Raw genomic sequence first — 57,671 nt, 5'->3', positions numbered from 1 at the left:
TTCAGTGCCTACGGCTGGCAGGTCCTGATGGTTGATGATGGCAACGACGTTGAGAAGATTGCAGCCGCTATCCAGGCGGCCAAAGGTGACAGTGAACGGCCGTCCCTGATTGCGGTACGTTCCCATATCGGCTATGGCAGCCCCCATAAGCAGGACACCGCCAGTGCCCACGGTGAGCCGCTGGGGGCCGATGAGGTCCTTTTGACCAAAGAGAAACTTGACTGGCCCGTGGATCAGGAGTTCCTGGTTCCCGAAGAGGTTAGGAGCCATTTTCTTGAGGGACGCCGGCGGGGTGAGGAACAGGAAAACCAGTGGCGGCAACTGGCAAAAGAGTATGCCAAGCAGCATGCCGATCTGGACCGCCAGTGGGTAGCAGCGATGAGTGGTGAACTGCCGGTCGGCTGGGAGGAAATTCTGCCCCATTTTCCGGCTGATCCCAAGGGGATGGCCACTAGAGCTGCCTCAGGCAAAGTGATCAATGCCTTGGCACCTCTGCTGCCCACATTAATTGGCGGTTCCGCCGATCTGGCGCCTTCCAATAAAACCCAGATCAGCAATACGCTCGATTTTGGCGCTGATCAGTACGGAGGTCGGAATCTCCATTTTGGTGTCCGGGAACACGGGATGGGGTCGATTATGAACGGTATGGCCCTGCATGGTGGTACGATTCCCTACGGCGGCACGTTTCTGGTTTTCTCCGATTATATGAAACCAGCCATCCGTCTGGCGGCAATGATGGGGCGTCAGGTGGTCTATGTTTTTACCCATGACAGCATTGGCTTGGGGGAGGATGGCCCGACCCATCAGCCTGTTGAGCATCTTGCCGCCCTGCGCTCCATCCCCGGGCTGACCGTCATTCGTCCGGCGGATGCCAATGAAACGGCAGCTGCCTGGCATGTGGCGCTGCAACATCGGAATGGTCCCACGGCCTTGATTCTCACCCGACAGAACGTGCCGACCATTTCCGGCAACCAGACGGAAACCTGGGAAGGGGTGGCATGCGGTGCGTATATTGTTAGTGATGCCACCGACCAGTTTCCGGAGATTATCCTCATGGCAACCGGTTCTGAAGTTGCCATTGCCACGGAGGCCGGCAAGATGCTGGCCGGCCATGGTATTGCAGCCCGGATTGTCAGCATGCCTTCCTGGGAACTCTTCGACCGACAGTCAAACGAATACCGGGAACGTATTCTGCCTGCAGCAGTGAAGGCTAGAATCAGTATTGAAGCCGGTGCTACCCAGGGGTGGCACCGCTATGTGGGCGATCTCGGGCTGGCGGTGGGGATTGATCATTTTGGTGCCTCGGCACCTTATGAGGTCCTATATGAAAAATTTGGTCTAACTGCAAGCCGGCTTGTGGAGCAGGCTCTGGCAATGTTACAAGCATAGTTAATGGTGCTGGAGCTAATGTCCTGTCCATGCTTCAAGTGCCGACAAGTCATGCCAAGCCATACAAGGGTGCCAACCGTCTGAACTTTTCCGGAAAACGGGGACTGGAGGAGGTGAGAAGATGAGGCAGCACGACAGGCCTTTCATGCTTCAAAGCAACAGAAAGATTGCCCTTCGCATTATCCTCTATGGTGTTGTCGTGATGCTGTTATCTCAGCTCAACGCGCTGGTTGATGCCGTCCTGCATCCGGATATTCCCTATTTTGACGAGGAACATCTGATTGTCGGCGGGGTAACTGCCCTGGTTATGTCGATTCTTTTTGGCCTGCTTATGGTGTATGAAGCCCGCCTCCGCAGAGCCCTGGGAAAAACCCTTGAAGCCTTTCTGCCCATCTGTTCAAACTGCAAAAAAATTCGGGAGCCTGGTTTGCCGGCAGAACAGATGGAGTCCTGGCAGACGATAGAGTTTTATCTCAATAAAAAGACCAATGCCAGATTTACCCATGGTATTTGTCCGGAATGTGTCACAAAGCTCTATCCTGACCTGCACCGAAAAAGCCCCTGATTCATCATGTGTTACCCCGCCAGCTGATGTTTTCCCGGCAGCATGGTTGCTGGTTGGCTTATTTCCGGCATGGGTTCCTTATCTTTGATGCACAACATTATCTGCAGGAAGGAGGAGGTGGTGAACTGTCAGGCACTTAATACTCAAGCTCTCCATCTGGGTTTTTACGCCGATGTCTTGGATTCCCGCTTGGCCTTGTGGGAGAAGGTCTCCCTGCCCAGGCGTTTGTGGCAGAGGGATGGTACTCTCTGGGTTGCCGATCCACGTCAGGCAGCTGCGACGCCGGAGCTTGCTGACCGGCTTGGTTGGTTGACCCTGCCCAGCAGCATGATTGCCGAAACAGAGAACCTGGCTGCTTTTGCCGCAGAGATCAAAGCGGCGGGGTTTACCCATGTCGTTCTCCTGGGCATGGGTGGCAGCAGCCTGGCGCCAGAAGTCCTGATGACTATTTTCGGCAATGCTGCCGGATATCCCGTCTTGCAGGTGCTGGATAGCACCCATCCTGATGCCGTTGGCGCACTGGCTGCAGGCTTGGACATTCCCCGGACCCTGTTCCTGGTCTCCAGCAAATCCGGCGGAACGATCGAAACCCTCTCATTGTTCAATTATTTTTTTTCGCTGGCAGAGTCGGTGCTGGAAAATCCGGGCAACCATTTTGTGGCGATTACCGATCCGGGGTCAAAACTGGAAACCCTGGCATTGGCAAAGCAGTTCCGCCGGATTTTTTCCTCGCCTCAGGAGGTGGGGGGGCGCTATTCAGCGCTGACCTTTTTTGGTCTGCTGCCGGCGGCGTTAATTGGCATCAACGTTGGTGCACTGCTCAACCAGACCGGAATAATGGCGGCAGCTTGCGGTCCTGGGGTGCCGGCAGCAGACAATCCGGCGCTGGTTCTGGGCGCGGCATTGGGTGAGCTGGCGCTGGCCGGCCGGGACAAGGTTGTTTTTCTGACAACGCCAAAACTTGCCTCTTTCGGTGTCTGGGTTGAACAGCTGGTGGCTGAAAGTACCGGCAAACGGGGCCGGGGCATCCTGCCGGTGGTTGGCGAGCCGCTGGCAGATGCTGAATCCTATGGCCCTGATTGTTGTTTTGTTGCCCTGCAGCTGGTTGGCGATCATCAGGAATCGTTGGCGGCAGACCTTGATGCTCTCCGGCAGGCAGGACTTCCGCTGATCAGTATTGAAGTCCAGGAGAGCATCAGCTTGGCGCAGGAATTTTATCGATGGGAGATGGCAACGGCGGCGGCCGGGGCTGTCCTGGAGGTCAACCCCTTTGATCAGCCCAATGTTGAAGCCGCTAAAAGTAAGGCCCGGGAAGTGATGGCGGCCTGCAAAACAACCGGCAGCCTGCCGATCCGCCCGCCGTTAGTCCAGGATGAATATCTGACTGTCTACGGCCTGGATGCAGCAGTTCAGCCCGGATCAGTAGGAGCTGTTCTTGCTACCTTTTTAAGTCGGGTGCAGCCGGGAGATTACCTGGCTCTGATGGCCTACCTGCCCATGTTTCCTAAGAACGACGCTCTCTTACAGCAATTGCGCCTGCTGCTCCGGCGACGGTGCCAGGTGGAGACTACCCTGGGATATGGTCCCCGGTTTCTTCACTCCACCGGCCAGCTGCATAAAGGGGATGGCAACCGAGGGGTCTTTCTCCAGCTTACCGCTGATGGTGATTGTGACATAATGATCCCTGGACAACTGTATACGTTTGGTGTCCTGATTGCTGCCCAGGCTCAGGGAGATTATCAGGCTTTGGAGGAAAATGGCCGCCGGCTGCTGCGCATTCACCTTTCAGGCTCACCGATTGCCGGTTTAAAGCAGCTGCTTGCGCTGCTGGCTGCCGGTTGATGGTGGACTATGTCCTGGCCGGGGATATCGGCGGGACCAAAACCAGTCTCGGACTTTTTGTTCGGGGAAAAACGAAGCGCCCACTGCTGCGTTATGGGGTGACGTACCACAGTGGTGCTGCGGCGACCTTGGAAGAGCTTCTCGAGCGTTTCATTACTGGCTATCACGTTCCCATTGCCGCTGTTTGCCTGGGGGTTGCCGGGGCGGTTGACCGGAGGCAGGTGAAAGCTGCCAACCTGCCATGGAAAGTGTCGGAAGCTGCCCTTGCCCGGCGTTTTGGCTGGCCGCGGGTGCAGCTTATCAATGATCTGGTGGCCACCGCCTATGCAGTGCCGCTCCTGCGGAAAAACGAAGTATTTCAGCTGCAGCGGGGTAGAGGGGCTGCTGGTGCGAATGTTGGGCTCATGGCACCGGGAACCGGTTTGGGAACGGCGCTGCTGGTTGCTTGCAACGGTCAGTATATGCCGGTGCCCTCCGAGGGGGGGCATGTGGGCTTTGCTCCTTTAGCCGAAGATGATCTGGCACTTTGGCACTATTTGGCGGGACGTTTTGGGCACGTCAGCCTTGAGCGAGTCCTTTCAGGTCCCGGACTTTACACGATCTATTGTTGGCTGCGGGATAGCGGGTGTTATCAGGAGCCGGCCTGGTTGGTGGAACAGCTGACCAGGGACAATGCCCCCCGGCTGATTGCCGAGCGTGCCATGGCCGAGGGTGATCCTCTATGTCTTGCAGCACTGGAAAAGTTTGTTGCCCTGCTGGGGTCGGCTGCCGGCGACCTGGCACTGATCGGCATGACCATCGGCGGTCTGTTCCTTGGCGGTGGCATTCCGCCTAAAATTCTGACCAAACTCCAGCAGCCTTGTTTCCTGGCGGCTTTCAACCATAAGGGAAGGCTCAGCGAGATCATGCCCCGTTTCCCGGTATCGGTTATTCTCAATGAACAGGCTGCTCTCCTGGGGGCTGCTTATTGTGCCCTGAATGTTCCTGCGGCAACCTGACGGTGTTATTGTTCACCTGCCTCTTCCTAACGTAAGTGTTTGCCGCTACCCTGCCTAGACAGTAATTTTCTGCACCCTGACCATTGGAATGTGTTCATGAGAAGCAACTATCTTCTGATGTGCCTTGCCTTGGCAATACCCCCTGGGCGCAGACAACCAGATTTCTTCCCCTTTTTTTTGCTTCCAACAGTGCCTGGTCGGCTGCTTCTACCAGAATATTAGCCTTGGCCGTGGGTGGCTGTGTCCCCCTTGAAGGAACTAGGGTGGCAATGCCGATGGAGATGGTCACTTTGGTGCCCAGCGCATGCTGCTGCAGGGTAAAGTGATGATTTTCAATGGTTTGGCGTATCCGTTCAGCGATATCAAAAGCGTTTGCGCCAGTGGTGTGGGGCAGGAGGATGACAAACTCCTCGCCGCCGTAGCGGGCGATGATATCACTTCGGCGTAGGTGGATATTGATCAGCCGGGTCAGACCACGGAGCACCTGGTCGCCGCTCTGGTGTCCCAGCCGGTCATTAATGGTTTTGAAGTGGTCCAGGTCGAGAAACAGGCATGAGAGGGGTTGCCCGTAGCGATAGGCACGGGAAACCTCATCCCCCAGCCGGCGGTCGAAAAAACCGCGATTGAAAACACCGGTCAATGAATCGGTGAGTGCCACCCGTTGCAACCGTTCAATGTTGATCGTATTTTCCAGGCAGATGGCCACTACGGCGGCCAGATGTTCGAGAAAATCCGTGCTGCCGTTGGTCATATAACGTTCTTTTTGCCGGCTTCCAAGGTTCAGGCTGCCTAGCAGCCTTCCCTGGCGGGTGAGGGGTAACAGGGCAACAGAAGCCGGAGGGAGAGGGTCTTGGGGAAACAGGAAGGTGTGGCAACGAGAGTCATAGGTCTGCAAAAGTGGTTTGGCCGGTGCTGCGTAGAGGTTTTGCAAGGTTGCTGGCTCACTTATGAAAAGAATCTCCGCCAGCTGATCCCAGGGAGGCTCTGTTTCCTCGGCAATCCGCCGTAGTTCATACTCCTGGTCGACCAAAGCGAGGGTGACGAAATCAATCTTGAACCGGGTACGATACCAGCCGGTGATCAGCTGGACCAGCTCAGTGATGGAGCCGGCGCTGATGAGTTCAAGCTCCAGTTCATCAAAGCGCAGTTTTTTTATCTCGTTTTGCTGGGCATTCTGCAGCAAATGCTGGAGCTGATATCGCAGCTGCCGGTTTTCCTGCAGGATATCATCAGTCATAGACAGGGAACCTTTGCGCTGTGCCCGCCAGAGATAAACGCACTTCATCAGACGGAATGGTGTTCAGCAGGAGTTTCCTGACCGATGTTTTGCATGAACCGTGCCGACAGTTGTTCATGATTCAGGCCGGTTTATGGTGGTTGCCAGGAATAAATGGTTGCAAAACTGTTATTAGGGGGAAAGTCACGAACTGGCAGTCTTGGCAAACAGGCCTAGGTCGCCAGCTGTTCCAGTTTTCGGATAATCTGTTTCTGGTCAGGGAAAACCCCGGTTGCCTTTTTTGAATAAACAAGCTGCTGCCCGGCGGTAATTTCAAAAACTCCACCTCGTGATTTGATCAGTTCCACCTCGGCCGGCAATGCCTTTTTGATGTTTTCCGCCAGACTGACGGCTTTTGGCCGATAGTTTCACTCGCCGCAGTATTCAATGGTAATTTTCATCCCGCTCTCCATGGTCGGTGAGGGATTGTGCTCAGCGTCATGCTGAATATTAATGGACCGGATCTTCCAGGCCGTTGGTAATGATCTCGTTAACATAGCCAAGCAGCGTTTTGTGGCCCTTGTAGGGAATTTTCAGATTCTCCTGGTGAAGATCAGAGCCGACCGGTTCTTCACCGTTACGCAGCAGCACCCAGCCTCGTTCATTATAGGTGAGCACCAACCCCTCTTCCAGAGTATATCGTTTAGCCTGTTGTGTTGTCATATGATGTCTCCTTGTTAGATAGTGTAGTGGGCCGCAATCGGTATCCGGCGTCCCATACCGAAAGCCTTGCTGGTGACTTTCAGTCCCGGTGCCGCCTGCCGCCGCTTATATTCATTTTTATATACCGCCCGGGCAACCCAGGTGACGGTTTCTGGCGCAAAGCCCTGGCCGATGATTTCAGCTGCTGATTTCCCCTGATCAACAAAAAGAGCCAATATCTGATCCAGGATGTCATACGGCGGAAGGGTGTCCTGGTCTTTCTGGTCCGGGCGCAGTTCGGCGGAGGGGGGCTTGCTGATTGTTTCCCGGGGGATAATCTCCTTCGCACGGTTGAGCCGTTCAGCCAGCCGGTAAACAGTTGTTTTCGGCAGGTCGGAGATGACGCTCAGGCCGCCGCACATGTCACCGTAGAGCGTGCAGTAACCCACTGCCAGCTCACTTTTATTGCCGGTAGCCAGCACCAAGTGGCCAAATTTGTTGGACAGGGCCATAAGCAGGGAGCCCCTGATGCGGGCCTGAATATTCTCCTCGGTAACATCAGGCGGCCGCCCGGCAAACAGTGGCTTCATGGTGGTAAGATAGGCTTCATAAAGGGTGTTGATGGGAATGATAGCAAACTGGATACCGAGATTTTCGGCCAGCTTCCTGGCGTCGTCAATACTTCCCCGGGAGGAGAAGGGTGAAGGCATGCTGACTCCCCAGACATTATCCTTTCCCAGAGCTTCCACTGCCAGGCAGCATACCAAGGCTGAATCGATGCCTCCTGAAAGACCGATGAGGCCCTGATGAAAACCGCATTTGCGAAAGTAGTCGCGAATGCCGAGGATCAGCGCCTGGCGGATCTGGTCCAGATCATCACCGGCAAGCAGATCTGTCTGGGGAGGGAGTGTTTCGATTTCGGCCAGTGTCAGGCAGCGAATTTCCGATGTAAAAGGTGCTGCTGCCAGTGCCACTGACCCCTGGCGATTAACCACCAAACTCTGGCCGTCAAAGATCAGTTCATCATTGCCGCCCACTTGGTTGACGAGGATGAAAGGCAGCTGATGGCGTTTGGCGTGACTGCTGATTATCCGTTGGCGAAGCTGCTCCTTGCCAAGCTGAAAGGGGGAGGCGGAGAGGTTGATCAGGACGGTTGCCCGCTGTTTGGCCAACAGGGCTATGGGATCAACGGCATAGGCAGGCATGTGATCCAACTCAGGGTTGTTCCAGGCATCCTCACAAATGGAAATTCCCAGTGTTTCCCCTTTGAAGGGGCAGACGGCAACCGTGGCCGCCGGCTCAAAGTAGCGTTGTTCATCAAAAACATCATAGACGGGCAACAGGCTTTTATGCTGGGTAAAGATAACTTCTCCGGCAGCAATCAGCACCGCTGAATTATGCAGTTTTCGATTGGCGTTGAGGGGGGCGCGGGTAATGGTGCCAAGCAACAGCCCCAAGCCAGGAAAAGCTTCCGTCATGAGGCAAAGCTGGCGGATTCCCTGCTCCACTTCATCAATGAAAGAGGTTCGTTCCAAAAGATCACGGGGGGGGTAGCCGGTAAGGTAGAGCTCAGGGCAGACTACCAGGTCCGGCTGTTCAGGACGTAGATCCTCAAGAACCTGTTGCAGGCGCCCAAGGTTGCCGTCTATATCTCCCACCGTTGGATTGAGCTGGGCAAGGGCAATTTTCATAACGCAAAATAGATGGCCTGATAAAACGGATTGCTGGATATTCAGAAAAGAGCCGGTTGCTCCGGCTCTTCGATTGCCGGGAAACTAACCGGGTAATGGCCGGAGAAACAGGCATCGCAGAAGCACTCCTGACAGCGCACAACCTGTCGTAATCCCTCTGTGCTGATATAACCCAAGCTGTCAGCAGTGATGTATTTTCTTATATCTTCAACCGTGTGGCTGGAAGCAATGAGTTCTCCTCTGCTGGGGGTGTCAATGCCGTAAAAGCAGGGATAGTCGGTGGGGGGCGAGCTGATCCGTACATGGACCTCACGGGCGCCGGCCGCCTTGATCATCTTGATGATCTTTCTTGAGGTGGTTCCCCGGACAATGGAGTCATCAATGACGATCACCCGCTTATCCTTAATAATGCTTTTAATGGCGTTCAGCTTTATTTTTACGCCGAAATGGCGAATGGAGCTTTGCGGCTCAATGAAGGTGCGTCCCACATAGTGGTTTCTGATCAGCCCCAGCTCAAAGGGGATGCCGGTTTCCTTGGCATAGCCGAGGGCCGCCGGAGTACCGGAATCAGGGATGGGAATAATCATGTCCGCTTCAACCGGGTGTTCCCGGGCCAGTTGGCGACCCAGGCGGATGCGGACATCATAGACGGTTTCCCCGAACATGATACTGTCGGGTCGGGCAAAATAGATGTATTCAAAAATGCAGTGGGCCGTTTTGGCAAGGGGGAAGGGAAAATAGGACTTGATCCCCCGATCGGAAATGGTCAGGATTTCACCGGGAGCTATCTCCCGGACAAATTCAGCTTCCAGCAGATCAAAGGCGCAGGTTTCCGAGGCAACGATATAGGCACCCTTGAGCTTTCCCAGCACCAGGGGCCGGATTGCCCGCGGGTCCCGGGCGGCAATCATCTGGTGTTCATTGAGAAAAAGCAGGGAATAAGCCCCTTTTACCTGCTTCAAGGAATCGGCCAGCCGGCCGATCAGTTTTGGTTCCCGGGAACAGGCGATAAGATGCATAACCACTTCGGAATCCATTGAGGACTGGAAAATGGAACCGGTGTTGACCAGCGATCTTTTAAGCTCTTCGGCATTTACCAGGTTGCCATTGTGGGCGATCGCCAGGGTGCCCAGGGAAAAATTGATCATAAATGGCTGGGCATTTTCCAGGCTGCTGGCCCCGGCGGTGGAATAGCGCACATGGCCGATGGCCCGGTTGCCGGGGAGATTGGCAATGGTTTCCTCGGAGAAAATATCAGCAACCAGACCCATGCCTTTGTGAATGGCAAACTGACTGCCGTCGGTTGAGATAATGCCGGCACTCTCCTGGCCCCGGTGCTGCATGGCATACAGCCCCAGATAGGCCAGATTGCTGGCCTCGGGGTGGTTGAAAATTCCGATAATTCCACACATGTATTTTTGCCCGTTACCATCCAGGTGACAATATTCGTCTGGCAGGAGTTATAACAGCAAAGTTCAGCTAATTCAACCTTTAAACCGGTTCCCTGATGGCGCTGTCTGCAGTGTTCAGCACTCCTGTGATGTTCCGCTCATGGGCTGAGGAGACGGGAAGTATTGGCCATCCTTCGTAGGGTCAGAGCCTCTGGAAAACGGTTCCCGTACAGTCCTGATCACGGCGGTCCCCATGTTTTCTAAAAAATTGTTGTTCAAGAACAAGACAGAGGAAGGTTTTAACCGCAGGAATATCTGGGGTGTTATGAGGATGCTAAAGCAGTAATTGGCAAAAAAGAATGTCGCAAGACATCCTTCAGTCGTTGTTCAAGAGATATGAACCGTGTTCCGGAAGATCTTGAAAAGGCAGCCAGCCAAGATGAAGCGTGCCGGTATGGCCAACATCTGAGGACCGTGGGCCGCTTGCCCTACATTGCCTGGAGGATGTTTTTGCAGACGGCTTCAGCGCACCGTTCACCGTCTATCGCCGATGAAACAATCCCTCCTGCATAGCCGGCGCCTTCGCCGCACGGGTAGAGGTTGGCAATGTGGATATGCTGCAAGGTTTCATGATTGCGCGGGATGCGAACGGGTGATGAAGTGCGTGATTCAACCCCCAGGATAACCGCCTCGCTGGTCAAAAAACCTTTCATGCGCCTGTCGAACGCCTTGAAGCTTTCTGCAAGTCGTCTTGCAATGTGTTCCGGCAGCCATTCGTGCAATGGGGAGCTTGACGTGCCGGGATGATAGGAGGTGTCAGGCAGTGATTGCGAAAGCCTGCCGGACACAAAGTCGGTTATTCGCTGTGCCGGGGCAATCTGCCCTCCCCCGCCATGCAGTTTGGCATGCTGCTCCAGTTCCTGCTGGAATTGCAGGCCGGCCAACGCACTATCTTGATCCAACTGCGGAATATCGCATAATTGAATTTCGACTACCATGCCGGCATTGGCGTATTTTGAATGACGCGCAGCAGAGGACATGCCGTTGACGACGATTTCCATGTCCGACGTTGCGGCGGGGACAATATAACCACCGGGGCACATGCAAAAGGAATAGACGCCCCGTCCGGCAACTTGGGTTGCCAGCGCATAGGCGGCCGCTGGCAGATAATCGCCGCGACCGCTGCCATGGTATTGAAGCCGGTCGATAAGTTCTTGTGGATGCTCTACGCGGACTCCCATGGCGAAAGGTTTTGCCTCGAGAGTGATTCCCCTTGCACTCATCATGGTGAATAGAGTCCGGGCAGAATGGCCTGCCGCCAGGATGACCTGCTGAACCGGAATTGTATCGTTTTGGGTTTTGATGCCGCTGAGCCGATTGTTGGTAAGCAGGAACTCTTCGACGCGGCTGTTATAATGGATCTCACCGCCGGCCGCCAGAATGCTCCCCCGGAGCGCCTGAACAATGGCCGGCAGTTTGTTGGTGCCTATATGGGGGTGCGCTTCAATCAAGATATCTTCAGATGCACCATGAAAATGCAAGACCTCAAGAATCTTTTGCACGCTGCCCCGTTTTTTTGAACGGGTATAGAGCTTGCCGTCGGAAAAGGTTCCGGCCCCCCCTTCGCCAAAGCAGAAGTTTGAATCCGGGTTTATCTGCTGTTGTTGATAAATGGCCGCAATATCATGTCTGCGGGCTTTGACATCCTTTCCTCTTTCCAGAATAACCGGCTTGTATCCCAGCTCTATCAAACGCAGGCCGGCAAATAAGCCGCCCGGACCTGCACCGATGATATGCACTTCGGTTTTGCCGTGGACATCCGGGTAGGTAAAAACGTTCCCCGGTTCATCTGGTGGTAATTCATCATGCCACACCAGAACCCTGATATTCACTTTCACCGACTGGCGCCGCGCATCCACCGATCTACGAATAATTTTATTGTAAGTAATCTGCCGAGGATGTATCTTCAGCGCTCGAGCAATATGCTGAAGATAGCGTTCCTTGGTGGCGGCATCTTCGGGGGATAAAACTAAATCCAGGCAGTGCTTCATCAGCGGTTCCTGTGGCAATATAATGATCATTGGGTGCCCGGTTGGTTGGGCGGCGAGGCTCATGCTGTCCGTTGCGCCGGGAACTTGCTGCTTTTGTGTCCTTTTGCAGCCGGAGGAGTTCCCGTTTCGGGTGCTGGAGCGGGAATCCCATGACGTTCCCCGGCGCAGCAACCCCTCAGCAGCCATGTTTTTCTAATACTATACTGTGCATCCGTTGTTTTGTCATCTGCTGATTGATGGTGGTGCTTTGCTGGCTGGACCGGGACACGAACAATATCTGGCAGAGAAGTTCAGGGTACTGCAAAGAAAGAAGCGAAAGATGATTGACACGATCCACCGGGGGCGGTGTTGCTGAAGGGGGGGGCCGTCCTGCCTTACACCGGGAATGGCAGGTTTTTGCCTAACCAGCGCTTTAGGAGAGTAAGACCATGCTGCGCATTCGTCGCATCTACGATGATGCACTGCCGATCAACAGAGAAGAGCTTCGCCAGGTAAAGGAGATTTTGCGCACCAGGTTCAGTGCCGCAGATGAAAAGGAGATTGAATCCATTGGCGAAAGATTGCGCAATCCTTTTAAGCAGCGGTTTCGCACGATTCTTTTTGTGGCGGATAACGCCAAGGGTCGTGTCAATGGTTTTGCCATTCTCCTCCATGACCCGACCCTGGGTTTTACCTACCTTGACTGGATTGCCATAACTGCCAAACGTGCTGGTTCCGGCATCGGCAGCGCCTTGTACGAAAGGGTGCGCCAGGAGTCTGTTGCCCTGAAGGTGAAAGGGCTTTTCTTCGAGTGTTTGCCGGATGTTGAGCAGTTGTGTCCTGATCAGACGTTGTTGCAGGAAAACCGTGCCAGGCTGCGTTTTTATGAACAGTACGGCGCCCGGCCCATTATCAATACGGCCTATGAGGCGCCCATAAATGCCGGCGATACCTGCATGCCCCATCTGGTATACGACGGTCTTGATGGGGGTAAACAGCCTGGCCGTACTTTCGCCCGCAAGGTGGTCCGGGCCGTGCTCGAACGTAAATACGCCGATCTTTGCCCGCCGGAGTATGTGGAAAAGGTTGTTGCCTCGTTCCGGGACGATCCGGTAGAGCTGCGCCCGTTTACTTATGTGAAGCCGGAACTGGCAGCCCGCGGGGTCGGAAACCGGATCACCGAGCAGATTGCCGTGGTGGTGAACGACCGCCATGATATCCACCATGTCCGTGATCGAGGTTATGTTGAGTCGCCGGTGCGCGTCCAGTCTATCCTCAGAAAGTTGGATAAGAGTGGCCTATTCGTCCAGATACAGCCGCGGTCGTTTGCCGATCGCTATCTTTACCCGGTACATGCCCCCGATCTGGTTCATTATCTGAAGCGTGCCTGTGCCGGGATGCCGGAGGGGAAGTCCCTCTATCCCTATATCTTCCCGATCCGCAACAAGACCCGGCCCCCAAAGGAGCCGTCGGTGCTTGCCGGCTACTATTGCATCGATACCTTTACCCCTATCAACCGCAATGCCTACCCTGCGGCGCGCCGGGCGGTGGATTGCGCCTTGACTGCCGCTGGCGAGGTGCTCAACGGCCGGCGGATAGCCTATGCCCTCGTCCGGCCTCCGGGTCATCATGCCGAAAGCCGGGTATTCGGCGGCTTCTGCTATTTCAACAACAGTGCGGTTGCGGCTCATTACCTGAGCGGCTACGGCAAGACCGTGGTGCTCGATCTTGATTACCATCATGGCAATGGCACCCAGGAGATTTTTTACCGGCGCGACGATGTCCTCACCATTTCCATTCATGGCCATCCGAGTTTTGCTTATCCCTATTTCAGTGGTTTTGCTGAGGAATGCGGTGAAGGTGAAGGCGATGGGTTTAACCTTAACCTGCCTTTGCCGGAGAGTGTTGATGGCTCTGCATTCCGCAAGGTATTGACCGGTGCCCTTGACAGAATTGAAACGTTTAAGCCTGCTTTTGTCGTGGTCGCCCTAGGTCTTGACCCGGCTAAAGGTGATCCCACCGGGACCTGGAGCCTGGCGGCCAAAGATTTTGAGGAAAACGGTAAACTGCTTGGTGCCCTTGGTCTGCCCATGGTTGTGGTTCAGGAGGGCGGTTACCGCACCCGCACCCTCGGTCTTAATGCGTTGCATTTTTTCAAAGGTCTTGCCTCGGCTGCCCAGCAATGGTCATCTGCCAGCCACCAGCCGGTAAAAAGCAGTATTCAGGGGATAACTTACCGGCTGGAGATGGAAGAGGCCGACCTGGAAAGGGTGGCCAAGCTGGTGGCCGTGACCGGCTTTTTTTCTGCTGAGGAGGTGGCGGTAGCGGTGGAACTGGTCAAAGAGAGGCTGGAAAAAGGTGAAGCCAGCGGCTACCGCTTCATCATGGCTGAACATTATGGCCGGCTTGTTGCCTATGTCTGCTACGGTCCCATACCCTGCACCCTGAGCGGCTACGACCTGTATTGGATAGCCGTACATCCCGACTACCAAGGCAGGGGTCTAGGCAAGATTCTCCTGCAGCAGGCCGAAAAAAATATCAGGAGTGCCGGCGGTGAGCGCATCTATGTTGATACTTCCCAGCGTCTGCAGTATGCCAGCACCCGTTCCTTCTATGAACAGGGTGGTTATGAACCGCATAATGTCTTCCCCGATTTTTATGCCCCCGGTGACGGCAAGGTGGTTTACTGTAAGTACCTTGTGAAAACCTAAAGGTTTTCCTTAGGGTTTGGACAATTTTCTTGAGTGTATTTCAACTGTCCGGATGTTCGATTTATGCAGCTGCATTTCTTGGTTGACAAGCCTGATAAAGGTGTGTAAAGGGCGAGAAAATCGGAGTAGTATACGACCCGGACATGCGTAAGACGAAGCGTAAAAAGTAACCCCTTTTTATAGCCGCACGCCCCAGGCATCCGGGTCTGGAGAATGCCTTCCGATTCCCCCTTGGGGGACTGGATTTGCTCAAGGCTTTTAAAAGGGGTTATGAGATGAATATTGCGCTTTCCCACAATTTGCGGGAGGAGCCCGTCTGTGAGGCAGAAGCAGAGCCTCCCAGTCGTCCTCCTACCGATCTCTATGCCGAATGGGATGACCTCCGCACCATCAAGGCCGTGGAGTCAGCTCTGGCATCCCGTCATCAGGTCACCCTGGTTAATGCCGATCTGAATGCCTTTGAAATCTATCGTGAGCTGAGACCTGATCTGGTCTTCAATATTGCGGAAGGTTTAAACGGCGCCAGCCGTGAAGCCCAGATTCCCGCCCTGCTGGATATGCTAGGGATTCCCTATACCGGTAGCGATCCGGTTACCTTAGGCAACTGTCTTGACAAACGGCGTACCAAGGAGATCCTCAGTTACCATCGCATTCCAACCCCGCGCTTTGCGGTGGTTTCATCGATGGCCGAACTCTCCTTTCGGCTCCGCTACCCGCTCATGGTCAAGCCAACCCTTGAAGGCTCCAGCAAGGGCGTAACAGACCGAGCTTTAGTGCATGACCGCAAGGCTCTGGCGCGGCAGATCGAATGGGTGCTGGAAACCTACCACCAGCCGGTCCTGGTGGAAGAGTTTCTTCCTGGCCGGGAGTTTACGGTGGCCCTGCTGGGTAACGGTGCCGGACTGCGGGTACTGCCCGTCGTTGAAATCAATTTTCATACCCTCCCTGCAGGGGTTAACCAAATCTATTCCTATGAAGCCAAGTGGCTCTGGGATCGGGAAGAGGACCCTCTGCAGATCTTTGCCTGTCCGGCGTCTCTCGAACCCCTGCTGCAGCAGAGGATTGAAGATATCTGCCGGCGGGCTTTTACCGCCATGGGCTGTCGCGACTGGTGCCGCATCGATGTACGGCTCGACGGCCATGGTCGGCCGAACATCATTGAACTGAATCCACTTCCCGGCATCCTGCCGCTCCCCGAGCAGAACAGCTGCTTTCCCAAGGCGGCCCGGGCTGCGGGGCTGTCCTACGAGCAGATGATTCTGGCGGTGGTCGACGCAGCAAGCCGGCGTCGCAATCTGTTCCAGGGGGGTCACGATGCATATCGCCATATGCTTTAACCAGGCTCCCCCCCTCCTGCTCAAAGGCGAGCTTCTTGACCGGATTTCCGAGGAAGGTGCTGAAAAGGAGGCCTGCGCGGTCAGGGACGCTTTGCACCAGCTTGGGCATGACGCCAGTCTGGTTCCGTTGGGTGCGGACCTGCTTGCTTTTGTCAAGGAACTGCGCACGTCCAGCACCGAAGTCGTCTTCAACCTCTGTGAAGGTTTTTGGGGTGACAGCCGCAAGGAAATGCACGTGGCTGCCCTGCTTGATCTGCTTGGTGTTGCCCATACTGGTGCTGCACCTTTCTGTCTCGGCCTCACCCAGGATAAAGTTCTCACCAAAGATATCCTGCGGACCCACGGTCTGCCGACGCCCGGCTACGTGCTGGTGCGCCAAGGGGGGCTTTTTTCCCCGGGGACCAGGGATCTCGCCTATCCACTTATCGTCAAGCCCCGCTTCGAGGATGCCTCCCTGGGAATTACCGGTGACAGCATTGTTGACGATGAGCAGTCTCTGCCCAGGCGGATAGCCTATGTCCACGATACTTACCATCAGGATGCTTTGGTAGAGGAGTTCATCGGTGGCCGCGAGCTTAATGCCGCCGTCGTCGGCAATGCGCCGATGGTGGCGCTGCCCCTTTCCGAGATCGTCTTCAAAGCTGGTCTCACGAATGCCATCGTCAGCTATGAGGGCAAATGGCTGGAGAATTCACCGGAGTATAGCCAGACCCAACCGGTCTGCCCGGCGCTGCTTGCCGCCGGTGAAACGCTGCTGGTGCAGGATGCCGCCCTGCATGCCTGCAAGTTGCTGGATTGCCGTGATTATGCCAGGGTCGATATCCGCTTGCGCGCCGGCGTGCCTTACATCCTCGAGATCAACGCAAATCCTGACCTTTCACCTGATGCCGGTCTGGCCCGCAGCGCCGCTGCCGCCGGCATCAGTTATCCCAAGCTAATCGAGCGGCTTCTTTCTTTGGCGCTGAAACGCCGGGTGTTCGCCCGTGCTGCACCATAACCCGAGCGATCAACCCACCAGCCATATTCCTGGGGTGGCAACCGGGGAGAGTAGTTGATGATGGAAACCTGTGCCGGTTTATGGTGCAGCTGTACAAACCTTTGATCTGCCAGAACTCTGGCGATGAACGAAGTATGAATGACCAGCATTTTTTGGTATGCAGGGAGAACGGAGCATGATGGAAACCTGGCAGAAACTGTTGCAGGCGAGCATTACCAGTCCCGGTGAGTTGATCCTGCCTTTCGGTGTCGACCCACGTCCCCTTGAGGAGGTGGCCGAACGTTATCCGATGCGGGTCAATCCCTATTATCTCAGTCTGATCAAGTCGGTTGGTGACCCGATCTGGAAACAGGCGGTTCCCGCCGAGGAGGAACTGCATGATTCAGTCTGCATGGTCGATCCCCTTGAAGAAGAGAACCAGAGCCCGGTTCCCAACCTGGTGCACCGCTATCCGGATCGGGTGCTGTTTCTGGTTTCCTCTGAGTGTGCCATGTACTGCCGTTTCTGTACCCGCAAGCGCAAGGTTGGCGGTGCGCACATGGTAATTGACCGCCAGACCCTCGAGGTGGGGATTGCCTATATCCGCAGCCATCCAGAGATCCGTGACGTCATCCTTTCCGGTGGCGACCCTCTGCTGTTGGGTGACGAGCGTCTGGAATGGATTCTCACGGAGTTGAGGGCGATCCCCAGTGTGGAAATTATCCGCATCGGCACCCGGGTCCCTGTGGTGCTGCCCCAGCGGATTACCCCGGCGCTGGCGCGCATCCTGCGTCGCTACCACCCGCTCTATATTAATACCCACTTCAACCATCCGGATGAAATTACTGAAATCTCGACGAAGGCTTGTGCAAGGCTGGCCGATGCGGGTATCCCGCTGGGGAATCAGACGGTGCTTATGCGGGGGGTCAATGATGATCCGGAGGTCATGAAGCGGCTGATGCAGAAGCTGCTGGCCATCCGGGTGAAACCCTACTATCTTTACCAGGCCGACATGGTGCAGGGGACCGACCACTTCCGTACCAGCGTCGAGGAGGGAATTGAAATCATCCGCGCCCTGCGGGGTCACACTTCGGGAATGGGGGTGCCGGCCTATGTCATCGACGCCCCCGGTGGCGGTGGCAAAATTCCGCTTCTGCCCGATTATCTCCAGAGCCTCGGGGAACAGGTGGTTCTCAAAAATTACCAGGGCCGGCTTTATGCCTATGCCAACCCGGCACCGATCTTTGAAGAGGAAAAGCGCCGGGTGGCCAATGGTTGTTGTTTGTAGCCGACGGTGGTTGGATTTTGACAGCTATTGGCAGTCAGATAAGACAATGAACCAAGGAACCTCAACACCAGAAGATCAGGTGAGACGATCCTTGATGGGAACATACTTTAGTTTTTTGGGGCCGACATAGTCGGCCCGCGGACGGATCAGACGGTTATTGCCCCACTGTTCAAAAATGTGCGACGTCCAACCGACAACCCGGCTCATGGCAAATATGGGCGTGAAAAGATCGACCGGGATGCCCATGGCGTGATACAATGATGCGGTATAGAGGTCGACGTTGGGGAAGAGCGTGGTGTTGGCCAGCATCACTCGCTCAACTTCCAGGGTTATGTCAAACAAACGCCGGTCTCCCGCCAGTTTGGCCACCTTTTTGGCATGCTGGCGTAAAATGCCGGCTCGCGGATCCTCACAGCGGTAGACCCGGTGCCCGAAACCGGGAATTTTATTTTTTGCCGCCAGCTGCGCCAGAACCCACGCTTCCGCCTTTTCCGGCGTGCCGATCTCCTCGATCATCTTCATCACTTCGGCATTGGCGCCGCCATGCAAAGGCCCCTTGAGGGTGCCAATCGCACTGGTTACCGAAGAGTAGAGGTCGGCCATGGTGGCCGCGGTGATCCGGGCGGCAAAGGTTGATGCGTTCAGTTCATGGTCGGCATGCAGAATCAAGGCGGCATCGAGTGCCCGGACCATCTCAGGTTTAGGCTCCTCAGCGCGGAGGGCGTAGAGAAAATTATACGCGATACTTTTGCCGGCGAGCGGCCTGACCGGTTCAAGGCCTTCGCGCAGTCGCTGATGGGCGGCGATCAGTAAGGGTATTCTCTCCGTCAGGCGCTGGGCTTTACGGAGGCAGGCGTCCAGCCCCGTGTTGCCGCTATCCGGGTCCCAATGACCCAGGGAGGAAACCGCGGTCCGCAAGACTTCCATCGGCGTTGCCGCCTTGGGAAACATCCGCAGAATCATGATGGTTTCCACCGGTAAGGTCATGGAGCCGGTAAAGCCGTCAAGAAATGCCCGGTACTCAGTCCGGCGCGGCAGACACCCGTACCAGAGCAGATAGGCAACTTCTTCAAAGGTGCTGTGCTCAGCGAGGTCACCTACATCATAACCGCGATAGATGAGGCGGCCTTCATTGCCGTCGATAAAGCAGATTTCGGAAGTGCAGACGGCAATATCTGCCAGACCACCACGACCTCTGCTCCCTGCAGGGCTGCCAGTATCTTTCTCCTGCATCATCGCTGTTTCTCCTTCAAAAGCTGTATGGATGAATAGTTCATGAAAATCTATCCCCGTCGATCATCAGTTGTTGCCGGTTGGTGCCATCTGTCTGCCCATGATGTTCATCCTTTGCCAACGGTCTGCGGGCATGAACACCGCGGCGAAGCCTACGAAACGTTGTTTCGAGAAACTCGACCCCAAGCAGGACCGCAACGGTCACGATGGTTACACTCAGAGCAGCCTGCAGGCGGCCGACGCCAATAGTGGCTCCGACCCCGGCCAGCATCCAGATGATTGCCGCCGTTGTTACACCGGTAACCGCCCCTTCCTTGGCAATGATAACACCGGCACCCAGAAAACCAACACCGGTGACAATCTGCCCAACTACTCTTGTCGGGTCAATATCCTGATCAGGATAGCAGGCGCTCAGGCCTACGAACACACAGGTGCCGAGACAGATCAGGATGCAGGTCCTGATGCCCGCCGGTTTTCCCCTCAGCTGTCTTTCAAAACCGACAATCGCCCCGCAAACCAATGCCATGCCGATGCGCGTCCAGAAGGCCACCGAACCGGGATCAAGAAAATCTACAGGAACTATGGTACATGTGTTCATCAGGCATTCGTGAAATATTCTATGTTTGTTTTATGCAGAACAGCTTCACTTCAGATGGCTAGAACCGGCGGCAGCGGCTTGATGAAATGTTGCCGCAGACTGTAGGTGTAGGCACCTTGTGTGGGAATCATCAGAATATCGCCGCTCTCAATCCCCTCTCCCCAGTAGGCGTATCCCCAGACATCATGGGGGGTGCACAGAGAACCGAGGATATGGCAGGGTTTTTCCACCAGGGCTGGCCGAGAGAGGTTGAGAACCGGGAAATAATCACTTTCAAAGCGTTCCCAGCCGATGGCATTGGTGCCGGCGTCGGTAATCACCAGATCTTCGGCCTTCTTGTCCACCACCTGCAGCAGCAGGTGCATGGCATCATGGCAGAGCCACCGGCCAGGTTCAAAGCAGATGCGGCAATGTTTGACCAAGGGCAGCAGTTCGGCAGTAATCAGTTGCCCCAGATCTTCAGCGAAAACATCCAGCCCGGCGGCCGGCAACCGGTAATAGCGGTGGGCCGCATTGACTTCCTCGCCCCATGCCTTGCGGATGCTGCCATTTTTGGTGCCGCCCTCCTGCAGCCACTCACCCGTCTCCGGCCAGTAGCCGCCGCCGACATCGATGAACTGCAAATGCTCAAGAAACCTGGGCGACATGCGACAGAGTATCATCTTCAGAGCTTTTATGAAAGTGCATTGGTTTGTCGGTGAAAGGTTCCAGCTGGTATGAAACTGCAGCCCCTGTAACTGAATATGCCGGCAAGCGGAAGCCTTTTCCCAAAAAGCGGGCAGTGTCTCAGGGAGGATGCCGAATTTGTGCCACAGACCGTTGTTCATGGTTGTCAGGCGGACACCGGCACGAATCTTTTGCCCCATCTCGGCAGCGATCTTTTCAAGCCGTTCAAGCTCACCAAAACTGTCAATGAGGATGGTCGTCCGGCTGGTATTGGTAACTGCCAGCGCCAACTCAGCTTCGGTTTTGCCGGGTCCGCTGAAGACAATGTCGCTGGCATTGAGTTCCAGGGCCATCTGCAGCTCGCTGCCGCTGGAGACATCCAAGCCGAATCCCATGTACAGCATCGTTCTGGCGATTTCCGGATAGTTATTGCTTTTCACCGCATAATAACTGGCGACATGCGGCAAGACCGATGAGAAGGTGGTCTGGAATTGCTGGGCCCTTTCTTTGAGGGCAGGGCGGTCAAGCAGGTAACAAGCGCCATTGGCCTGTTTGGCTTTCTCAAGATACAGCTCGCGGTGTCTGAAATAACGGGCGCAATAGCTCTTGACCTCCGCCTGCGGCAGGTGGGGAATAGTTTCTGCTAACTCCCCCGAGGGGCAGATGTACTCGTTCATGGCTGCTATCATCCAGTCTTTAGGAAACCATCTCAACCGTCAGTTGGTCGGCCATGGACTGACCTTGTTCCACCCATCCCGGTTTCTCGGCCGGCATGAAAACAAGGTGTCCGAGAAGCCAGGAATCATAATCTTCCGGCGGCAGGCAGATGCGATGTCCGGCTGAACGGATGATGGCGAGGTCGCGCACCCGGGGGTCGCGCTCCAGGCGCTCAGCGTTAATCTGTTTGACAATCCCGCTCCGGTGGGCGAGCAAACGAATCCCGACCATGGGTGGCATATCGTGAGGCGGAAGATGTTGCATTGTCTGGTGCCTGGCAAAGGCCAGGCTGAAACCCAAAATGTCAAATCCGCTGGCTGCACGAAGCAGCGCCGGCAGGCAGTCTCCCCCCGGCCTCGGGGTTAATTCCAGCAGGACGATCTCGCCGTTGCTGATGATGAAATCGACCATGCAGATGGCCCGCGAAATCTCCAAGGCCCTGGCTGCCTGGGCAAAAATACCGCAAAGCTTGTCGATGCTGACCGGCGCTGGCGGCGAGGACAGCAGCCGGTATCCCCGGATGGTGCCGAACGGCGCTTGGGAGGCCTTGCTTTTTTCCGTCAGCCGGATGATCTCAACCCCTTCTTCGTCAATCAGGAAGTCAGCGCTGAACTCAGGACCCGCAATATATTCTTCAATGACAATGGTATCAGGACCGTTGTGGCCTGCGCGATATAAACGATGCGTTGCCTTATTCCTCAAGGCCCCATGCATGATCTGCAGGCACCGTTTCCCCTGATCCATATCACTGCAGTGAAAAACCAGCTCGCTGCCGCTGCCGGAAAGCGGCTTCAAGACGTATGCTCCGGCCTTGTTTGCCATAAATGTGGCGATGTCGGCGGCAGATGAAACCTGGTTGACCAGCGGGCAGCGGATGCCCTGTTGCTGCCAGATTTTTTTGGTTGCCCATTTATCCCGACAAACTTCAATGCTGTGGGGCGAAACGTAAGGGAAACCATGCTCTTTTGCCAGCAGAGCGGCAAGCTCCAGTGACTCGCAGTCGAAACAGGCGATGCCCTCAAGGTGCAAGCCGTAGGTGGTGATCTGCTGCCGTAGACTCCGCCGCACGTCCTCGTAGTCGGCAAGATTGCAAAGCAACTCTTCGGCCGCATCAGGTGCTGCTTCCCTGGCCTGCAGGCGATGAAGCCGGTCTGTAAGAAAAAAGGCTTCACCGGGGTGGTGCAGCCTGATCCAGTCAATGTAGTCGGAGGTCGTGCCGACAACGCAGACCTGGCGGTCAGCAGGCATGGGCAATTTCCTCCTCTCGCCCGTCCAGCGGCTCATCTATCGCCTGCATGTTCGAGAAGGCATACAATGGCCGGGCTGTCAGGCGGAAACGTTCTTTCCAGTTGAAGTCTCCACACAGAAAATCCACCAGCTTGATCCGTTGTGCACACGACCATTCGAGATGGTGGAGATTAATCACCTTGGCAACCCCGGGGAAAGCGCCATTGGTGCCACCGGCCAGCAGTGTGTAGGTGCCCTGCCAGACGGCTCCCAGGTCAACCGCCGCCAGTTTACCGCCAATGCGCACAGAGGTCAGGCGCAGAAGACCCTGATCCCAGAGCCATGCAACAAGGTTTTCAAAAGCCCGGGCAAACCGTTCATCGGCAAAGTAGGACCACTCTTTGTAAGCCTCCAGGTTGAGAGTGAATAACTTCTCCACATCGGCAAGCTGGTTATGGCTGATGACAACCCCCTGACTGTTGATTGCCCTGGTTTCTCGCTCTATTTTCCGCCGTGTCTTGCCGGGAAAATGGGCCAGATAGGTGGCGAAAGAGAAGTTGAAATCAGCGGGGGAAAAAAGATAGCCGGTTTCATCATGTTGTACCGGTTGATCTGGCAGGTTGCAGTAGCCAGGCTGCAGATAGCGCACATGCACCGGTCCCGGAACAGCATCCACCAGGGCTGAGCTGACCGTTGGTGAGGCGGCAATGATTTTGTTCTGTTCAAGCCAGGTTTTGCCGTTCCAGAGTTCCCCGGGGAAATGACCATAGTAACCCTTTTCCGCAATCCAGCTGAGCGCCAACAAGCCGAGCGGTTTTCCGCCGCCTTCGGCAACCAGGAAAAATGGCTGTCTCCCGAAAGGCGCCAAAAAAGCTGTGCGGAGTTGCCAGAGATCAAAAAGGCACTCCCGGGGCCAGTGGTTTTTCCACAGCCGGTGACATTCCTCCAGGTCGCTTGTCGCTCGTATGCTGATCATCTCTCAGCGCCTGAAGGTAACGTTGAGCGTGCTGAATTTTCCCCCGAACCACTGCTGTGAAAAGTGGCGAACCGCTTCCGGATCGTATGCTTTGCAGCTGAAAACATCAAGGTAGGTGGCATTGGTCAGGTTGGCAAAATGTGCTGAGATCAGTGACGTTTCGATCAGCTGAACCATGGAGTAGCCGGCTACCTTTTCATCCTCGCCGAAATGTACCACCTGCGTCTCGCCAAAACGCCTCATCTCAATAAAATCACAAAGCTCGGCGACAAACGTGCGTATATAATCAGCGTCACGGATCTTTTCCGGATCGCAGTCATAAATATCAATTGCCGAGGCGATGCCCCATACGTCCAAGCCAACGTCTGGCAGTTGTTGGTCAATAGCCAATGCTGATAGGGGTTCCATCATTACCTTTTCCTCCTTTTTTGTTGCAGCAGATATGCAGCTGCAATGGCGGTTTTCTTATTCTTTCCAAAAATTTTCTTTAAGATTATCCCGGCGCCGCAACCGTTTACCTCTTTTTTTGCGAAAAAGCAGGCGATCTTCATCAGTCATATCATGCAAGCGGTCATCTCTTTGCAAATCGGCCAAATCTGCCGGACTGCTTTTCTTTTTTTTGGGCTTCCTGCCTTCGTTCAAGCGTTCATCGTCCATCTTCAACTCTTCATGGCCATAGTGTTCAAATTCATTCCCAGAGGTCCAGAGTGCAGGGTGACAGCCTCTCCAGTTGAATGGCGGGAAAGGGGAGAAATGGCCATTTAGCATATTGCGTGCCAAGCAGTTGCAGCCCCAGTATGCGCTGCCTGCCCTGTTGAAAATCATTTTTTCCATAAAAAGAGGTGTTCCAACAGGGAAATAAACAGAATTATCTTTCCATTTTTTTTAAAAAGAGTATTCTAATTCTTAATTATGTATGGACATGGCGCATAACCAGCGATAGCTATGACAACCATTTTTGTAAGTACTTGAAATTAAATTACAAAAATATTTAAGCTTGGCAAGCGTAAGAAAAAAAAGGAATAACTTTTCTGATTTGGAGGAATGTACTGATGCTCCCGCGTGTCATATTGGGAATAAAAAACCGGAAGGCCGAAAGGTATCTTGAAGCACATCTTGATAAAGCCGGTGTGCAGACCAAAGCCTATGGCCAGTTGCAAAAACCCTGGCGCAAACTGGTTGATGGCTGCGGCGATATTCTGGTTATCAATGAATCTCTGATACCGCCGCCTTTGGAATCAAGTCTTGCATTGCTCAACAATCTGCCGGAAAGGCCGATTACCGTCATTCTCAGTGATAGTGATTCATCCGAAGAGAGTGCCAGTCTCATTGCTGCCGGTGCTGACGTCGTACTCTATGCCGGGATTTCGGTTAACAGCCTGAGAGAGGCCATTGAAAGCATCCTGGAATCCAGGCGGCAGTTCAACCTTGACGACCGTTATGACCGGCAAGGTCGCATTAAGCCAAAAATCAGTGATTTTTTTTCCAAATCCCAGGAAATGCAGTTTTTTATGGCCGAGGTTCAGCAGATTATCCCCAGCGATTCCGCCCTGCTGATCCTGGGTGAAACCGGGGTTGGCAAGGAACACCTGGCCAAGGTCATTCATGCTGAAAGTCAACGCTCCGCTGGCCCGTTTATTACCGTCAATACGGCAGCCGTTCCCGATCAGCTGCTGGAAAGTGAGCTTTTTGGCCATGAGCGGGGCGCCTTTACCGGTGCTGTAAGATCGCGGCGGGGCGCCTTTGAACTGGCTCATCAGGGAACTATTTTTCTTGATGAAATCGGCGATATGCCGCTCCATATGCAGGCCAAACTGTTGCGGGTTTTGCAGGATTTTGAAGTGACCCCGGTAGGTGGTGAAAAACCTCTCTGGGTGGATGTCAGAATCATTGCTGCCACCAACCGTGACCTCGAGAAGGAGGTGGCCCAGGGAAATTTTCGCAGCGATCTCTATTACCGATTGAATGTCGTAACCTTGACAATCCCACCCCTGAGGCAGCGGAAGAATGATATTCCTTTCATGGCCGAAGCATTTGTTCGCTCACTGCTTAAAAAGGTCGGTCGTGGTCCGCAGGAGATCTCCGAAGAAGCTATGAAGGCGCTGTGCAGTTATGACTGGCCGGGAAATGTCCGTGAACTGATGAACGTCCTGGAAAGGGCGATGCTGCTTGGCAAGGGCAGGGAAATAACCACCAGGGACCTGCCCAGCATTTTTCATGGGACTCCGCAGATTAGTGGCAAAATTCTGCTTTCAGACAACGGTGATCCCAGCGCCTGGGATGGACTTACCTTGCCGCAGGTTCAGGCAGACATACTGTCCCAGGTTGAACGGCTCTACCTGGAGATGGTGCTGAAAAAAAGTTCAGGGCGTATTGGCGAGGCGGCCAGGATGGCCGGCATCCATCCCCGCAGCCTCTACAATAAGATGAAAATGCTGGGTCTTAAGAAAGAGTATTTTAAAAAGTAGCAAGCGGCTATCTTTTGCGTTTGGCCAGGGTTGTCTCATGCCCAGGGCCGTTGACTGAGGATGAATCCGCGCTTGAACCGGCTGGTATTTCGGGTTTTTTAGCCAGAAAAGCGGCACGCAGCAGGCGTTATATAAAAACAGCCCGGAAGGTTTCTTCCGGGCTGTTTTTTCTGGCATTTGTAAACTGTTGCTGTGTGGGCTGCTAAAAATTATGATCCTCAACCATATTCATCTGCCAGATGCCACATGGGCAGACGGCTGCGCAAAAACCACAGCCAATGCAGAGGTTGTCATCTACCACATATTCATAGCCGCCATCTTCCGTTTCCTGACGGGAGATGGCTCCCCAGTAACAGGTCTGCTCACAGATCCCGCAGTCCCGGCAGAGTCCGCAGGACATGCATTTCAGGGCTTCCGTATCGCCATCCTTGGGTTGGGGCAGCCGCTCCTTCTCGTAGTATTGCGGACAGATAGTATCGTAGTTGACCATCTCATCGCTTCTGGCGGCCGCCGGCCGGCTGTCGAAATCAGCCAAAATAGTCCTGGCCGCCTGCAGGCCGTTGCCGAGGGCGTGGGTAATGAGTCCCGGCTTGGCCACATCACCGATGGCATAGAGCCGGTCAATAGTGGTGCGGCAGAGGGAATCGGCTTTGACGTAGCCTTTGAAAAGTTCCACCCCCTCAGGCAGGTATTCCAGTTCCGGAGTTTCACCGATGGAGATCATGACCACGTCGGCATCCAAATCACTGCCGTCTTTGAAGTAGAGCTTGTTATCGGCTTTGCTGTAACGATCGGTAAATTTGGGAAAGAGTATCTGGGTTCCCAGCGCTTTGGCCATCTGCTGTTCCTTGCCGAAGCTGGCGGGCTCCTGGATGTCGACGGCGATTACGGAGGCAGCTCTCTGGTTGTAGGCTTCGACCGCGATATCCATTCCCACGTTGCCGGCGCCGATAACAACCACCCGTTTCCCTTCAAGGTTCATGGGGGTACGGGCATTGATTCCCTTGAGAAAAACAATTCCCGGAATAACATCTTCATACCCGGGGAAGGGAATGACCCGCGGCGCATGGGCCCCGGTGGCCAGGACAACGGCATCATACTGCCGGCAAAACTGCTCAAAGGTTTTTCGGTCGACCTTGGTGTTGACATGGATGTCAGGTCCAAGGGTGCAAAATCGTTCCAGTTCATGGTGGAGGATCTCCCGCGGCAGGCGATCTTCAGGGATGCACTGATAGATCTTGCCCCCCAATGCTTCCTCACGCTCGTACAGCGAAACCTGAACCCCGGCCAGCAGCAGGTGCCAGGCGGCAGCAATGCCGCCGGGACCGCCACCGATTACCGCAACCTTTTCCGCCCGGGCAGTTGCCTTTTCCGGGGCATTGGTCTGCAGGCTGAGGCTGCCCAAGAGGGCGATATCCACCGGTTCCTTCAAAAGAACACCGCGGGTACAGGCATCCATGCAGGGGTTGGGGCAGACCTGGCCGCAGACCGTCCCGGGAAAGGGTGAGTACTGGAGAATCAGATCAAGAGCTTCCTGGGTTTTGCCCTCTCGCAGCAGATGGGTGCGCTCATGGGTGGGAATTTCCGTCGGGCAGCTATAGGCGCAGGGGGCCAGAAACCGGCCATTGTCCCAACTGGGGAACTGCCGCCGGTCATCACCGCTGACGATATAGGGGATGATGGTCCGTTCAACGTCAAGCAGGTCACCGACAATGCCCCCCTGACCCACCTCCTGTTCCCAGGTCTGCAGGCGGAACTGATCCATCGGCAGCCGCTTTTTGTCCAGATCGCCCCGTTCCAGGGGTGACAAGGCGACAATTTTCTGCCATTCATTGCGGTGACTCAACTCCTCAAGGTATGACAGGCGGTCGATAGCCTTGAGGTATGGCTTCATCTGGGTGGTCAGCCACTGCCAATCGGCATCGGTCAAGGGTGCAATCTTGACATCACTGCTGCTATGGCCGGTTGTCGGCCCGCGGAAATAGATGGTGCCGCCCACCATGCCGACGCAGGGGCGGTAGCCGAGGATGTTGTCGGCATGCCGGGGGTTGACCCCGCAGACCACCGCAATGCCGCCGGCCTTGAATTCAGCAAAGGAGTCGCCCACATCGCGGAAATACCATGACTGAAGCGGCTCAAAGCGGGGATTGAACTTGGTCATGGTGTCGCAGCGGGCGCCGCCCCCTCCCTGGACATAGAGAATGCCCTGGGCGCCGGCGTTATGAGCTCCATTAGCAACATCTCCGAGAACCGTAATCGTGGCGCCGCAGTTGAGCCAGCCCACATCATCGGAACAGGACCCGTGGACGACAATGTCGGTGCCCAGCATTCCCATGCCCGCCAACCGCTGGCCAGACGTCCCTGTGACACTAATGGATGTTTTGTCTGGTGAAGGCCAGATGCGGCCACCAATGCCATGCTGGCCGTCAGCAACAATTTCCAGCTGGCGATAGCCGTTGTGAATTGCCCGTTGAATAGTCTCTTCCAGTTCCTTGGAGGGAACCCGTTTGCCGTCAATCAGTCCTTGAATGGTATGCATCGAACATTCCTTATGGGTGACCGTCCATCAGGTTTGGACTTGTGGTGAGGTTTATCAGCTCTGAATTTCTTTGCTATCGTATGCGTTTAACAGGCATAATCAATCTGCAGCTGTTCGGCAATAGCTTTATCATCGATGCTCAAGCCGTCGGACATGCCGATTGGCAGCTGGGTGCTACGGCCCATGGGTGCGAAGATCTTCTTCAGTTCGCTGTCGGCCGCCTTGAAAGCATCTACCAGCCGTTCAGCCACCAGATCAGGATCAAGCCGGCGGTAGAGCCGGGGGTTCTGGGTGGTGATTCCTTTCGGGCAGCGGCCGATGTTGCAGAGGTTGCAGCGGTTCTGTTCGTCTCCCAGACAGCCGGCGGCAGCCTGCATCACATACTTGCCGCAATCCACTCCTGACGCGCCGAGCATGATCAGCGCAGCAGCGTTGGCCGCCAGGTTGCCTGTCTTGCCGACCCCGCCGGCAGCGAACAGGGGCAGCTCGTTCTGCTTGCCGATTCTCACCAGGTTTAGATAACATTCCCGCAGGTTGGAAGCGATGGGATGCCCCATCTTATCCATGGAAACGTTATAGGCTGCGCCGGTGCCGCCATCTTCACCATCAATGGTCAGGGCGGCGGCGAAGGGATTACGGGCCAAGTTGTTGAGCACCGCCAGGGCAGTTTTGGTGCCTGAAATTTTCGGGTAGACCGGCACCCGGAAGCCGAAAGCCATGGACATGGCAGTCACCATTTTGGCCACTGCCTCTTCGATGGAGTATTTGGTCTGGTGGGTGGGCGGTGAGGCCAGATCCACCTGCATCGGGACGCCCCGCACTTTGGCAATCAGGTCAAGAACTTTAAAGGCCATCAGCAGACCGCCGTCTCCCGGCTTGGCCCCCTGGCCGTACTTTATTTCAATGGCCGCCGGATCTTCCTTCATATGCGGGATGGCGTGAATGATTTCATCCCAGCCGAAGTAACCGGAGGCAATCTGGAGAATGAAGTATTTCAGGAAACGTGATTTGAGCAGCCGGGGCGGCATGCCGCCTTCGCCGGTACACATGACCACCGGGATATTTTCCACTTCATTGAGGTAGGCAACCCCCATGGCCAGTCCTTCCCACATGTTGGGTGACAGGGCGCCGAAAGACATGCCGCCGATGCGGATCGGAAAGATTTCCCGTACCGGCGGTATATAGGCTGTCTCATCCAGTAACAGGCCCCCATCTTTGACGGTCAGGGGTAGCTGATCGGGAGAGAGATTGCGTCCCAGCAGGGTCCTGATGTAAAACTCGTGGCGGCCGGCATCCAACGCCGGGTCGGTCAGCATGGAAATGCGGGTGAATTTGATTTTATCGAGCGTCGATTTCCCCGGATCATTACGACGGCCACCCCGCTTGAAGGGTATGCCGCCGTGATTTTTATTGATCAGGAATTTGTTGGCCGGGTTGTACTCGGGATAGATGGCGTCATTGGGGCAGACCAGGGCGCACATGCCGCAGCCGACGCAGTAGCGCTCAATGTCAGTAATCTGCTTGATCCCATGATAGGTCGTCCGCACCGTTGCCGGCATCGGCAGGGGGCCCTCGGAGGTAACCAGGTGGCGGACAAACACCCCCGGTTCAATGGCGCTGTTGGGGCAGACCGAGGTGCACTTGCCGCACCGGGTACATTTCTCAGGGCTCCAGTGAATGATATACGGCAGGTCTTTTACTGATAGCTGACCGTTGACATCGAGCCGTGTTTTTGATTCCATACCTGTATCTCCTTTGCATCTTCAGCAATCATCACCATGTCATATTTCATCGGGAACACATCTTTGCTGGTATCCCTTTGGGGAATCGCGGCATCCAGGCCGCAGACTTCCGACATCAGGGCAAACTTGCCCGGCACGCCGCCCACCGCCCCGGGGCGGAGTTTCTTGGCATCCTGGGCCATGAAGATGGTGCCATCCTGGTCGATGCCGATGACGCAGTTGGGGCCGTCAATCGTCAAAGGCCGCAAAACCCGCTTCAGCAGTTGAATCGCCTGGCGGTCGGTGCGTTCATCCATCTCCTGATCGAAGAGCGGGGTAATGACATCCTTGTAATATTTCAATGGCAGCCCCAATTCATGGCGCATGTAATGGAGGATGTGGGCGAAAACCTCGCTGTCGCTGCGATAGCCGACGTAGCCGGGAAAACCCCGGCCAGTCAAGAATTCGCGGATGGGGATGAACGCGGTATTCTCGCCGTTGGTCATCGTGCCGCTTCCCTGGAGGAAAAAGGGATGACAGGCGTAGAGGTTGATGGCGTAATTGGTATTCTGCCGCCCCTGGGCCAGGATTGTCTTGGCCAGCAGCGGTTTGGTATCCAGACCGAAAAATTCGCCTACCTCCAAGGGATCCCCCACCTCCTTCAGGGTAATGAGGTCGGGCCAGAAGGAAAAGATGTACATGCTGTCATCGGCAATCCCCATGTTGCGCAGTTCCAGCCTGGTTTTCAGCAGCAGACTCTCTTTGGTCTGCCGGTCGGCATCCTGGGCCCAGTCGGGGTATTCATAGGCGCGGGCAAAATAGAAATCGCGCTTTTTGATGGCCATTCCCTTTTTCAAGGTTATTTTTGGCGTCCACAGATGCTTGGTTTTGAACCCCAGCTTGACCATGTGCTCATCCAGTACCGGGATCGAATCTTTTGAGCAGATGCCCGAGAGAATGGGGTTCTCTTTCAGTTCTTCGAATGCTCCGCCCAGGTTGCGGAGAATCAGCCCCAGTCCGGAGCCGTCATGTCCCTCTTTCATGGTTTCCAGGGCCATGATATTTTCCATGGGGGAAAAATACTCATCTGCAATGATGGCGCTCAGCCGGCACATATGCTGCTCCTCTGTTGTTGGTTCGGGAAGGCAACCCGTTGTTTCAATTTCCCGGTATCTTTGCAAAAAGCCAATTATTATAGGGTGTCTGACCAATTATGTCAATAATGGATCTTCTCGTGGTTAATCTTCCCTGGCCGGTTGATCTTCTGGAAACGTTACCCGGTCTTCATGGCTTGCAGGCGATCGGTCAATTCTTCAAAGTGAAACAGCCGGTCAAATTCCATCAGGCCCGCCAGCGCGCGGGAAAACACCCGGTGCCCGGTTTCTTCAAGGATGGAAACCGGGTTGAGTCCGCCAATGACCACGGCGCCGAACCTGCCCTGGCTCACCGGAATTTCAAAAAGGGGCAGGCCGGGACGGCCGAGACTCATAAATCCCCCGAGTCCTGCTTTGGCCAGCCTTTTGGCCAGGTTGTCCACCAACTCCCGGCTGCCGGCGGGGAATTCGCGAAAGCTGGCGCCGATGCGGCCGTTGCCGCTGGTGATGGCCCCCCGGTAATTGGTCATGCCGCTGCGGATAAAAACCTCCAGCGGGTCGATGCTGGTGCCGTCGTAGGTGATGATTTCAACAAAGCGGGTGGCTTTCCGGTTTTTGAGCTCCAGTAAGCCGCCGAAGCGGGAGGTGGTGGGAATGCCATACTTGAGCAATACCCCGTTCAGCGTTATGGAGCAGACAGTGCCGACCCCAACCAAGCCAGGGGGGACAATAATTTCGCCGAGTCGTTCTCCCGGGGCCAGCAGAGTGAGAAATTGCCCCATGGCATAACCCTGGGCAAAGACCTGCTTGATTTCATCGGCGCACACCAGCAGGTCTGCCGGTTTAACCATGGTAAAATTGATCACCACCGTACCGCTGCGGTTGTCGAGATCAAAATTCATCCGGTAGGTCATCTGGTCAATTTTTGCCGACAGAAACCCCACCCGATCCATGATCTGCGATGAAGCCAGTTCGTTGAGACCTGCTTCGCTGATTAACCGTCCCCGTTTACCAAAATTGCGGGTGAAGCCTGCCCGGTCAAGCTGCTGCAGGTAGAGCCTCACCGTGCGTTCGCTGATGTCAAGGCCCATGTTGATCAGCTCTTCGGTGATTACGGCGCTGCTGATGGGGCTGTCGACTTTCTTCAGAATCCGCAAAATTGCCAAATGCTTCTTTTTTATTTTACTGTCCATGGAGTTTGGTTTCTATCCGACCAGCAGAAAAAAGTCAACAATTGTCCTGTAGTTAGCCTGCTTGACGATTATTGGTTGCCGGAGCTAGAAAAACGTTTTACTTAATGATTATTGGCAATAATGCCGAATATCCCGGCAGTCGGCCTGATCCGGGTAGGCAAGCGTAATCTTTGACATTATTATTTATTTGACATGTCTTTGCCAAGGTGATAGGGGCAAAAACCAGGGTTTTTATGGCAATCAATTGCCAGATATGCTTGATGCTAGAGGAGGGAAGATAATGATTGAATGGCCGAAATCAAATGATGCTTTAGGAACGGTTAATCGGGGCAACCCTTGTGAATCCGGTCTGTGTACCTTGTGCCGGGCTGACTGCAAGGGAAAATGTGAAACCTGGCTTTCCAGTATCCGGGGACGGAAGCTGCTCTATCCGCGGGATTTCGGTTCCATTACCGCCGGCAGCGCCAATACCACCCATGTGGGGGTGAACTATAATGCCCTGCGAATTCAAGGCTATAACTACGGTTCCAGCGGTCTGCCCCAGGGCCTGTCCCATTCCGAGGATGACTGTATATTCCCCAACGTCAACATTGAAACCGAGTTCGGCAATGAGGTGAAGACCAAAACCAGAATACCCCTGCTTTCTGGAGCGCTGGGTTCCACCTTTATCGCCGCCAAGTATTGGGAGTCCTTTGCGGTCGGTGCCGCCCTGGTGGGTTTTCCCATCGTCGTTGGTGAGAATGTTGTTGGTGTCGACAAGGAATCTATCCTTGAGAAGGGTAAAATAATCAATTCACCGGAACTGAACCGGCGGGTAGACACCTTCCTGCGCTACTATGACGGCTACGGGGCGATCATCGTCCAAATGAATGTTGAAGATACCCGCAACGGCGTCGCTGAATACATCGTCGACAAATATGGTGACAAAGTCATTATTGAGTTGAAGTGGGGCCAGGGAGCCAAGGACATCGGCGGCGAAATCCAGGTGACCTCGGTGGAATATGCCAAGTTCCTCAAGGACCGTGGCTATATCGTCGATCCCGACCCTTACAAACCGGAAGTTCAGGAAGCCTTCAACCATGGGGCGATCAAGTCCTTTGCCCGCCACAGCCGCCTGGGTTATACGGGCCTTTCCGATGTTGATGAAGTGAAGGCCGATTTCATGAATTCGGTGGATTATCTCCGCAAGCTCGGCTATAAGCGGATAACCTTGAAGACCGGTTCCTATGGTATGGAAGCCTTGGCGATGGCCATCAAGTTTGCCACCGAGGCCAAGCTTGACCTGCTGACCATTGACGGTTCCGGCGGCGGCACCGGTATGAGCCCCTGGAATATGATGGAAACCTGGGGAGTTCCCTCCATTCACCTCCATGCCAAGACCTATGAATATGCCAGCATTCTGGCCAACCAGGGTTCCAAGGTTGTTGATCTGTGCCTGGGCGGCGGTCTGGCGCGGGAAGACCACATTTTCAAAGCCCTGGCACTGGGGGCGCCGTTCGCCAAGCTGGCTCTGATGGGCCGGGCGGTGATGATTCCCGGCTATCTGGGTTCCAATGTGGAGGGGGTGGTCAAGCCTGAGGAAAGAGCACGCCTGAACGGCAACTGGAGTGAACTGCCGCCGAACGTAGCCCAGTATGGCCGCACAGCCGATGAGATTTTTGCCGGCTACTATGAAGTGCAGAAAAAGGTTGGCGCCGATGAGATGAAGAATATCCCCTACGGTGCCATTGCCATGTATACCCTGGCTGATAAACTGGCCGCCGGCCTGCAGCAGCTCCTGGCCGGGGCGCGGAAATTCAACGTCAGTGAAATTACCCGCGATGAGATCTTTTCCGGCAACCGGGAAACTGAAAGAGAAACCGGAATTCCCTTTGTTACCGATGTCCTCGATGACGCTGCCAAGAGGATTTTGAAGGCGTAGCCGGGAACATGGTGCCAAACGTTTGATACGAGGGAGGCGGACTATGCGGGTCCGCCTCCTTTTTTGGTTTCTTTTTTGTTGACCACTGATTATGATCGGGTGCAATGTGGGTTATGATGTCAGGACATAACGGTGCATGGTTCGATAATGGTTTTTTCGATGCAGGAGGAGTGAGATGCCGAAGCGTGAAGATATTCAGAAAGTCATGATTATTGGCTCCGGGCCGATCATTATCGGGCAGGCCTGTGAGTTTGATTATTCAGGTACCCAGGCCTGCAAGGCCCTGAGGTCTCTGGGCTATGAGATTATCCTGGTCAATTCCAATCCGGCCACCATCATGACTGACCCCGGTACTGCCGATGTGACGTATATCGAGCCGCTGAATCTCAAAACGATGGAAAAGATCATTGTCGCCGAAAGGCCCGATGCTCTGCTGCCGAACCTGGGGGGGCAGTCGGCCCTCAATCTCGCTTCAGAGCTGGCCAGGGAAGGCATCCTGGGAAAATATGACGTCAAGGTTATTGGCGTCAATATCGATGCCATAGAGCGAGGGGAAGATCGAACTGCCTTTAAGAATACCATGGATCGCCTGGGTATCGAGATGCCACGCAGCAAAGCGGTCAACAGTGTTGATGAGGCCGAGCAGGTGGCCAGATATCTGGGCTATCCGGTCGTTTTGCGGCCGGCCTACACCATGGGCGGCACCGGCGGCGGTCTGGGTTATAATGTCGATGAGCTGCGGACGGTTTGTGCCCGCGGGCTGGCCGCCAGTCTGGTGAACCAGGTGCTGGTGGAGGAGTCGGTGCTGGGCTGGGAGGAGCTGGAACTGGAAGTTGTCAGGGATGCCAAGAACCAGAAAATCACCGTTTGCTTTATCGAGAATGTGGATGCCATGGGGGTGCATACCGGTGACTCCTACTGTACGGCCCCGATGCTGACCATCTCCCGGGATCTGCAGGATCGCCTGCAGCAGTATTCTTACGATATCGTTGACGCCATTGAGGTTATCGGCGGCACCAATGTTCAGTTTGCCCACGATCCCAAGACTGGACGGGTGGTGGTGATCGAAATCAACCCCCGTACGTCGCGATCTTCGGCTTTGGCTTCCAAGGCCACCGGTTTTCCCATCGCCTATGTTTCCGCCCTGCTGGCCGGTGGCTTGACCATGGATGAAATTCCCTATTGGCGGGATGGCACTCTGGAAAAATATACGCCGTCCGGAGAGTATGTGGTGGTCAAGTTTGCCCGCTGGGCCTTTGAAAAGTTTGCCGGGGTTGAGGATAAGCTGGGAACCCAGATGCGGGCCGTCGGTGAGGTGATGAGCATCGGTAAAAATTATAAAGAGGCGCTGCAGAAGGCCATCCGCTCCCTGGAGATCGGCCGCTATGGGCTCGGTTTTGCGAAGGATTACCATCAGAAACCTTTGGAGGAACTGCTGCAGCTCTTGCAGGAACCCAGCAGTGAACGTCAGTTTATCCTCTATGAAGCGTTGCGTCAGGGGGCGACTATCGATAAATTGCATGCCAGGACCCATATTAAAGCCTGGTTTCTCGAGCAGATGCGGGAACTGGTGGAGCTTGAAGAGCGGCTGCTGCAGCACAAGGGAAAAGTGCTGCCGGATGAGCTGCTGACCCGGGCGAAAAAGGATGGCTTTGCCGACAAATATCTGGCTGAAATACTGGGGATTGAGGAGCAGGTGATCCGCAACCGGAGAATTGACCTTGGCCTTTCCGAGGCCTGGGAGCCGGTACCGGTGAGCGGGGTTGAAGAGGCGGCGTATTACTATTCAACCTACAATGCGCCCGATCAGGTGGCAGTCAGCGATCGGCCGAAGATCATGGTGCTGGGCGGCGGGCCCAACCGGATCGGCCAGGGGATTGAATTTGACTATTGCTGCGTTCACGCGGCGTTTGCCATTCGTGATGCCGGTTATGAATCAATTATGGTCAACTGCAATCCGGAAACCGTATCCACCGACTATGATACGTCCGATAAACTCTATTTTGAGCCGCTTACCGTTGAAGATGTGCTGAGTATTTACGAGAAGGAAAAACCAGCAGGGGTGATTGTCCAGTTTGGCGGCCAAACGCCGCTGAATCTTGCCAACGAGCTGGAGGCAGCCGGAGTCAAGGTGCTGGGGACGCCGCCGGAAATTATCGACCTGGCGGAAGATCGTGACCGCTTCCGACAGATGATGCATAAACTGGCAATTCCCCAGCCGGAATCGGGGATGGCCAGTAACCTGGATGAGGCCCTGGAAATTGCTGCTGAGATTGGTTATCCGTTGATGGTCAGGCCGTCCTATGTTCTTGGCGGACGGGCGATGGAAGTGATCTATGATGAGGAAATGCTGCGTCACTATCTCCAGGTTGCTGTTGATGTTTCTCCGGCACGACCGATCCTGATCGATAAGTTTTTAGAAAATGCCATTGAGGCGGAGGCTGATGCCATTGCCGATGGCACTGATGCCCTGGTGCCGGCGGTCATGGAGCATATTGAACTGGCCGGGGTCCATTCCGGTGATTCGGCCTGCGTCATCCCCCCGGTGAGCATTGCTCCGAAACATATAGAAACCATCAAGGAGTATACCAGGAAGATTGCCGTAGAACTGGGGGTGATCGGCCTGATGAATATCCAGTATGCCATTGCCCATGACACGGTGTATATCCTTGAAGCCAACCCGCGGGCTTCGCGGACGGTGCCGCTGGTTTCGAAGGTCTGCAATCTTTCCATGGCCCGTCATGCGACCGAGGTGATGTTGGGCAGAAAGCTGACTGACCTGGGGTTGGAAGTGAAACCGTTTGCTCATTTTGGGGTTAAGGAAGCGGTTTTTCCCTTCAATATGTTTCCCGAAGTCGACCCGGTGCTGGGGCCGGAGATGCGTTCCACCGGCGAGGTGCTGGGGATGGCTGACTCTTTTGGCCTGGCTTTCTTTAAGGTCCAGGAGGCCACCCAGTCGGTCCTGCCGCTGGGCGGCACGGTGCTGATCACCATTGCCGAGCGGGATAAGCCGGGAGTTATCGAGGCCGCCCGGCAGTTTCGTGAGCTGGGGTTTGCAATCCTGGCCACCGAAGGTACCTGCCGATTCCTGCAGCAACAGGGGATTGCCGCCACCTGCATCCTTAAGCTGAAACAGGGCCGGCCCAATATCATTGATGCCATCAAAAATGGCGAGATTCAGCTGATTGTCAATACTCCCAAGGGGAAACGCAGCCAGGAAGATGACGCCTATATTCGGAAGGCGGCAATCAATTACAAGGTGCCATTTATGACGACTACGGCAGCTGCCCTGGCGGCCGCCAAAGGGGTAGCTGCCCGGAGGAAAGGCGATGCTGAGGTCAAGTCGCTGCAGCGTTACCATGCCGGGTCATAACAATCAGTTTGCCGCAGGCCAATGCTGATCGTTACACGTCAACTAATCCAGTGGAATAGGCAACGAGGTAATCGTGTGTTTGCTCCTGGTTTGCGATCACCCATGCTTCGGTAAACCTGAAAGATAATTCAGGATTGCCGCCATGTACCGATTGATGTGCCGGAACCGGTCGCTGTTTTTCAGTATGGTCTCAGCGTTCTGGATAAAGGGTGCCGCCGTCAGGTCATCGGCGCAGTGTTCAATGAGGGCCGCGGCACTCTGTCGGGTGGTTTCCAAATGGAACTGGAGTGCCAGAACCCGGTCGCCATAGAGAAAGGCCTGGTTTTCGCAGGCTTTACTGCGCATCAGGTGTACGGCGCCTTTTGGGATGGTGAAGGTGTCCCCATGCCAGTGGAAAACCTCCATGCCGTCCGGTAGCTTGCTGCCGATCGGCATTTTTTTTGCGGCTGGTAAACTGGTTGTTGGAAACCAGCCAATCTCCTTCTCCGCATTTGGCTGGACAACAGCTCCAAGAATGCCGGCGATCAACTGAGCACCCAGACAGATTCCCAGGACTACTTTTCCTCCTTTGACCGCCGCTTGCAGGTATTCTTTCTCTTTTTTCAGCCATCCGTAGACATTTTCATCAGCGACACCCATCGGCCCGCCCAGCAGGATGAGCCAGTCGATCTGTTCAAGTGGAGGTGGCGTTTCGCCGGCAAACCATCGGGTGATGGTCAGCTGATGCCCGGCACCGGCTGCCCAGAGCGCAATGGAGCTTGGCCCCTCAAAAGGAACGTGCTGAAAAACATGGAGATGCATGGAGGTGCTCCTCAACCGCCCGTACCGTTCCCAACTGCAGCAGTTGGTCAGCACATAGTTGAGCGTCTGTCAGGGAGATGGCAGCACTTGCCTGGCCGATTTTGCCAATAAAGGCCGGATCAAGGCTGAATGTGCGGAGGCCGATGCCAAGAAAAAATGGCAGATAGAGGCTGTGGTTGGCCATATCGCCGCAGATGGATACCGGTTTCTTTTGCCGCTGTGCGGCTTTGACTATCTTGTTGATGGCCCGCAGGACGGCAGGGTGGTGGGGGAGATAAAATGGCGCGACCTTTTCGTTGGTCCGATCAGCAGCCAGCAGGTATTGGACCAGGTCGTTGGTGCCGATTGAAAAAAAATCGACCTCGACAGCCAGCTCATCCATGAGGTCAATAACCGAAGGAATCTCCACCATCATGCCGATCTTTGGTTGGGTCTGGCACGTGGTCATGGTTCCTGCAAGCTGTTCGATGCAGTCAGTCACCACCTGCCGGGCTTCACGAAACTCATCCAGCGAGCTGATCATGGGAAACATGATTTGCAGATCGGCATCGGACCCCGCCCTTAAGATGGCCCTGATCTGCTGGGAGAAAATATGTTTGTGATGAAGTGAGAACCGAATGGAGCGCATGCCGAGAAAAGGATTCTCCTCCTTGACATTGTGGTAGTAGGAAAGGACTTTGTCGCCGCCGATATCCAGCGTCCGGATGGTCAACGGCTTGCCGGGCATGCCTGCTGCCAGTTTCTGGTAAACAACAAACTGCTCCTCTTCGGATGGAAAGTTGCTGCGTATCAGAAAAGGGATTTCACTGCGATAGAGACCAATGCCGGCAGCGCCCATGTCGCGTGCGGTTACCATATCAGAAAGCAGGTTGATATTGGCCAAGAAGGTCAGCGGCGTCCCATCCCGGGTCAGGGTTGCGGTCTTGGGGCTTTGTGCTGCCATTCTTTCAACCTGGCGACTCTTTTCCCTTTCCTGAAACGGCTTGATAATCTCAGGTGTGGGATTGAGATGAATATTGCCGGTTTCAGCATCGAGAAGGACAATTGTTTCCTCCGGCAGCTTGAGCAGTCGTGGCTCCTCGGCAATGACCAAAGGCAGTTTGAGCGAACGGGCAAGGAAGGCGATATGCGACGTGACACCGCCGCCCACCAGGATAATCCCACTTACCGCCTCATGTGCCACTTTGAGAATGTCCGAAGGGTAGAGCTCATCGGCGATGATAATCCGCTGACGAAGGTTGCCCATCTCATGCTGGTGATTGACGAGAGTTCGGATCAGGCGGAGGGCTAGATCCCTGACATCATCAGCCTTTTCCTGAATGTAGAGGTTGTCGCGGCTGCGAAAGAGATCCATGTAGTGCTGGGCTCTTTGAAGAATTGCCTGGGGAGGGTTCATACCTTCCTGGATCAATCGTTCAATGCTGCCGATAAACTTCCGGTCTTTCAGCATCAGCAGATGGGAGGTGAAAATTAAAGAGGCAACATCAGACAGCTGCTCCTCCACCTCAGCTTGAATGGTTTCCAACTGGTTTTCGGTTTCGCTGACGCAGCGCTGAAAATCATCCAGGGTGTATAATGGAGTTCCATGGAAAACCACATTATGGAGATCCTGATGGTGCTGAAGAATGCTGATACCTCCCTGGGCAAATCCTTCAGCCGCGACCTTTCCCCGGATCAGTTTCAGCTCCACTTTTTTGTCCCCGAAATCAAGACTATGACTATCGGCCATGGTACTTAGCAGGCGGGCATTTTCGATGATATTGGCAAGCTGGGAGGTTACCGCCTGAGTTGCTGCTACTTCGTCATGGCTGAAGGGGTGTTGCTGCTGTCGCTGGAGAGTGAGAATGCCTATCCTGGTGATGCCGCGCATAATGGGTACCGCGAGAAAGGCTTCAAACTGTTCTTCATCAATACCGCCGAAATGTTTATAGCCCGGATGCCGGCTTGCCTGGTCGGTGCAGAGCGGTGTTCCCTGCTGCAGCGCAAGGCCGGTCAATCCCTCCCCCATCTTTAAGCGGATGCTGTCCACGGCGCTGGTTTGTAATCCTTGGTTGGCTTTCATGAACAGTTCTGCTTTTTGCTCATCGTAGAGATAGATGGAACATACCTCAGCCTCCATGTGGAGCGCGATCATATCCACCAGTTTTTGGAGGAACATCTCAATGCTGGAGCTTTCAGTGAAAACCCAGTTGAGTTCGGCAAAATCACAGAGTAATTTCAGGTGGTCCATCAGATTGCTTTTCTCTCAGGAGTGAGGATTAGCTTGATATCTTTTTCTGCAATAGCAAGTTTTTCAAAAAATAACAATGATGCTGGACGCGGTAAAGGTGAAGCTCCCGCCATGCTGGTTCCCGGGGAGGGAGCATGGCGGGAGCTTCGCATCGTACTCATTTTTTGCAATAAGGAGCTAGCCAATAGCCTCGGCCCCGGTTTCTCCGGTGCGGATGCGATAGCATTCTTCCAGGTTGGTGACAAAGATCTTGCCGTCACCGATTTCCCCTGTTCGGGCACCGTCGATGATTGCATCTACTGCCTGCTTTACAAAGGCATCATTGACGGCAATCTCCAGGCGAAGTTTTTTCAGCAGGTTGATCTCCCGCTCCACACCGCGGTAGCTTTCGGTAAAGCCCATCTGCTGACCGCAGCCGAGAGAATTGGTTACCGACATTTTGGTGATATCCGCTTCATAGAGGGACTGTTTGACATCGGTCAGTTTGTGGGGCTGAATGTAGGCGATAATCAGTTTCATGACGGTTCCTCCCTCATTCCGTGGTGTAGATCTGGAAGCCGTAGTAGGCTTCGTTGCCATGTTCCTCAATGTCGAGGCCGCGGAGCTCTTCGGTTCGGGATACCCGGAGGCCAACGGTAGCCTTAATGGCTGCGAAAAGAATCAGGCCGAGGATGAAACTCCAGGCAAAGATTGCCGCAACGCCAATGAGCTGAGAAACCAGCAGGGCTGTGCCGCCGCCATCCAGAAGGCCGGAGACGCCGCCAAATTCTTTATTGGCAAAGATGCCGACGCAGATGGTCCCAAACGCACCGCAGACGCCGTGGACGCTGATCGCCCCCACCGGATCATCGATTTTCAATACCTTGTCAATGAATTCCACTGATACGACCACCACGATGCCGGCCAGGGCGCCGATGATGATGGCGCTGCCGGGCGAGACATTGGCGCAGCCGGCGGTGATTGCCACCAGACCGGCCAGGGCGCCATTCAACGACATGGTGACATCCGGTTTGCCGAATCTGAACCAGGCGGTAATCATGGCAGTGATGACGCCGCTGGCAGCTGCCAGATTGGTGGTTACCGCAATCAGACCAATGCTGCTGTTTGCCTCGGTAGTGCTGCCGGGGTTGAAGCCGAACCAGCCAAACCAGAGAATGAAAACCCCTAAAGCTCCGGCAAGAATGTTGTGGCCAGGGATGGCTTTGGATCTGCCTTCAGCCGTGTACTTGCCTTCACGGGGACCAAGCATGAGGGCGCCGGCGAGTCCCAACCAGCCGCCAACCGAGTGGACGACCGAGGAACCGGCAAAGTCAACCATCGGGGTTTTCATTGCCGAGAGCCAGCCGCCGCCCCAGATCCAGTGGCCGGAGATGGGGTAGATAAACAGACAGATGAAGGCACTGTAGATCAGATAGGCGACAAACTTGGTTCGCTCGGCCATGGCGCCGGAGACAATGGTGGCTGCGGTGGCGGCAAAAACGCACTGGAAAAGCCAGAAGGCATAGTTCCACATGCCATCAGGGGTTGCCGGGTTTGTGCCGCTGAGTAAAAACTGGTCGCTGCCGAGGAAGCCGCCCACGTCGCTGCCGAACATGATGCCGAAGCCAAGGATGAAAAAAGCAATGGAACCGACACTGAAGTCCAACAGGTTTTTCATGATGATATTGCAGACGTTTTTTGCTCTGGTAAAACCGGCCTCCACCATGGCAAAGCCAGCCTGCATGAAAAAGACCAGGAATGCTGCCATGCAGATCCAGACGAAATTGACCGCTGTCTGGGCGTTGCCTGCGGCTTCAACTGCCTGGGTGACGGTCATCGCAGCTTCGGTCGCCTCTTCAGCCATGGCAACGCTGCCTGCCGCAGCACCCAGGCAAAGTAATGCTGCCAATAAGGGTAGGATGGATAGGTGCTTTTTCATGATCTCCTCCTGTTAGAATGATACGGCAATGGCGATGCCGCCATAGAAATTGTCTTCGTTGTTGCAGCACTCACCTGCTTCGACCGCATCGCGCAGATCGCTGTTGATGAGACTGGTGTAGCTGAGCATGGGGGTAATGGTCACCATGTCGCCTACCGGGATGGCCAGGGAAACGCCAACGCTGAGATCGACAAAGCCACTGTCATCAACCCCGAAATAAGCTTCGTTGTAGTCGCCGTCAGCGTAGCCAACTGACGCGGAAAGATCCAGGGCCAGTTTCTCGTTGATGGCAAAGCTGTGGCCGATGCCGAAGCTGGCATAGAGGCCCTCAACTTCGTCAAAATCATAATAGATGGTCAGCGATGGCTGGAGCAGGGTGTCCACTGCTCCTGAAACATAGAACTCATGGGTATCCTCTGATGCTTCCCAGTTGGGGAACTCATAGGCAATAATCCCGACGCCCAGGGTGAAGGCATCCCATGAATGGGTGTAATCCATCGTCAGATCAATTTCAGTGAACTGCCCGGACCGATCATCACAGCCAGAGGTATAGACGCATTCATCTTCACCAAAGCTGGTCAGATCCATGTTTCCCCAGATATTGAAGGAAAAGCCGCCGTAGCCGGCGGTCAGGGAAGGCTGCAGCACAAACTCCTCATTGACTTCCAGTCCCCGCCAGATGTATTTGCTGACGGCAAGGACTTCCGCGTCCAGGGAAACAGCTGGTTTTTCCTCAGCGTTGACCGCCGTGGCAGTCATGCATAAAACGAGTACTACGAAGAGGATGGTCATCACGTGGTTTGAATGTTTCATTGTTTTCTCCTTTTTCCCTTTGTCGTTTTTTTACTTTTTAAGACTCCGCCCCGTTGGCGCTTTCAGTTTAGTATTATGGATTTGCATGGCCCGTGCCATGGTAGCATTGTTTGCCCAGGTAATTTTAAAGTCCTTTATTTTTTAAGTAGTTGACCCATCTCTCATGAGGATTTCTCGCTGGCTAGGCCATGCTTTTGCTACAAAAATGTTTTATTTTTAAGGAAAAATGATTCACTTATGTAGTGTTTTTTTGATAGGGAGGTTGCTTGTAGGGGAAAGCTGAGGTTGCCGGCAATGGAGCGTAGCGGCTAATTTTCTGCGTCGACAGCCGCCTGCTATTTCTCCATGCAGGCGCCAGTAGAGAATGGAATAATGCTTCCTGGCAGATAGTGTTCTCTCTTTTAGTGCTTGCAAAAAGGAGGATAAAGAGCTATGCGCAGAACTGACGATCCCCCAAAGTAGTAATGAAAACATACCCCTTATCGTTGCTGGTTTGAGTTTTGAAAATATATCCATGATGGCTGCTTGTCTTGTTTTACAACTGTTTTTCCGGTGAACAAAGATGAAAAAAAGTTTTTTCAGGATCGTTGTCTTCCTGTTGATCCTCATCCATGGCCAGGCCCTTGCCCAGCTTCCCGTTGTGTCGAAAGCTGTTGAAACGAGGTTGTATAAGGGCGCTGCCGAAGAGATCGCCCAGTTCATTGGGGAGCGGCAGGCAGAAAGCCAGCAGATTGCTGCCGTTATCGAAGAAAGCCTCAAGCAAAACCAGGATGAGAAGGAAAAAGCTCAGCTAGCCGGTGCCTTGGAGTTTTTTCAGGGACTTTCCTCCCAGTTTGTCAGATTGGAATCTGAGCTGGGCAGAACCTTTGAGCCTGCCATTCGGCCAACCGCCATAGGTGCGCCGCCCTATGGTCTCGAGGAGCTGGAAGGCCGGATAGCACTCTTGCGCAGCATTGAACAGCAGCTGGCTGAGCAGCAGACGAAAAACACTTTGGTGCAGGAGAAACTAACCAACCTGGAAACTGATCTTAAGGGGCTGCTTGCTGATTACGGCGTGCTGCAGAAATCAACGGAACTGAAGCCGGTTGCTTTCGAGAAGCTGGGGCAGATATACAGCCTGCAGGTTGAGTACGCTTTGCAGGAGCGACGCGGCTCTATGAGACAGCAGAGCATTGATTATTATAGTAAAGCTGATCTTCAGGTAGCCGGCCAGGTCAAAAATATTTTCGAAAATCTCCAGTTGGATCAAAAAGATGTGGAGCGGACTGCGGAGGCCAAAAAGGCGGCAATCCACCGGGAAGAAGCAGAAGTCATAGCGCTGAATCAGGAATCCAGGGGTATAGAAAAAAACATTACCACGGATGAGGTCCGGTTTGATAACCTGACTACCAGGATTTCCTCAGCCATGCTTGAGCCGTCGGCAAAAAAACTGCTGGCGACCGAAAAGGAGCGCCTGGCAGCCGTCATTGAAACCTACCAGCTTAAGCTGCGGGTGATCGGGCAGGAAAAGTTGAACCTTAAAATCCAGGTGCTGGTTGCGGAATTCAGTTGTGACTGGGTTGCCAGTTATGCCGGGGCGCCGGGAGCGAAAAGAATTTCGGTTCTTTTGGGGGATCTGGCCCGCCGACTTGATGACCTTGAGGGGCTGAAAAATTCCCAGCAACGGAATCTGTCCCAGGCGCAAGTTGAAAGGTCAGCCTTGATCCAAAAAATGGCGGTGATTTCACGGGAGAGTGATCCTGCTGGGGGGCAATTATCCACAGCACTCGACGTTCTCAATCGGCAGTTGATGAAGGCCGATGAGCTCATAGGTGTCTTGAGCTTGAAGATTTCGGAAAACAACAATGCCGTCAGGGAGCTTGCAGAGGAAATTCGTCATATATCCGGACTCCTAAGGGCCAGAGCCGGTTTCTATGAGCGTGTTCAGCTGTGGTGTGAAAGGTATCTGGCCAGCGTCTGGGGGCAACTGAAGGACGTCGTCTATTATCCCCTTTTCACCTTTGGTGGTGCTTCCGTCACCTTAGTTGCCATCTTTAAGCTGCTTTTTCTGCTCTTTGTCGGCTTTGCCGCCTTACGGCTGGCACGCAGGAAAATAACGGTTCTTTTAAGTGGCAAGACCGGTTTGTCATTCGGGGCGATAAACTCCATCACGACGCTTGGCTACTATTCGGCCCTTGTGCTGATGGTGCTGGTTGTCTTGTCGACCTCCGGGGTCGATTTAAGTCAGCTCAGCATTATTCTCGGGGCCTTGGGTGTTGGTATCGGTTTTGGGCTGCAGACGATTGCCAATAATTTTATCAGCGGGCTGGTGCTGCTGTCCGAACGATCCATTAAGGCGGGTGATTTTGTCGAGTTGGAAACCGGGTTGACCGGTGAGGTGCAGAATGTTGCCATCCGGGCGACAATCATCAGGACTTTTGATGGCAACGAAATTATTGTTCCCAATTCAGAGCTGGTATCCAGTCGGGTGAACACCTGGACGTTCAGTGATGACTGGCGGCGGATTGTTGTGCCTTTTGGAGTGTCCTATGGTTCTGATCCCGATGAAGTCGCCCGGCTGGCAACCGAGGCTGCGCGAGCGGTGGAGAATACGGTTGAAGATGCGGCTCATCCGGTCCTGGTTCGCTTTGAAGGTTTCGGTGACAGCAGCCTGGATTTTTCCCTGCTGGCCTGGTGCCGCATGAACACCCTGAAAATCCGTGCCGGATTGTTGAGTGACTATTATTTTGTTCTTTTCAGGAAATTTAAAGAAGCGGGGATTGAAATCCCCTTCCCCCAGCGGGACCTCCATCTGCGTTCCATATCGCCAGCGGCAGCGAAGATAATGAGGTATGAAAAGGGGGTGTCTGAATAAACCCGGGAATGGCTTCCACCCTTCCGTGTGCCGGTTGTTTTTTGTGGAAACAATTCAGGCACCCACCGGGCTGTGCAATCCAATGGTTGCCTCCATATCAGTTCCTGGTTGCGCTCCCGCCCTGATAATGAACCAGCCATCGCAGCCTCAGGTGAAACTCTGCCGAGTGAATACGCTTGACAGTCAGGCGGGCAAAGCATATGATACAAAATTGTGTTATATGACAATCCATAGCCTTTTTCTAACGCTGCCGCCGGGAGATGAGGAACTGCGATGATTGAGGAACTGCCACCGACCTATTTTCGTGCCATTGAGAAAATCAGCCGTCTGCTGACCGAGAAGGAAGAGTTTCGGGCCACCATGTATAATATACTGGTGCGTCTGGCCCGGCAGACAGGGATGAAAAGGGGGATGATCTCCCTCTATCGCCGTGATCTCGAAGAGATTCATGTGGATATTACCTATGGCATTCCGGAGCGGAGCTCACCCATTTTCTATCGCCTCGGGGAAGGGATAACCGGGCAGGTGGTGGCCACCGGCCGACCGGTTGCCATCCCCCGGCTTGATCGTGAACCGTTGTTTCTCGATCGATCAGGTGCCCGCAAGGAAATTGACCGGTCAACTCTGGCCTTTATCTGTGTACCCATCAAATACGCCGGTGAAACGGTGGGAGCCCTATCGGTTGACCGGGCGGCCAAGGGCGGCGATTTAAAAACCGAAGTTGCCTTTCTGGAAATTATTGCCAATATGTTGGCGCCGCGTGTCCATGCCCGGCGGATGAAGGAAGAGAATGTCAAGCTGCGGGAAGCTATTGATCGTCACGGGCCGCTGGGAACCATTGTCGGCAATGCTAAATCCATGCGGATCGTGGCTGAGCAGATTGTCCAGGTTGCTGATTCCCAAGCAACTGTCCTCATCACGGGAGAGACCGGTACGGGCAAGGGGCTGCTGGCCGAAGAAATTCATTACCGCAGCCCCCGGCGGGATCAGCCGCTGGTACGGCTTAACTGCGGGGCAATTCCTGAAAATCTGGTGGAAAGTGAACTGTTCGGGCACCAAAAAGGCGCATTTACCGGCGCTGTGGAGCAGCGGATTGGTAAATTCGAGATGGCTCAGAAAGGTACCATCTTTCTTGACGAGATCGGAGAGCTGCCCCTCGCCTCGCAGGTTAAGCTTCTCAGGGTTCTTGAAGAGCGGGAGTTTGAGCGAGTGGGCGGAGGTAGAACCATCAAAACCGATGCCCGCATCATTGCGGCCACCAATCGGGATCTGGAGCAGGAGGTTGCCGTCGGCCGCTTTCGCTCAGATCTCTACTATCGTTTGAGTGTGTTTCCTATCCATCTGCCGCCCCTGCGGGAGCGGGGGGCCGACATTATCCTGCTGGCCGATTATTTTGTCCAAAGGCTGGGGGAGAAGCTTGGCAAGAACATTACCAGGATTGATTCCTCTGCGCTTGATCTGTTGATTTCCTACCACTGGCCGGGCAACGTGCGGGAGCTGCAGAATTGTCTTGAAAGGGCGGCATTACTGGCAACTGACGGAATAATTTATGGCTACCTGCTGCCACCTTCCCTGCAGGCTGGTTCCGGTGGCGAACACGTGGCTGATGCCGGTGATACATTTCAGGCTATGGTGCGGGCCTACGAAACAACGTTGATTATCGAATCCCTGAAAAAAAGCAAAGGGAATCAAACAAAAGCGGCAAAAATTTTGGGTACCAGCAAGCGGGTTATCCAATATAAAATCCAGCAGTATGGTATCGACTATCGGAAATATCGCGGGGTGAATGTGTGAAAACTGCCGCCGCAACAATATCTTAACCTGTAGTAGGATATCCGGTAATCATTGGGTAATGTTACGGGCGGCACATGATTGTGCCGCCCGTAACATTTGACACATGATTGTAGTGAATTTTTATAACATTTCATAATAATACGATAAAGTTGTTTTTTTATTGCAAAGGTTGTTGGTTTTACAGAGGATGGCGATACAAACTTGTGCTGAAAGGCAACCCGCTGAGGTTGTTCAGGGGTAGTGTTCTTCTCATGTCGATGAAGGGCACAGGATGTTCACCGTGAGTGTTGATGTGGCTTCAGGTGGAAAAGCGGGACTATCAAGGTGCCGTAAGCAATCAAAAAAGGTTGAAATGAATGGATCTCCTTGGTGTGGCATGCATCCTGCTACTGAGGCTGAGCACTAAGAAAAATAACGGTGGAGCATTGTGTTTCCCCAAAGGCTCAGGGATAAAGGAGATGCGGACGATGGGAAGCAAAAGAAAGAACATGATGAGGTCACTTCTCGCAGCAATGGTAGTGCTGCTTCCGGCTGCTGTCATGGCTGTTGAGCAGCCAACGGTTGATACGGGAACCACGGCCTGGATGATGATTTCCACTGCCCTGGTTCTGCTGATGATTCCCGGCTTGGCAATGTTTTATGGCGGGCTGGTGAGAACAAAAAACGTGCTTGGAACCATGATGCACAGTTTCGCCGCCATGGGTATTATCGGCGTCCTCTGGGTTATGCTTGGGTACTGCATGTCTTTTGGCGGCAACGTGCTGGGTGGCTGGTGCGGCTGGAATTGGGATTATCTTTTCCTTAGGGGAATCGATGATGTTATCCTAGATGCCGGTGTGCCGGAGTATGTTTTTGCCATGTTTCAGGGGAAGTTTGCCATTATTACACCGGCCCTGATTGCCGGCGCCTTTGCGGAACGGGTAAAATTCAGAGGCTACTGTCTCTACATTGTTCTATGGGCAATCTTTGTCTACAATCCCTTATGCCACTGGGTCTGGGCTGCAGACGGCTGGCTGTTTAATCTGGGGGCCAACGGAGCGATTGATTTTGCCGGTGGGACGGTGGTCCATATCTCGGCCGGGGTCAGCGGCCTGGTGGCGGCTCTCTACCTGGGCGCCCGCCGCGGTTATCCTTCGACGGCCATGCATCCCAACAGTCTGGTGATGACGTTGATGGGTGCCGGTCTTCTGTGGGTTGGCTGGTTCGGTTTCAATGCTGGGAGTGCCGTATCCAGCGGTCTGGACACCGCCCGGGCGCTGACGGTGACGCAGGTTGCTGCTGCAGCTGGGGCTACCACCTGGCTGATTATTGAGGCAATCCACTTTGGTAAAGCGACAACTTTGGGAATTGTCAGCGGCATTCTGGCCGGTCTGGTGGTGATTACGCCGGCAGCCGGAGTGGTCAAGCCGGCCGGAGCCATCGCCCTGGGGGCGATTGCCTCGCTGGTGTGCTATGTTGGTCTGCTGATGAAGGAAAAGTTTGGCTATGATGACAGCCTGGACGCTTTTGGCATCCATGGTCTGGCCGGGATCGTCGGGGCATTGGCTCTGACCTTTTTTATCCGTCAAAGCTGGATGGCGGAAGCCGCCCGGAGCGCCGGTGGCTCCTGGACTTTTGGGCAGCAGTTGCTGGTGCAGTTCAAGGCGGTGGCGGTAACCATTATCTATACCGTGGTTACCAGCGGCATAATCGTTGTTCTGGTTGATAAAACCGTTGGCTTGAGGTTGACGGAGAAAGAAGAGAAATCAGGAATGGACTACAGCCTCCACGGCGAACATGGTTACGGTTTGATTAATTTAAATTAGTCTACTATGATGGAGATAGATCATGCAGATGATTACGGCAATTATTAAGCCGGATAAGTTGGATGATGTTCGTGAAGAACTGGTGGCTGCCGGGATCACCAGGATAACCACCAGCCGGGTTACCGGTCATGGGCAGCACCAGGAGATTTCCGGCGAACGTCTTTACCGGGGGCAGAAAGTGATTCCCAACCTTTTGCCCAAGGTACGCCTGGATATTGCCTGCAACGATGAGTATGTCGAGGTGGCCATTGAGGCTATTCTGCGGTCAGCAAAACATGGAGAGGGGGAGATCGGCGACGGCAAGATTTTTGTCACCGAGCTGAAAGAGTGCATCAGAATACGGACAGAGGAGCGGGGAGGTCAAGCGATTTAAACAATTGAGAGGTGTCGAAGCCAGGTCAACAACATTGCCAACGGAACTACTATCTAAGGTAAAGGAGAAAAGAACCATGACCAGAGAAGAGATTCTACAGATTATTAAAGAAGAAAAAATTCATTATTTCCGCCTGCAGTTCGTTGATATTTTCGGAATCATGAAAAATATTGCCATTCCCCTGAGCCAGATCGAGAAGGCGCTGGACGGTATGATGATGTTTGACGGTTCATCAATTGAAGGATTTGCCCGCATCCAGGAGTCGGACATGTATTTGATTCCCGATTATGATACCTTCTGCATCCTCCCATGGCGCAACCGGGAAGGCAAGGCGGCTGCCAGGATCATCTGTGATGTCCATAAATATGACGGCACCCCTTTCCTCGGCTGCCCGCGGGTCAATCTCCGCCGGGTGCTGAAGGAGGCTGAAGAGATGGGTTATACTATGAACGTCGGTACCGAATGCGAATTCTTCCTCTTTGCTTATGACGAGGATGGCAGCCCGACGACGGAAACCCTCGATACGGCCGGTTATTTCAGCGTTGACGCCGAAGATGATGGCATTGAGTGCCGCCGGGATATCATTGAGACCCTGGAAAAAATGGGTTTTGAGATTGAAGCATCCCACCATGAAGTGGCTGAAGGTCAGCATGAAATCAACTTCAAGTATGCCAATGCCCTGACCGCTGCTGACAATACCATTACTTTCAAATGGGTGGTGAAGACCATTGCCAAAGAATACGGCATGCATGCCACCTTCATGCCAAAGCCGGTTTTTGGCATCAACGGCTCCGGCATGCATACCAACCAGTCGCTGTTCAACCTGGATGGTACCAATGCCTTCTATGATGAGAATGGCCCCGAACAGCTCAGTGAGATTGCCTACCAGTATATTGCCGGGATTGCCAAAAATGCCCGCGGTTTCTCCGCCATTACCAATCCCCTGGTGAACTCTTACAAGCGCCTGGTGCCAGGCTATGAAGCTCCGGTGTATGTGGCTTGGTCGGCCCGCAATCGCAGTGCCCTAATGCGCATTCCCCAGTCCCGCGGTCTGGGGACCAGGGTTGAGGTTCGTTGCCCCGACCCCACCTGCAATCCCTATCTTGCCTTTGCTATGATGCTGAATTCCGGTCTTGACGGTATCAGGAACAAGCTGAGCGCTCCGCCGTCAGTTGATGTGAATATTTTTGATATGACGGTGGCGGAAAAGGAAGCGGCCAATATTGACAATATGCCGGCTTCCCTCATTGAAGCGGTTGAGGCCCTGAAGGTCAATCCCATTGCCAGGGAAACGCTGGGCGATCATATTTTTGAGAAATATGTGGGCTACAAGGAGAAAGAGTGGGATAAATTCCGCATGGCAGTCACCGATTGGGAAGTGAAAAGATATCTGGCGATGTATTAGCCTCCCATTACCATCCCCAGGCAGAGGATAAAATCCCGGTCATCATTAGATGACCGGGATTTTTTTTGCCTTTCATCGCGGCATCAGGTTACCTTCACCTGCTTGATTCTGCCAGTATACCCATTATACTAGTAAAAATACGTTTGCTGCCTTGATTATTGCCAGCTTGGGTGTGCATGCGTTTTACTTTCCATGTCTCCGGGAGCAACCATGATCTATTTTGCGTACGATGGTTCACTGAATGGCGACTGGGTTGCTCGATACGCTATCCGTTTTGCCGTTCACTCGGCCGAAAAAACCCTGCTGATTATCAACGTGGCTGATGCCGAGGTGCCCGCTGATCTTCTCAGTCGTAAAGTCGACTATGTCAGAGAGGCCTGCGCCCGCTGGCAGGTGCAAAGTAGTTATCAGCAGGTTCCACTCAGAGGGGATGTCTTCCATACCTTGCAGCAGGTGGTGCCGCCGGATAAAAAAAATCAGCTGGTCTGTGGTCTCAGGATGCGCGGCGGCCGGCGGGGCTTCCTGGCCGGAACAGTTTCTGAAAAACTGTTGGGGGACAGCCATTTCCATGTTCTGGCAATCCGGGTGGTGCAGCCCGGTCTGCTGGGAAATCCGTGTTCATTTCTTTTGCCGGTAGCGGGTCATCCCCGCAAGTTTCACTCAGCTTGGCCATTTTTCCGCCTGTTTCTTCCTGAAGTATCGGAGGTGTGCGTTGTCCGGATTATGACGGTGCACCGTTTTTGGATGGCGTATCTCACCCCTGTGCAGCTGCGGACCCTCCGGGCCGAGGGGCATGCCTATGTTGCAACCATTATCAGCGAAATTCTCCAGGGTTGCCCGACGGCAGAGTTTAAAATTGACGGCCGGGTCATCCTGTCTGCCGATTGGCCCGGTGAAATTATGGTCCAGGCGAATAAAATGAAAGCGGGAATGATTCTCCTGGGTGCCTCGGAGCGGTCACGACCACATAGGATTATCCATAGGCATCCTTTGGAGCGCATTCTTGCAAACACGCCGTGTGATGTTGGCATCTACCGGGGCTTATGATCCAGACGCAGCAGATTCAGCATATCTCAGCAGCATCCGTCTATGATTATCTCCATAGCCGGGAAGAGGGTCTCAGCCGGCAGGAAGTTGCCGAGCGGCTGCGGGAGGTTGGCCCGAACAGCGTCGAAGTTAAGGCGCACTGGCAGCTGCTGCGCACCCTTGGCAAGCAGTTGACCAATTTTTTTACCATTCTGCTCAACCTGTCTGCGGTGATCTGCTTTGTTGCTCATGCCATGCAGCCCGGGGAAAACATGAATGTCATGGGCTGGGCGCTGCTGAGTGTTTCACTGTTGAACACCGGCTTCAGTTTTCTCCAGGAGTTCAGGGCTGAACGGGCGATGGCCGCACTGCAACAGTTCTTGCCCCCCCAGGTGTTGGTCAAAAGGGCAGGAAATAATCAAAAAATTCTTGCCGAAGAACTGGTGCCCGGCGATGTCATGCTGGTTGCGGAAGGAGACCGCATCGCCGCCGATGCCCGCCTGGTTGTCTGTGAGAACTTGCTGGTCAATAATGCCCCGTTGACGGGTGAATCGAAAGCACTGCCGCTTACCGCGGCAGCCGTTGACAAGCCGCTGGCGGAAAGCGATAATCTGCTTTTTGCCGGCTGCTCCATACATAAAGGGAATGGTGTTGCGGTGGTCTATGCCACCGGCATCCGGTCGCAGTTTGGCAAGTTGGCCCATCTCTCCCAGGCGATCAGCCGCAGTGTCTCGCCACTAGAACGGGCGACCACGCATATGGTGAGAATTCTCACCGCGGTTGCCGTGATAATGGGCGGCTCCTTTTTTATCTATGGCATGGGCACTGGCCGGCCGCTGTGGGTCAACCTGGTTTTCATGATGGGGATTATTGTCGCCAATGTTCCTGAAGGACTGTTGCCCACTTTTACCCTCTCATTGGCCATGGGGAGTTTGCGTATGGCCAAAAAAAATGTGTTGGTCAAAAGTCTCAATGCGGTGGAAGCCTTGGGGGCCGTCCATGTCATCTGCAGCGACAAGACCGGCACCCTGACCAGGAATCAACTGGCCATCACCAGGATTGCCGCCCCCCTGACGGGCGATGATGTTGCCAGTCCAACGGAGATGCTGGAAATCCTCCAGCATGCCTGCAGCTCTGCGGTTGTTAATGAGACGGATAAAGGTTTTTCCGGTGATCCCCTTGATGTTGCCGTGGTCGACAGATTCACTGAAGCAGGCGGTGACTTCGCTGGCTTTTCTGCGACGATTGTCAAACAGTACCCTTTTGATGTTGGCCTGCGGCGAGCAGCCGGGATCTATACCGCCGGCCAGACGCAGCTATTTACCGTTAAGGGTGCCTGGGAGGCTATCCGTCCCCAGCTTATTGGGATCCATTCAAAAGATGGAAATAAACCCCTCCAGGCAGATGAAAAAGTACTGGCGCAGGCGGATGCCGTTGTCCATCGGCTGGCTGCCGGCGGATTACGGGTCATTGCCGTTGCCTACCGCCATCTGGCAGGTGAAGACAGCAGCAGCAAACCTCAGGAGGAGCTGGAGACGGAGCTGATTTTTTCGGGTTTTCTTGGCATTGAGGATCCCATCCGTCCGGAAGTGCCGGCTTCGGTTGCCACCTGTCTGAGAGCCGGCATCGATGTCGTCATGATTACCGGCGATCATCCGGATACGGCGATGGCGGTTGCCGGAAAGTGCGGCATTGTATCTGTAAGGCAAAATGCTGAGCAGTTGGTGACTGGTGAACAGCTGGGAACGATGTCTCAACAGGAGCTGCTAGAAGCACTAGCCGGCGGCGTTCGCGTCTTTGCCCGTACCATACCGGAACAGAAGATGAAAATCGTTGCCGCCTACCAGGAAATGGACAGGGTGGTGGCCATGACCGGCGACGGGGTCAATGATGCTCCGGCCCTTAAGGCTGCCGATGTGGGGATTGCCATGGGAGTGAGCGGTACCGATGTGGCGCGGGAATCAGCTCATATCATCCTGCTGGATGATAACTTTGCTTCCATCGTTGCCGGCATTGAGGAAGGACGGACCATTTTCGATAATATCCGCAAATTTACCAATTATGTCCTGGTCAGCAACGGACCGGAAATTCTCCCCTACCTCCTCTATATAGTCCTGCCCGTGCCCCTGGCATTGACCGTTATTCAGATTCTCTCCATTGATTTGGGGACCGATATTATCCCCTCCATCGCCCTTGGGCAGGAACCGCCACAAGCGGAAGTGATGCAAAAGCCGCCCAGGCAACGCCATGCAGGGTTGTTGACCCCGGGCATTATCCTGCACAGTTACGGTTTCCTGGGTTTGTTGGAAGCGCTGTGGTCGATTGCGCTGTTTTTTTATGTCCTGCTGGCCGGTGGCTGGCAGTATGGTGAGAAGCTGGTTGCTGATCAGCAACTGTATCGCTCGGCAACCGGTATTGCCCTGAGCACCATTCTCCTGATGCAGATCGGCAATCTGGTGGGCCGCCGCTCCTCTATGCGCAGTGGTCTGGATAGAGGTCTTGTTCGCAACCGGCTGCTCCTGGCCGGCATTATTGTCCAGATGGTTTTCTCCTGGGTTGTGCTCTATTTCCCTCCCGCCTGGAAGATCCTTGGAACCGGACCGGTCCCCTATACAACGTATCTGTTTGCCTGGTGCGGCATTCCGCTGATTTTTGGTCTTGATTATCTGCGCAAAAAAGTGATTTCAGTTCGGAGTCGTGGTCTGCCTGCCGGAAATTGATCATAGTCGCAGGTGATGTCAGGGTATCACTTCCGCTCATGCCAGCCGGCCATCCCTGGCTGGTTCCGGGTTGCCCGCCGTAAATTACCATCCGGGCAATTCACCAGGCGCCCAAAACCGCTTACCGTCATATCCGGAGATCACTGACCAGAGATTCTTGGCTGGACAAGGGAATTTCATAATACCGGCAAACAATCTTTTTGCGGCCGGCAGGCCGTTGGAAGGCAACGGCCGGATAGCCCAAAGCGATGACTGAATAGATGGGCTCTTTACCAGGGATTCCCAGGGCGGTGCCGATTTTTTTCTCCCTTTTCATGGCCTCAACAGCAAAACCAATCAGGCAGGTTCCCAGACCCATGGTATGTGCGGCCAAGAGAATGTTCTGAGTTGCCAGCAGGGCATCATCCTGGGGGCAGCTGGCCCCAGGCCGTGAACCGACCAGGATGGCCGCCGGCGCCCCGTGAAACAAGCGGTCGATGCCATGGTCATCCCACTCCGCCAAGCCTTCCCTGATGGTCTGAAAATATTCCTGGTAGTAGACTGCCAGTTCCCGTCGGCCAAAAATCTTCAGCAGATTGCGCAGCCATCTTTTGGCGGCCAGTTGGTTCAGCCGCCGGTAGAAATCGGCCACCAGGTGACCGAAAGCGATCATTTCACTGCGGGAAGGAATGATGGTAAAGGTCCAGCGCTGGCTGTTGGTGCCCGAGGGGGCGGTGACGCCGATTTTTACCAGTTCCTCCAGTGTGGTCCGGGATACGGTTTTTTCCTGGTAGGCACGGATGGAGCGGCGGGAGCGCATCAGGTGGACCAGGTCGGCGGTTGATGTTGATCCCGGCGGCAGCCAGCAGTCATCTTGGGAAAAGGTCCTAAAGCTGGTTGCCTGGTCGTCAAGGTCGGCTATCCGAATGGCGTCGGTGGGGCAGACGGCAGCACAATGGCCGCAGGCAAAGGAGCGTTCGCCGGTAATGGCTGCTTTGCCGTTGACCAGGGAAATCGCCCTGGATGGACAGACAGTGACGCACCGGCCGCAGCCATTGCACCGTTCAGGATCGATATAGGTACTGATTGCTCCCTTCATGGCTATTCCCCGGGATGCAGAGTTCTTTTTCAGCGGGTGGTCAGGCGCTCGAGGCGCAGGCGGTGACGATGGTCAAACAACCGCCGGGCGGCAAGACTGACCGCAGCCAGAGTACCGAAGCCGCTGCCAGCGCTAATGAGAAACATAATCAGAATCTGGTATTTAACTGCTTCCACCGGCGGGCTGCCAGCCAGAATCTGGCCGGTCATCATTCCCGGCAGGCTGACCAGACCGGCGGCCATCATGGCATTGATGACCGGGGTCAGGCCGGAACGAATGCTGTCGCGGCGAACATCCCCCACTGCCTGGGACCACGGTTCTCCCAGCAGCAAGCGAGCTTCGATAACCTGCCGCTGCTGCCAGACCGTCTGGATCAGTCGGTCAAGGCCGAGGGAGATGCCGTTCATGGTGTTGCCAAGCAGCATGCCCAGCAGGGGAATGGCATATTGCGGTTCATACCAGGGGTGGATGCTGATGACCATGGTCAGGGCAAAAAGGGCGATGGAAAAGGAGGAGAGGAACAGGGAGATGGTGCCGACCCCAAAACCCCACCAGCCAGCCAGTCGCCGCTGCTGGCGGCGCATCACTTCCCGACCGGCGGCCAGCAGCATTACCATGGCCATCAACGCCAGCCAACCGGGATTGGCACTGGCGAACAACCATTTGAGAATAAAGCCGATGAGCAGCAGCTGGACCGTGGTCCGCAGGCCGCCCACCAGCAGCTGCTTGCCGAGCTGCAGCTTCAGCGGCCAGGAAAGGATGGCCAGTGCCAGGATCAAGACGGCGGCCAACGAGAGATCAAAAGGGCTCAGGGGAACGACCTTCATCGGTCGTCACCATCCATTGCCGTACAGCCAAACTCGGCGGGATTTTTACTGTTGACAGCAAGAATCCCGGCGCCTATTTTTCTTTCACCTTTCACCTTTCACCTTTCACCTTTCACCTTTCACCTTTCACCTTTCACCTTTCACCTTTCACCTTTCACCTTTCAC

General features: G+C 54.5%; 42 protein-coding genes (1 of these 42 running past the window's edge). 18 read left to right on the top strand and 24 right to left on the bottom strand.

From position 1 onward, the window contains the following. The 4 genes from tkt to glk all read left to right on the top strand — a co-directional run. A protein-coding gene (gene tkt / locus JXO50_01130; GenBank protein ID MBN2331690.1) for a transketolase crosses the window boundary here: on the top strand, positions 1-1,389 show its 3' portion. It extends 624 nt beyond the left edge of the window; only the last 1,389 of its 2,013 coding nucleotides appear in the window; its start codon lies beyond the left edge, outside the window; the stop codon is at positions 1,387-1,389. Positions 1,390-1,510: 121 nt separating this feature from the next. Further along, positions 1,511-1,954 carry a hypothetical protein gene (locus JXO50_01125; GenBank protein ID MBN2331689.1) on the top strand — a complete coding sequence of 148 codons (444 nt, stop codon included), beginning with the start codon at positions 1,511-1,513 and terminating at the stop codon, positions 1,952-1,954. A 120-nt stretch (positions 1,955-2,074) separates the two neighbouring features. Further along, a complete protein-coding gene (locus JXO50_01120; protein MBN2331688.1) occupies positions 2,075-3,796 on the top strand; it encodes a glucose-6-phosphate isomerase in 1,722 nt (573 codons plus the stop codon). After that, the gene (gene glk / locus JXO50_01115; GenBank protein MBN2331687.1) at positions 3,796-4,794 is read left to right on the top strand and encodes a glucokinase; all 999 of its coding nucleotides are present in this window, start codon (positions 3,796-3,798) and stop codon (positions 4,792-4,794) included. The genes JXO50_01120 and glk overlap by 1 nt, the downstream gene beginning before the upstream one ends. 94 nt (positions 4,795-4,888) lie before the next feature. On the opposite strand, the gene JXO50_01110 is transcribed toward glk, so the two are convergent. The 6 genes from JXO50_01110 to JXO50_01085 all read right to left on the bottom strand — a co-directional run bounded on the left by JXO50_01110 (position 4,889) and on the right by JXO50_01085 (position 11,845). After that, positions 4,889-6,031, bottom strand: coding sequence for a sensor domain-containing diguanylate cyclase (locus JXO50_01110; GenBank protein ID MBN2331686.1), 1,143 nt, complete (start codon positions 6,029-6,031; stop codon positions 4,889-4,891). Between the two features lie 212 nt (positions 6,032-6,243). Further along, positions 6,244-6,414, bottom strand: coding sequence for an Rdx family protein (locus tag JXO50_01105; protein ID MBN2331685.1), 171 nt, complete (start codon positions 6,412-6,414; stop codon positions 6,244-6,246). 106 nt (positions 6,415-6,520) lie between these two features. Continuing rightward, the gene (locus tag JXO50_01100) at positions 6,521-6,733 is read right to left on the bottom strand and encodes a hypothetical protein (GenBank protein ID MBN2331684.1); all 213 of its coding nucleotides are present in this window, start codon (positions 6,731-6,733) and stop codon (positions 6,521-6,523) included. Between the two features lie 14 nt (positions 6,734-6,747). Next, positions 6,748-8,403 (bottom strand): NAD+ synthase, encoded by a 1,656-nt coding sequence (locus JXO50_01095; protein MBN2331683.1) that lies wholly within the window; start codon positions 8,401-8,403, stop codon positions 6,748-6,750. A gap of 41 nt (positions 8,404-8,444) precedes the next feature. Further along, a complete protein-coding gene (locus JXO50_01090) occupies positions 8,445-9,815 on the bottom strand; it encodes an amidophosphoribosyltransferase (protein ID MBN2331682.1) in 1,371 nt (456 codons plus the stop codon). Positions 9,816-10,282: 467 nt separating this feature from the next. Then, positions 10,283-11,845: an FAD-binding protein gene (locus tag JXO50_01085; GenBank protein MBN2331681.1), complete on the bottom strand. Its 1,563-nt coding sequence runs from the start codon at positions 11,843-11,845 to the stop codon at positions 10,283-10,285. Positions 11,846-12,273: 428 nt separating this feature from the next. Between JXO50_01085 and JXO50_01080 the strand changes: the two genes are divergently transcribed. From JXO50_01080 to JXO50_01065, 4 genes are all read left to right on the top strand, one after another. Beyond that, positions 12,274-14,535, top strand: a complete 2,262-nt coding sequence (locus JXO50_01080; GenBank protein MBN2331680.1) for a GNAT family N-acetyltransferase — start codon at positions 12,274-12,276, stop codon at positions 14,533-14,535. Between the two features lie 275 nt (positions 14,536-14,810). Continuing rightward, positions 14,811-15,872: an ATP-grasp domain-containing protein gene (locus JXO50_01075; GenBank protein MBN2331679.1), complete on the top strand. Its 1,062-nt coding sequence runs from the start codon at positions 14,811-14,813 to the stop codon at positions 15,870-15,872. Beyond that, complete coding sequence (locus tag JXO50_01070; GenBank protein MBN2331678.1) at positions 15,850-16,869, top strand: ATP-grasp domain-containing protein; 1,020 nt, start codon at positions 15,850-15,852, stop codon at positions 16,867-16,869. Before JXO50_01075 ends, JXO50_01070 begins: the two co-directional genes overlap by 23 nt. A gap of 178 nt (positions 16,870-17,047) precedes the next feature. Next, entirely contained in the window at positions 17,048-18,136 is a 1,089-nt protein-coding gene (locus tag JXO50_01065) for a KamA family radical SAM protein (protein MBN2331677.1), read from the top strand. Positions 18,137-18,211: 75 nt separating this feature from the next. Here the strand turns inward: JXO50_01065 and JXO50_01060 are convergent, their stop codons facing one another. The 7 genes from JXO50_01060 to JXO50_01030 form a co-directional block, all read right to left on the bottom strand. After that, complete coding sequence (locus JXO50_01060) at positions 18,212-19,369, bottom strand: citrate synthase (protein MBN2331676.1); 1,158 nt, start codon at positions 19,367-19,369, stop codon at positions 18,212-18,214. Between the two features lie 40 nt (positions 19,370-19,409). After that, positions 19,410-19,952, bottom strand: coding sequence for an MgtC/SapB family protein (locus JXO50_01055; protein ID MBN2331675.1), 543 nt, complete (start codon positions 19,950-19,952; stop codon positions 19,410-19,412). Between the two features lie 65 nt (positions 19,953-20,017). Then, the gene (locus tag JXO50_01050; protein ID MBN2331674.1) at positions 20,018-21,322 is read right to left on the bottom strand and encodes an alanine racemase; all 1,305 of its coding nucleotides are present in this window, start codon (positions 21,320-21,322) and stop codon (positions 20,018-20,020) included. 7 nt (positions 21,323-21,329) lie between these two features. Continuing rightward, positions 21,330-22,598, bottom strand: a complete 1,269-nt coding sequence (locus tag JXO50_01045) for an ATP-grasp domain-containing protein (protein MBN2331673.1) — start codon at positions 22,596-22,598, stop codon at positions 21,330-21,332. Then, positions 22,588-23,553, bottom strand: a complete 966-nt coding sequence (locus JXO50_01040) for a GNAT family N-acetyltransferase (protein ID MBN2331672.1) — start codon at positions 23,551-23,553, stop codon at positions 22,588-22,590. The genes JXO50_01045 and JXO50_01040 overlap by 11 nt, the downstream gene beginning before the upstream one ends. Positions 23,554-23,556: 3 nt before the next feature. Beyond that, a complete protein-coding gene (locus tag JXO50_01035; protein MBN2331671.1) occupies positions 23,557-23,961 on the bottom strand; it encodes an S-adenosylmethionine decarboxylase in 405 nt (134 codons plus the stop codon). A 57-nt stretch (positions 23,962-24,018) separates the two neighbouring features. Then, positions 24,019-24,387: a hypothetical protein gene (locus tag JXO50_01030; protein ID MBN2331670.1), complete on the bottom strand. Its 369-nt coding sequence runs from the start codon at positions 24,385-24,387 to the stop codon at positions 24,019-24,021. 218 nt (positions 24,388-24,605) lie between these two features. Here JXO50_01030 and JXO50_01025 point away from each other — a divergent pair, with 218 nt between their 5' ends. Further along, positions 24,606-26,021, top strand: coding sequence for a sigma-54-dependent Fis family transcriptional regulator (locus JXO50_01025; GenBank protein MBN2331669.1), 1,416 nt, complete (start codon positions 24,606-24,608; stop codon positions 26,019-26,021). A 202-nt stretch (positions 26,022-26,223) separates the two neighbouring features. On the opposite strand, the gene JXO50_01020 is transcribed toward JXO50_01025, so the two are convergent. The 4 genes from JXO50_01020 to JXO50_01005 form a co-directional block, all read right to left on the bottom strand. After that, entirely contained in the window at positions 26,224-28,560 is a 2,337-nt protein-coding gene (locus tag JXO50_01020) for an FAD-dependent oxidoreductase (protein MBN2331668.1), read from the bottom strand. Between the two features lie 86 nt (positions 28,561-28,646). Then, positions 28,647-30,302 (bottom strand): 4Fe-4S binding protein, encoded by a 1,656-nt coding sequence (locus tag JXO50_01015; GenBank protein ID MBN2331667.1) that lies wholly within the window; start codon positions 30,300-30,302, stop codon positions 28,647-28,649. Continuing rightward, entirely contained in the window at positions 30,257-31,396 is a 1,140-nt protein-coding gene (locus JXO50_01010; GenBank protein ID MBN2331666.1) for a glutamate synthase, read from the bottom strand. Before JXO50_01010 ends, JXO50_01015 begins: the two co-directional genes overlap by 46 nt. 158 nt (positions 31,397-31,554) lie before the next feature. Beyond that, positions 31,555-32,568: a DUF128 domain-containing protein gene (locus JXO50_01005; protein MBN2331665.1), complete on the bottom strand. Its 1,014-nt coding sequence runs from the start codon at positions 32,566-32,568 to the stop codon at positions 31,555-31,557. A gap of 280 nt (positions 32,569-32,848) precedes the next feature. Between JXO50_01005 and JXO50_01000 the strand changes: the two genes are divergently transcribed. Beyond that, positions 32,849-34,489 (top strand): FMN-binding glutamate synthase family protein, encoded by a 1,641-nt coding sequence (locus JXO50_01000; GenBank protein ID MBN2331664.1) that lies wholly within the window; start codon positions 32,849-32,851, stop codon positions 34,487-34,489. A 175-nt stretch (positions 34,490-34,664) separates the two neighbouring features. Beyond that, a complete protein-coding gene (gene carB, locus JXO50_00995; GenBank protein ID MBN2331663.1) occupies positions 34,665-37,862 on the top strand; it encodes a carbamoyl-phosphate synthase large subunit in 3,198 nt (1,065 codons plus the stop codon). Positions 37,863-37,958: 96 nt separating this feature from the next. Here carB and JXO50_00990 read toward each other — a convergent pair whose 3' ends face one another. The 5 genes from JXO50_00990 to JXO50_00970 all read right to left on the bottom strand — a co-directional run bounded on the left by JXO50_00990 (position 37,959) and on the right by JXO50_00970 (position 43,624). Then, entirely contained in the window at positions 37,959-38,663 is a 705-nt protein-coding gene (locus JXO50_00990; protein MBN2331662.1) for a type 1 glutamine amidotransferase, read from the bottom strand. Further along, positions 38,629-40,893, bottom strand: coding sequence for a phosphoenolpyruvate--protein phosphotransferase (ptsP, locus tag JXO50_00985; protein ID MBN2331661.1), 2,265 nt, complete (start codon positions 40,891-40,893; stop codon positions 38,629-38,631). Before ptsP ends, JXO50_00990 begins: the two co-directional genes overlap by 35 nt. Before the next feature lie 177 nt (positions 40,894-41,070). Beyond that, the gene (locus JXO50_00980; GenBank protein ID MBN2331660.1) at positions 41,071-41,412 is read right to left on the bottom strand and encodes a P-II family nitrogen regulator; all 342 of its coding nucleotides are present in this window, start codon (positions 41,410-41,412) and stop codon (positions 41,071-41,073) included. A gap of 13 nt (positions 41,413-41,425) precedes the next feature. Then, positions 41,426-42,811, bottom strand: coding sequence for an ammonium transporter (locus JXO50_00975; protein ID MBN2331659.1), 1,386 nt, complete (start codon positions 42,809-42,811; stop codon positions 41,426-41,428). A 12-nt stretch (positions 42,812-42,823) separates the two neighbouring features. Beyond that, positions 42,824-43,624, bottom strand: a complete 801-nt coding sequence (locus tag JXO50_00970; protein MBN2331658.1) for a MipA/OmpV family protein — start codon at positions 43,622-43,624, stop codon at positions 42,824-42,826. A gap of 562 nt (positions 43,625-44,186) precedes the next feature. On the opposite strand from JXO50_00970, the gene JXO50_00965 reads away from it, so the two are divergent. The 7 genes from JXO50_00965 to JXO50_00935 all read left to right on the top strand — a co-directional run bounded on the left by JXO50_00965 (position 44,187) and on the right by JXO50_00935 (position 55,601). Next, on the top strand, positions 44,187-46,478 hold the full coding sequence (locus JXO50_00965; protein MBN2331657.1) for a mechanosensitive ion channel: 2,292 nt from the start codon (positions 44,187-44,189) through the stop codon (positions 46,476-46,478). A 273-nt stretch (positions 46,479-46,751) separates the two neighbouring features. After that, complete coding sequence (locus tag JXO50_00960) at positions 46,752-48,272, top strand: sigma 54-interacting transcriptional regulator (protein MBN2331656.1); 1,521 nt, start codon at positions 46,752-46,754, stop codon at positions 48,270-48,272. Positions 48,273-48,763: 491 nt separating this feature from the next. Further along, positions 48,764-50,077 (top strand): ammonium transporter, encoded by a 1,314-nt coding sequence (locus JXO50_00955; GenBank protein MBN2331655.1) that lies wholly within the window; start codon positions 48,764-48,766, stop codon positions 50,075-50,077. Positions 50,078-50,099: 22 nt separating this feature from the next. Then, a complete protein-coding gene (locus JXO50_00950) occupies positions 50,100-50,450 on the top strand; it encodes a P-II family nitrogen regulator (GenBank protein ID MBN2331654.1) in 351 nt (116 codons plus the stop codon). 76 nt (positions 50,451-50,526) lie between these two features. After that, positions 50,527-51,855 (top strand): type I glutamate--ammonia ligase, encoded by a 1,329-nt coding sequence (gene glnA / locus JXO50_00945; protein ID MBN2331653.1) that lies wholly within the window; start codon positions 50,527-50,529, stop codon positions 51,853-51,855. Positions 51,856-52,065: 210 nt separating this feature from the next. After that, the gene (locus tag JXO50_00940) at positions 52,066-52,902 is read left to right on the top strand and encodes a hypothetical protein (GenBank protein ID MBN2331652.1); all 837 of its coding nucleotides are present in this window, start codon (positions 52,066-52,068) and stop codon (positions 52,900-52,902) included. Further along, complete coding sequence (locus JXO50_00935) at positions 52,899-55,601, top strand: cation-transporting P-type ATPase (GenBank protein MBN2331651.1); 2,703 nt, start codon at positions 52,899-52,901, stop codon at positions 55,599-55,601. The genes JXO50_00940 and JXO50_00935 overlap by 4 nt, the downstream gene beginning before the upstream one ends. 127 nt (positions 55,602-55,728) lie before the next feature. Here JXO50_00935 and JXO50_00930 read toward each other — a convergent pair whose 3' ends face one another. Together JXO50_00930 and fetB are read right to left on the bottom strand one after the other, a co-directional pair. Beyond that, positions 55,729-56,679, bottom strand: coding sequence for a nitroreductase family protein (locus JXO50_00930; GenBank protein ID MBN2331650.1), 951 nt, complete (start codon positions 56,677-56,679; stop codon positions 55,729-55,731). A gap of 29 nt (positions 56,680-56,708) precedes the next feature. Then, complete coding sequence (gene fetB / locus JXO50_00925; protein ID MBN2331649.1) at positions 56,709-57,506, bottom strand: iron export ABC transporter permease subunit FetB; 798 nt, start codon at positions 57,504-57,506, stop codon at positions 56,709-56,711. Positions 57,507-57,671: the final 165 nt, after the last annotated feature.

It is taken from the genome of Candidatus Anaeroferrophillus wilburensis (assembly GCA_016934315.1).
Classification (GTDB): Bacteria; Desulfobacterota; Anaeroferrophillalia; order Anaeroferrophillales; family Anaeroferrophillaceae; genus Anaeroferrophillus; species Anaeroferrophillus wilburensis.
The sequence above is the reverse complement of the archived record's forward strand: the minus strand, read 5'-3'. Positions and strand labels throughout refer to the sequence as shown.

Excerpts from the sequence above, each read along its gene's own strand:
- JXO50_01040 (MBN2331672.1), bottom strand. The coding sequence starts at position 23,553 with ATGATCAGCATACGAGCGACAAGCGACCTGGAGGAATGTCACCGGCTG.
- JXO50_01035 (MBN2331671.1), bottom strand. The coding sequence starts at position 23,961 with ATGGAACCCCTATCAGCATTGGCTATTGACCAACAACTGCCAGACGTT.
- JXO50_01085 (MBN2331681.1), bottom strand. The coding sequence starts at position 11,845 with ATGAAGCACTGCCTGGATTTAGTTTTATCCCCCGAAGATGCCGCCACC.
- JXO50_01100 (MBN2331684.1), bottom strand. The coding sequence starts at position 6,733 with ATGACAACACAACAGGCTAAACGATATACTCTGGAAGAGGGGTTGGTG.
- JXO50_00970 (MBN2331658.1), bottom strand. The coding sequence starts at position 43,624 with ATGAAACATTCAAACCACGTGATGACCATCCTCTTCGTAGTACTCGTT.
- JXO50_01015 (MBN2331667.1), bottom strand. The coding sequence starts at position 30,302 with ATGGAATCAAAAACACGGCTCGATGTCAACGGTCAGCTATCAGTAAAA.
- JXO50_01075 (MBN2331679.1), top strand. The coding sequence starts at position 14,811 with ATGAATATTGCGCTTTCCCACAATTTGCGGGAGGAGCCCGTCTGTGAG.
- JXO50_01005 (MBN2331665.1), bottom strand. The coding sequence starts at position 32,568 with ATGGACAGTAAAATAAAAAAGAAGCATTTGGCAATTTTGCGGATTCTG.
- JXO50_01110 (MBN2331686.1), bottom strand. The coding sequence starts at position 6,031 with ATGACTGATGATATCCTGCAGGAAAACCGGCAGCTGCGATATCAGCTC.
- JXO50_00960 (MBN2331656.1), top strand. The coding sequence starts at position 46,752 with ATGATTGAGGAACTGCCACCGACCTATTTTCGTGCCATTGAGAAAATC.
- JXO50_01010 (MBN2331666.1), bottom strand. The coding sequence starts at position 31,396 with ATGTGCCGGCTGAGCGCCATCATTGCAGATGAGTATTTTTCCCCCATG.
- JXO50_01000 (MBN2331664.1), top strand. The coding sequence starts at position 32,849 with ATGATTGAATGGCCGAAATCAAATGATGCTTTAGGAACGGTTAATCGG.
- JXO50_00950 (MBN2331654.1), top strand. The coding sequence starts at position 50,100 with ATGCAGATGATTACGGCAATTATTAAGCCGGATAAGTTGGATGATGTT.
- glnA (MBN2331653.1), top strand. The coding sequence starts at position 50,527 with ATGACCAGAGAAGAGATTCTACAGATTATTAAAGAAGAAAAAATTCAT.
- JXO50_01020 (MBN2331668.1), bottom strand. The coding sequence starts at position 28,560 with ATGCATACCATTCAAGGACTGATTGACGGCAAACGGGTTCCCTCCAAG.
- JXO50_01025 (MBN2331669.1), top strand. The coding sequence starts at position 24,606 with ATGCTCCCGCGTGTCATATTGGGAATAAAAAACCGGAAGGCCGAAAGG.
- JXO50_01070 (MBN2331678.1), top strand. The coding sequence starts at position 15,850 with ATGCATATCGCCATATGCTTTAACCAGGCTCCCCCCCTCCTGCTCAAA.
- JXO50_00940 (MBN2331652.1), top strand. The coding sequence starts at position 52,066 with ATGATCTATTTTGCGTACGATGGTTCACTGAATGGCGACTGGGTTGCT.
- JXO50_01065 (MBN2331677.1), top strand. The coding sequence starts at position 17,048 with ATGGAAACCTGGCAGAAACTGTTGCAGGCGAGCATTACCAGTCCCGGT.
- ptsP (MBN2331661.1), bottom strand. The coding sequence starts at position 40,893 with ATGGACCACCTGAAATTACTCTGTGATTTTGCCGAACTCAACTGGGTT.
- JXO50_01045 (MBN2331673.1), bottom strand. The coding sequence starts at position 22,598 with ATGCCTGCTGACCGCCAGGTCTGCGTTGTCGGCACGACCTCCGACTAC.
- JXO50_01090 (MBN2331682.1), bottom strand. The coding sequence starts at position 9,815 with ATGTGTGGAATTATCGGAATTTTCAACCACCCCGAGGCCAGCAATCTG.
- JXO50_00935 (MBN2331651.1), top strand. The coding sequence starts at position 52,899 with ATGATCCAGACGCAGCAGATTCAGCATATCTCAGCAGCATCCGTCTAT.
- JXO50_01095 (MBN2331683.1), bottom strand. The coding sequence starts at position 8,403 with ATGAAAATTGCCCTTGCCCAGCTCAATCCAACGGTGGGAGATATAGAC.
- JXO50_01030 (MBN2331670.1), bottom strand. The coding sequence starts at position 24,387 with ATGGAAAAAATGATTTTCAACAGGGCAGGCAGCGCATACTGGGGCTGC.
- JXO50_01125 (MBN2331689.1), top strand. The coding sequence starts at position 1,511 with ATGAGGCAGCACGACAGGCCTTTCATGCTTCAAAGCAACAGAAAGATT.
- JXO50_01060 (MBN2331676.1), bottom strand. The coding sequence starts at position 19,369 with ATGCAGGAGAAAGATACTGGCAGCCCTGCAGGGAGCAGAGGTCGTGGT.
- carB (MBN2331663.1), top strand. The coding sequence starts at position 34,665 with ATGCCGAAGCGTGAAGATATTCAGAAAGTCATGATTATTGGCTCCGGG.
- JXO50_00955 (MBN2331655.1), top strand. The coding sequence starts at position 48,764 with ATGAGGTCACTTCTCGCAGCAATGGTAGTGCTGCTTCCGGCTGCTGTC.
- JXO50_00990 (MBN2331662.1), bottom strand. The coding sequence starts at position 38,663 with ATGCATCTCCATGTTTTTCAGCACGTTCCTTTTGAGGGGCCAAGCTCC.
- JXO50_00980 (MBN2331660.1), bottom strand. The coding sequence starts at position 41,412 with ATGAAACTGATTATCGCCTACATTCAGCCCCACAAACTGACCGATGTC.
- JXO50_01080 (MBN2331680.1), top strand. The coding sequence starts at position 12,274 with ATGCTGCGCATTCGTCGCATCTACGATGATGCACTGCCGATCAACAGA.
- JXO50_00975 (MBN2331659.1), bottom strand. The coding sequence starts at position 42,811 with ATGAAAAAGCACCTATCCATCCTACCCTTATTGGCAGCATTACTTTGC.
- glk (MBN2331687.1), top strand. The coding sequence starts at position 3,796 with ATGGTGGACTATGTCCTGGCCGGGGATATCGGCGGGACCAAAACCAGT.
- JXO50_01050 (MBN2331674.1), bottom strand. The coding sequence starts at position 21,322 with ATGATAGCAGCCATGAACGAGTACATCTGCCCCTCGGGGGAGTTAGCA.
- JXO50_00930 (MBN2331650.1), bottom strand. The coding sequence starts at position 56,679 with ATGAAGGGAGCAATCAGTACCTATATCGATCCTGAACGGTGCAATGGC.
- fetB (MBN2331649.1), bottom strand. The coding sequence starts at position 57,506 with ATGAAGGTCGTTCCCCTGAGCCCTTTTGATCTCTCGTTGGCCGCCGTC.
- JXO50_00965 (MBN2331657.1), top strand. The coding sequence starts at position 44,187 with ATGAAAAAAAGTTTTTTCAGGATCGTTGTCTTCCTGTTGATCCTCATC.